This is a genomic window from Methylobacterium segetis, from assembly GCF_004348265.1.
Lineage (GTDB): Bacteria > Pseudomonadota > Alphaproteobacteria > Rhizobiales > Beijerinckiaceae > Methylobacterium > Methylobacterium segetis.
The window spans coordinates 1-57,034 of the sequence record NZ_SMNT01000253.1; the positions used below are offsets into that span (position 1 = coordinate 1).

51 protein-coding genes (1 of these 51 cut by a window edge) are annotated in these 57,034 nt (G+C 71.0%); 28 read left to right on the forward strand and 23 right to left on the reverse strand.

Features of this window, described 5'->3' with window-relative positions; genetic code table 11:
* Positions 1–62 precede the first annotated feature (62 nt).
* Entirely contained in the window at positions 63–1,247 is a 1,185-nt protein-coding gene (locus E1J50_RS26490; protein WP_132257244.1) for a hypothetical protein, read from the reverse strand.
* 114 nt (positions 1,248–1,361) lie between these two features.
* Between E1J50_RS26490 and E1J50_RS26495 the strand changes: the two genes are divergently transcribed.
* From E1J50_RS26495 to der, 3 genes are all read left to right on the forward strand, one after another.
* Positions 1,362–1,970 (forward strand): NnrU family protein, encoded by a 609-nt coding sequence (locus E1J50_RS26495; protein ID WP_132257246.1) that lies wholly within the window; start codon positions 1,362–1,364, stop codon positions 1,968–1,970.
* A 113-nt stretch (positions 1,971–2,083) separates the two neighbouring features.
* On the forward strand, positions 2,084–2,794 hold the full coding sequence (locus E1J50_RS26500) for a tetratricopeptide repeat protein (protein ID WP_132257248.1): 711 nt from the start codon (positions 2,084–2,086) through the stop codon (positions 2,792–2,794).
* A gap of 131 nt (positions 2,795–2,925) precedes the next feature.
* Positions 2,926–4,275: a ribosome biogenesis GTPase Der gene (gene der, locus E1J50_RS26505; RefSeq protein ID WP_132257251.1), complete on the forward strand. Its 1,350-nt coding sequence runs from the start codon at positions 2,926–2,928 to the stop codon at positions 4,273–4,275.
* A 15-nt stretch (positions 4,276–4,290) separates the two neighbouring features.
* On the opposite strand, the gene E1J50_RS26510 is transcribed toward der, so the two are convergent.
* Positions 4,291–6,276: a methyl-accepting chemotaxis protein gene (locus E1J50_RS26510; protein WP_132257253.1), complete on the reverse strand. Its 1,986-nt coding sequence runs from the start codon at positions 6,274–6,276 to the stop codon at positions 4,291–4,293.
* A 392-nt stretch (positions 6,277–6,668) separates the two neighbouring features.
* Here E1J50_RS26510 and E1J50_RS26515 point away from each other — a divergent pair, with 392 nt between their 5' ends.
* Positions 6,669–7,595, forward strand: a complete 927-nt coding sequence (locus tag E1J50_RS26515) for a sulfite exporter TauE/SafE family protein (RefSeq protein WP_132257255.1) — start codon at positions 6,669–6,671, stop codon at positions 7,593–7,595.
* A 7-nt stretch (positions 7,596–7,602) separates the two neighbouring features.
* On the opposite strand, the gene E1J50_RS26520 is transcribed toward E1J50_RS26515, so the two are convergent.
* From E1J50_RS26520 to E1J50_RS26590, 15 genes are all read right to left on the reverse strand, one after another.
* Positions 7,603–8,745: a carboxylate-amine ligase gene (locus E1J50_RS26520; protein ID WP_132257257.1), complete on the reverse strand. Its 1,143-nt coding sequence runs from the start codon at positions 8,743–8,745 to the stop codon at positions 7,603–7,605.
* Positions 8,746–8,837: 92 nt separating this feature from the next.
* A complete protein-coding gene (locus E1J50_RS26525; RefSeq protein WP_132257260.1) occupies positions 8,838–9,260 on the reverse strand; it encodes a type II toxin-antitoxin system VapC family toxin in 423 nt (140 codons plus the stop codon).
* Between the two features lie 106 nt (positions 9,261–9,366).
* Positions 9,367–9,510: a type II toxin-antitoxin system Phd/YefM family antitoxin gene (locus E1J50_RS28275; RefSeq protein WP_245516773.1), complete on the reverse strand. Its 144-nt coding sequence runs from the start codon at positions 9,508–9,510 to the stop codon at positions 9,367–9,369.
* 59 nt (positions 9,511–9,569) lie between these two features.
* A complete protein-coding gene (locus tag E1J50_RS26535; RefSeq protein ID WP_132257262.1) occupies positions 9,570–9,977 on the reverse strand; it encodes a dihydrofolate reductase in 408 nt (135 codons plus the stop codon).
* Between the two features lie 60 nt (positions 9,978–10,037).
* Positions 10,038–10,790: an SDR family NAD(P)-dependent oxidoreductase gene (locus E1J50_RS26540; protein ID WP_132257263.1), complete on the reverse strand. Its 753-nt coding sequence runs from the start codon at positions 10,788–10,790 to the stop codon at positions 10,038–10,040.
* Between the two features lie 10 nt (positions 10,791–10,800).
* Positions 10,801–12,291, reverse strand: a complete 1,491-nt coding sequence (gene purF / locus E1J50_RS26545) for an amidophosphoribosyltransferase (RefSeq protein WP_132257264.1) — start codon at positions 12,289–12,291, stop codon at positions 10,801–10,803.
* Between the two features lie 177 nt (positions 12,292–12,468).
* Positions 12,469–13,092, reverse strand: a complete 624-nt coding sequence (locus tag E1J50_RS26550) for a CvpA family protein (protein ID WP_132257266.1) — start codon at positions 13,090–13,092, stop codon at positions 12,469–12,471.
* 117 nt (positions 13,093–13,209) lie between these two features.
* A complete protein-coding gene (radA, locus tag E1J50_RS26555) occupies positions 13,210–14,640 on the reverse strand; it encodes a DNA repair protein RadA (protein ID WP_132257268.1) in 1,431 nt (476 codons plus the stop codon).
* Positions 14,641–14,695: 55 nt separating this feature from the next.
* Positions 14,696–15,745 (reverse strand): alanine racemase, encoded by a 1,050-nt coding sequence (alr, locus tag E1J50_RS26560; protein WP_245516780.1) that lies wholly within the window; start codon positions 15,743–15,745, stop codon positions 14,696–14,698.
* 294 nt (positions 15,746–16,039) lie between these two features.
* Positions 16,040–17,527 carry a replicative DNA helicase gene (locus E1J50_RS26565; protein WP_132257274.1) on the reverse strand — a complete coding sequence of 496 codons (1,488 nt, stop codon included), beginning with the start codon at positions 17,525–17,527 and terminating at the stop codon, positions 16,040–16,042.
* Between the two features lie 254 nt (positions 17,528–17,781).
* Positions 17,782–18,348 (reverse strand): 50S ribosomal protein L9, encoded by a 567-nt coding sequence (gene rplI, locus E1J50_RS26570; RefSeq protein ID WP_132257276.1) that lies wholly within the window; start codon positions 18,346–18,348, stop codon positions 17,782–17,784.
* 25 nt (positions 18,349–18,373) lie between these two features.
* The gene (locus tag E1J50_RS26575; protein ID WP_132257279.1) at positions 18,374–19,372 is read right to left on the reverse strand and encodes a DUF2232 domain-containing protein; all 999 of its coding nucleotides are present in this window, start codon (positions 19,370–19,372) and stop codon (positions 18,374–18,376) included.
* A gap of 127 nt (positions 19,373–19,499) precedes the next feature.
* A complete protein-coding gene (rpsR, locus tag E1J50_RS26580) occupies positions 19,500–19,751 on the reverse strand; it encodes a 30S ribosomal protein S18 (RefSeq protein ID WP_066921788.1) in 252 nt (83 codons plus the stop codon).
* A 3-nt stretch (positions 19,752–19,754) separates the two neighbouring features.
* Complete coding sequence (rpsF, locus tag E1J50_RS26585; protein WP_132257281.1) at positions 19,755–20,219, reverse strand: 30S ribosomal protein S6; 465 nt, start codon at positions 20,217–20,219, stop codon at positions 19,755–19,757.
* A 311-nt stretch (positions 20,220–20,530) separates the two neighbouring features.
* Positions 20,531–20,905 carry a PH domain-containing protein gene (locus E1J50_RS26590; protein ID WP_132257283.1) on the reverse strand — a complete coding sequence of 125 codons (375 nt, stop codon included), beginning with the start codon at positions 20,903–20,905 and terminating at the stop codon, positions 20,531–20,533.
* Positions 20,906–21,041: 136 nt separating this feature from the next.
* On the opposite strand from E1J50_RS26590, the gene E1J50_RS26595 reads away from it, so the two are divergent.
* The 7 genes from E1J50_RS26595 to E1J50_RS26625 all read left to right on the forward strand — a co-directional run bounded on the left by E1J50_RS26595 (position 21,042) and on the right by E1J50_RS26625 (position 26,723).
* Positions 21,042–21,809, forward strand: coding sequence for a pyridoxine 5'-phosphate synthase (locus tag E1J50_RS26595; protein WP_132257285.1), 768 nt, complete (start codon positions 21,042–21,044; stop codon positions 21,807–21,809).
* A complete protein-coding gene (gene acpS / locus E1J50_RS26600) occupies positions 21,806–22,219 on the forward strand; it encodes a holo-ACP synthase (protein ID WP_132257287.1) in 414 nt (137 codons plus the stop codon). The genes E1J50_RS26595 and acpS overlap by 4 nt, the downstream gene beginning before the upstream one ends.
* A gap of 140 nt (positions 22,220–22,359) precedes the next feature.
* A complete protein-coding gene (gene lepB, locus E1J50_RS26605) occupies positions 22,360–23,169 on the forward strand; it encodes a signal peptidase I (protein WP_132257289.1) in 810 nt (269 codons plus the stop codon).
* 10 nt (positions 23,170–23,179) lie between these two features.
* Positions 23,180–23,941, forward strand: coding sequence for a ribonuclease III (gene rnc, locus E1J50_RS26610; RefSeq protein ID WP_132257291.1), 762 nt, complete (start codon positions 23,180–23,182; stop codon positions 23,939–23,941).
* A 33-nt stretch (positions 23,942–23,974) separates the two neighbouring features.
* Positions 23,975–24,949: a GTPase Era gene (gene era, locus E1J50_RS26615; RefSeq protein WP_132257293.1), complete on the forward strand. Its 975-nt coding sequence runs from the start codon at positions 23,975–23,977 to the stop codon at positions 24,947–24,949.
* 83 nt (positions 24,950–25,032) lie between these two features.
* Positions 25,033–25,953, forward strand: a complete 921-nt coding sequence (locus tag E1J50_RS26620) for a class I SAM-dependent methyltransferase (RefSeq protein WP_132257295.1) — start codon at positions 25,033–25,035, stop codon at positions 25,951–25,953.
* Positions 25,950–26,723, forward strand: coding sequence for a pseudouridine synthase (locus tag E1J50_RS26625; protein ID WP_132257297.1), 774 nt, complete (start codon positions 25,950–25,952; stop codon positions 26,721–26,723). The genes E1J50_RS26620 and E1J50_RS26625 overlap by 4 nt, the downstream gene beginning before the upstream one ends.
* A 7-nt stretch (positions 26,724–26,730) precedes the next feature.
* On the opposite strand, the gene E1J50_RS26630 is transcribed toward E1J50_RS26625, so the two are convergent.
* Together E1J50_RS26630 and E1J50_RS26635 are read right to left on the reverse strand one after the other, a co-directional pair.
* Entirely contained in the window at positions 26,731–29,697 is a 2,967-nt protein-coding gene (locus tag E1J50_RS26630; RefSeq protein ID WP_132257299.1) for a patatin-like phospholipase domain-containing protein, read from the reverse strand.
* 10 nt (positions 29,698–29,707) lie between these two features.
* A complete protein-coding gene (locus E1J50_RS26635; protein ID WP_132257301.1) occupies positions 29,708–30,343 on the reverse strand; it encodes a hypothetical protein in 636 nt (211 codons plus the stop codon).
* Between the two features lie 406 nt (positions 30,344–30,749).
* Between E1J50_RS26635 and E1J50_RS26640 the strand changes: the two genes are divergently transcribed.
* From E1J50_RS26640 to dxr, 7 genes are all read left to right on the forward strand, one after another.
* Entirely contained in the window at positions 30,750–31,820 is a 1,071-nt protein-coding gene (locus tag E1J50_RS26640) for a 30S ribosomal protein S2 (RefSeq protein WP_132257303.1), read from the forward strand.
* Between the two features lie 121 nt (positions 31,821–31,941).
* Positions 31,942–32,868, forward strand: a complete 927-nt coding sequence (gene tsf / locus E1J50_RS26645) for a translation elongation factor Ts (RefSeq protein WP_132257305.1) — start codon at positions 31,942–31,944, stop codon at positions 32,866–32,868.
* A gap of 147 nt (positions 32,869–33,015) precedes the next feature.
* Positions 33,016–33,738 (forward strand): UMP kinase, encoded by a 723-nt coding sequence (gene pyrH / locus E1J50_RS26650; protein WP_132257307.1) that lies wholly within the window; start codon positions 33,016–33,018, stop codon positions 33,736–33,738.
* Positions 33,739–33,882: 144 nt separating this feature from the next.
* Positions 33,883–34,446 (forward strand): ribosome recycling factor, encoded by a 564-nt coding sequence (gene frr / locus E1J50_RS26655; protein ID WP_109891218.1) that lies wholly within the window; start codon positions 33,883–33,885, stop codon positions 34,444–34,446.
* Positions 34,447–34,623: 177 nt separating this feature from the next.
* The gene (locus tag E1J50_RS26660) at positions 34,624–35,397 is read left to right on the forward strand and encodes an isoprenyl transferase (protein WP_132257407.1); all 774 of its coding nucleotides are present in this window, start codon (positions 34,624–34,626) and stop codon (positions 35,395–35,397) included.
* The gene (locus E1J50_RS26665; protein WP_132257409.1) at positions 35,397–36,269 is read left to right on the forward strand and encodes a phosphatidate cytidylyltransferase; all 873 of its coding nucleotides are present in this window, start codon (positions 35,397–35,399) and stop codon (positions 36,267–36,269) included. The genes E1J50_RS26660 and E1J50_RS26665 overlap by 1 nt, the downstream gene beginning before the upstream one ends.
* Positions 36,270–36,281: 12 nt before the next feature.
* The gene (dxr, locus tag E1J50_RS26670) at positions 36,282–37,460 is read left to right on the forward strand and encodes a 1-deoxy-D-xylulose-5-phosphate reductoisomerase (RefSeq protein WP_132257309.1); all 1,179 of its coding nucleotides are present in this window, start codon (positions 36,282–36,284) and stop codon (positions 37,458–37,460) included.
* Between the two features lie 7 nt (positions 37,461–37,467).
* Here the strand turns inward: dxr and E1J50_RS26675 are convergent, their stop codons facing one another.
* Positions 37,468–38,112, reverse strand: coding sequence for a TetR/AcrR family transcriptional regulator (locus E1J50_RS26675; protein WP_132257311.1), 645 nt, complete (start codon positions 38,110–38,112; stop codon positions 37,468–37,470).
* A 215-nt stretch (positions 38,113–38,327) separates the two neighbouring features.
* Here E1J50_RS26675 and E1J50_RS26680 point away from each other — a divergent pair, with 215 nt between their 5' ends.
* From E1J50_RS26680 to lpxB, 10 genes are all read left to right on the forward strand, one after another.
* Positions 38,328–39,554 carry an HlyD family secretion protein gene (locus E1J50_RS26680; RefSeq protein ID WP_132257313.1) on the forward strand — a complete coding sequence of 409 codons (1,227 nt, stop codon included), beginning with the start codon at positions 38,328–38,330 and terminating at the stop codon, positions 39,552–39,554.
* Between the two features lie 15 nt (positions 39,555–39,569).
* Positions 39,570–41,141, forward strand: a complete 1,572-nt coding sequence (locus E1J50_RS26685; protein WP_132257315.1) for a DHA2 family efflux MFS transporter permease subunit — start codon at positions 39,570–39,572, stop codon at positions 41,139–41,141.
* Positions 41,142–41,322: 181 nt separating this feature from the next.
* Positions 41,323–42,480, forward strand: coding sequence for an RIP metalloprotease RseP (gene rseP, locus E1J50_RS26690; RefSeq protein WP_132257317.1), 1,158 nt, complete (start codon positions 41,323–41,325; stop codon positions 42,478–42,480).
* Positions 42,481–42,939: 459 nt separating this feature from the next.
* On the forward strand, positions 42,940–45,516 hold the full coding sequence (gene bamA / locus E1J50_RS26695; RefSeq protein ID WP_132257319.1) for an outer membrane protein assembly factor BamA: 2,577 nt from the start codon (positions 42,940–42,942) through the stop codon (positions 45,514–45,516).
* Between the two features lie 50 nt (positions 45,517–45,566).
* Positions 45,567–46,628, forward strand: coding sequence for a UDP-3-O-(3-hydroxymyristoyl)glucosamine N-acyltransferase (gene lpxD, locus E1J50_RS26700; RefSeq protein ID WP_132257322.1), 1,062 nt, complete (start codon positions 45,567–45,569; stop codon positions 46,626–46,628).
* Between the two features lie 340 nt (positions 46,629–46,968).
* A complete protein-coding gene (locus E1J50_RS26705) occupies positions 46,969–49,179 on the forward strand; it encodes a hybrid sensor histidine kinase/response regulator (protein ID WP_245516774.1) in 2,211 nt (736 codons plus the stop codon).
* Between the two features lie 126 nt (positions 49,180–49,305).
* Positions 49,306–49,770 (forward strand): 3-hydroxyacyl-ACP dehydratase FabZ, encoded by a 465-nt coding sequence (gene fabZ, locus E1J50_RS26710; RefSeq protein WP_132257328.1) that lies wholly within the window; start codon positions 49,306–49,308, stop codon positions 49,768–49,770.
* The gene (gene lpxA, locus E1J50_RS26715; RefSeq protein WP_207919317.1) at positions 49,767–50,579 is read left to right on the forward strand and encodes an acyl-ACP--UDP-N-acetylglucosamine O-acyltransferase; all 813 of its coding nucleotides are present in this window, start codon (positions 49,767–49,769) and stop codon (positions 50,577–50,579) included. The genes fabZ and lpxA overlap by 4 nt, the downstream gene beginning before the upstream one ends.
* Before the next feature lie 8 nt (positions 50,580–50,587).
* Positions 50,588–51,469 carry an LpxI family protein gene (locus E1J50_RS26720; RefSeq protein WP_132257334.1) on the forward strand — a complete coding sequence of 294 codons (882 nt, stop codon included), beginning with the start codon at positions 50,588–50,590 and terminating at the stop codon, positions 51,467–51,469.
* Positions 51,466–52,623, forward strand: a complete 1,158-nt coding sequence (gene lpxB / locus E1J50_RS26725; RefSeq protein ID WP_245516775.1) for a lipid-A-disaccharide synthase — start codon at positions 51,466–51,468, stop codon at positions 52,621–52,623. Before E1J50_RS26720 ends, lpxB begins: the two co-directional genes overlap by 4 nt.
* Here the strand turns inward: lpxB and E1J50_RS26730 are convergent.
* The 3 genes from E1J50_RS26730 to gltX form a co-directional block, all read right to left on the reverse strand.
* The gene (locus E1J50_RS26730; RefSeq protein ID WP_132257339.1) at positions 52,611–54,989 is read right to left on the reverse strand and encodes a putative bifunctional diguanylate cyclase/phosphodiesterase; all 2,379 of its coding nucleotides are present in this window, start codon (positions 54,987–54,989) and stop codon (positions 52,611–52,613) included. The genes lpxB and E1J50_RS26730 overlap by 13 nt on opposite strands.
* Before the next feature lie 422 nt (positions 54,990–55,411).
* A complete protein-coding gene (gene gltA, locus E1J50_RS26735; protein ID WP_132257341.1) occupies positions 55,412–56,701 on the reverse strand; it encodes a citrate synthase in 1,290 nt (429 codons plus the stop codon).
* Between the two features lie 216 nt (positions 56,702–56,917).
* On the reverse strand, positions 56,918–57,034 hold the 3' portion of the coding sequence (gene gltX / locus E1J50_RS26740; RefSeq protein WP_132257343.1) for a glutamate--tRNA ligase. It continues 1,311 nt past the right edge of the window; only the last 117 of its 1,428 coding nucleotides appear in the window; the start codon falls outside the window, past its right edge; the stop codon is at positions 56,918–56,920.

Genomic DNA, 57,034 nt, shown 5'->3' on the forward strand with positions numbered 1-57,034 from the left:
TGAGTCGCCGCGCGGCCGCCTGTGGCCTCCGGGATACGCCGGGTCGGGCTCAGCGGCGCGGGTCAGGGCCAAACCTTGATGGCGACCGGGCGGCGCAGCAGGTCGCGCTCGGAGGTGATGCGGCACCCCTCGGTGCGCAGGGTCGCGTAGGTGAGGATCGCGGTGTCGCCCGCATCGTCGAAATTGCGGCCCTCGGCGGAGGGGTCGAGCAGGGAGGGATAGGCGATCAATCCCTCCGGCGCCGTGCAGGGATCGTCGTAGAGCGTCGCGCCGGCCATCAGGAGGCGGGGCTTGTCCCAGGCCAGGAGGTCGCGCGAGCTCGTCCAGTAGAAGCCGGATTGCGGGAATTCGCCCCCCGCCTTCGCCATGAACACGGCGATGAAGGCGCCCGTCCCGCGGTGGCGCACCACCGCGCCGACCGGGGCCGGGAACGGGGCCACCGGCTTGCAGGTGTCCGGCAACCTCGCCCGGGCGGCGTAGGGATCGGGGAAGGCCGCTGTGAAGCCCGCGCCCGTCCAGGCGCGCCAGCTTGTCGGGTCGTCCGGCGTCGCGGTCCGGAACAGGCAGACGCCGCTATCCTGATCGCTGCCCGGCCGGTCCCAGCCGGTCGTGGAGGCGAGCATGTAGCGCCAGCGCCCCTGGGCGACGATGTTCGAGGGATTGAAGAAGCCGCGATGCCGGCCCTGGTCGACCTCCTGGCGGAAGGGGGCTGCGGCGACGACGGCGGGTGGGCTGGCGCGCCGGAAGCTGCGGCCTCCGTCCCCGGAGGCGGCGGCCGTGATCGTGTTGTACCAGCACGCCATGTAGGTGCCGGCGGGGCAGCGGCCCTCGTGCTCGTTCGCCTGATACTCGTGGTGCAGGAGGGCCGCGACGGCCCGCCCGTCCTCGGTCCAGGTCGCCGTGATCCAGGAGCGGTCGTCGTAGAGGGCGGGGTCCGACTTCTCGCCGGATTCGAGCACCACGGCGCAGTCGAGCTTGAGATGATCGAGGTCCGGACCCCGCAGGGCCCGGTTGCGGTAGTGCATCCCGAACATCGCCACCGCGCCGCCCGCGTCGCGGAAGGCGCGGGCCGGTGCGTCGGGAACGTCCGCCCCGTCGCAAGCATCGCGCCCCGCCTTGAAGATCGTGCGCGGCGGGCCGACGAGGGTGAGGCTGGAGAGCGGCGGCTCCTGTCCCGCCGCGGCGGGGCCGGGAAGCGTGAGGAGCGCGGCGAGGAGGAGTGCGGGAGGGGTCGGGCGGCGCGTCATCGGGTCGGCCTGGACAAGCGGCTCAGACTCGCTTCAGAACCGTTACGATGAGCTTGACCGGGCCCGCCCGTCCGGCGTCCTCCACACTTTGGTCCCGCCCGGCGAAGGCACATCATGACCCTCCTGATCCTCGGCCTCGTGCTCTTCCTCGGCACGCACGGCTTCTCGATGGCGCGGGCCAAGCGCGCCGAGCTCATCGGCCGCGTCGGCGAGGGGCGGTTCAAGCTCGGCTACACGCTGCTCTCGCTCGCCGGCCTCGTCCTGATCGGCATCGGCTTCCACGAATACCGGGCGTCCGGCTACATCCCGGTCTGGAACCCGCCGGTCTTCACGCGCCACCTCGCGGTGCTGCTCACCCTGTTCGCCTTCATCGCGCTGGCCTCGACCTACCTGCCCGGCCACATCCGGGCGCGGGCGAAGCACCCGATGCTGCTGGCCGTGAAGATCTGGGCAACCGCCCATCTCCTCGCCAACGGCGATCTCGGCTCGATCCTGCTTTTCGGCGGCTTCCTCGCCTGGGCGGTCATGGCTCGCATCAGCGCCAAGCGCCGCGCGCTCACGGCGGGGCAGGTCGCGGCCCAGCACGGAGGGGAGGCGGCGCGGCCGGCGGGCTGGCGCAACGACGCCATCGCGGTCGCGGTCGGCGTCGCCGTCTGGTTCGTGTTCGGGCGCTACCTGCACTACCCGCTGATCGGCGTGTACGCGTGGCCCGGCATGGCCTGACGGTCCGCCACGGCGCCCACGGGACGGTCGCCAAGCCGCGAGGTCTGTGCTAGGCGCGGGCGCTCACGAACCAGCTTAAGGCGGCCAGCCCCACGGGCCCGGCCTGAGAGACGATGGCCGACAACAACGAGTTCTTCCGCGAGGTCAACGAGGATTACCGTCGGGATCAGGTCGCGCAGATCTGGCGCCGCTACAGCGGCGTGATCATCGCGCTGGCGGTGCTCGTCGTGGCGGCCGTCGGCGGCTGGCGCTATTGGCAGAGCGCGCAGCGCCACGCGGCGGAGGCGGCCTCCGAGCAGCTCGACACGGCCAACCGCCTCGCCCGCGAGGGCAAGTCGGACGAGGCCGACAAGATCTTCACGGGCCTGGAGACGAACGGTCCCGCAGGATACCGGCTCCTGGCGCAGCTGCGCTCCGCGGTCGAGGCCGCCAAGCGCGACCCGGCCAAGGGCGCCGCCGAGTTCGACGCCATCGCCGCCGATACGGGCGCGGGCGACGGCCTGCGCGACCTTGCCCGCCTGCGCGCCGCGCTGCTGCGCCTCGATTCCGCCGATCCGGCGCCCGCGCTGGCGAGCCTGCAGGGCCTCGCGGCCGGCAGCCCGTTCCGCCACACCGCCCGCGAGATGCTCGGCCTCGTCGCGCTCAGGCGCGGCCAGTACGAGGAGGCGGGCCGCTGGTTCGACCAGCTCACCACCGACCCCGAGACGCCGCAGAACCTGCGCCAGCGCATCGAGGTCTACGCCGCCCTCGTCGCCGGCGGCCCGGTCACTGTCACGGACGCCAAGCCCGAGCCGGCCGCGCCGCCCCCGCCGATCACCCGCTGAGCGAACCGGCCGGCCGACCGGCCGGTTGAGAAGAGCGGGTTCCTGTCGAACCTCGAGACCGTTTCCGCCCCGGCGGAGCGGCCCCGGCGGGCCTCGCGATGCCCGCCCACCCAACGGACGAGACCTCAGTCATGGACCTGCCGACCGTCGCCATCGTCGGACGGCCGAATGTCGGCAAGTCGACCCTGTTCAACCGTCTCGTGGGCAAGAAGCTCGCCCTCGTGGACGACCGGCCCGGCGTGACCCGCGACCGGCGGGAGGGCGACGTCAATTTCGGCGGCCTCCTGTTCCGCATCATCGACACGGCGGGGCTGGAGGAGGCGGATTCCGGCTCGCTCCTCGGCCGCATGCGCGCGCAGACCGAGGCCGCGATCTTGGAAGCCGACGTCGTGCTCTTCGTCATCGACGCGCGGGCGGGCGTGCTGCCGGCCGATCAGCCCTTCGCCGAGATGGTGCGCCGGGCCGGCTGCCCCGTCATCCTCATCGCCAACAAGGCCGAGGGCGGCGCGGGGATGAGCGGCGCCTACGAGGCGTTCTCCCTCGGCCTCGGCGACCCGATCCCCTTCTCGGCCGAACACGGCGAGGGCATCGGCGAATTGCACGAGGCGCTCCGGGAGGCGCTGCCGAAGCCCGACCCGGAGGACGAGGACGAGGAGGGCGATCCCGCCGGTCGCTCCCTCAAGGTCGCCATCGTCGGCCGCCCCAACGCGGGCAAGTCGACGCTCATCAACCGGATGCTGGGCGAGGAGCGCCTCCTCGTCGGCCCCGAGGCGGGCATCACCCGCGACTCGATCTCCCTCGATTGGGAATGGCGGGGCCGCAAGATCAAGCTGCACGACACGGCCGGGATGCGCCGCCGCGCCCGCATCGACGACAAGCTCGAGAAGCTCGCCGTCTCGGATGGCCTGCGCGCCGTGCGCTTCGCCGAGGTGGTCGTGGTGCTCCTCGACGCCACGATCCCCTTCGAGAAGCAGGATCTGACCATCGTCGACCTCGTGGAGAGCGAGGGCCGCTCGGTCGTGATCGGCCTCAACAAGTGGGACCTCGTCGCCGACCAGCCGGGCCTCCTCAAGACCCTGCGGGAGGATTGCACCCGGCTCCTGCCCCAGGTGCGGGGCGTCGCGGTCGTGCCGCTCTCCGGGCTCGCGGGCGAGGGCATCGACCGGCTGATGAAGGCGGTGGTCGAGGCCGCCGAGGTCTGGAGCAGCCGCGTCTCGACGTCACGCATCAACGATTGGCTCAACGAGGCGACGAGCCGCAACCCGCCGCCGGCCGTCTCGGGCCGACGCATCAAGATCCGCTACGCCACGCAGGTGAAGAGCCGCCCGCCGCATTTCGCCCTGTTCGGCAACCAGCTCGACGCGCTGCCGAAATCCTATACCCGCTATCTCGTGAATGGCCTGCGCGACGCCTTCGACCTGCCCGGCACCCCGATCCGCCTCTCGCTGCGCACCTCGAAGAACCCGTTCGACAAGGGCTGAGCCCGAGACGCGCCCTCAGGCGGCGCGGACGGCCCCCAAAAAGTCGCCGACCTGACCGCGCAGGCGCTCGGCCTGCTCGGCCAGTTCGGAGGCGGCGGCGAGCACCTGCGTGGCGGCGCCCCCGGTCTCCTCGGCGGAGCGGGACACCCCCGCGATCGTCGCGCTCACATCGTCCGTGCGCCGCGAGGCCTGCGCAACCGAGTCGACGATCCGGCACGCGGCCTCGTCCTGCTCGCCCGCCGCCCGAGTGATGTCGAGGGCCGTCTCGTGAACCGAGCCGATCGTCCGGGCGATGCCGGTAATCGCCGCGACCGCACGGCCCGTCGCCGCCTGCACGGCGGCGATCTGCTCCCCGATCTCGGCCGTCGCCCGGGCCGTTTGGCCAGCCAGATCCTTGACCTCGGCCGCGACCACCGCGAAGCCACGCCCCGCATCTCCGGCGCGCGCCGCCTCGATCGTGGCATTGAGCGCCAGGAGGTTGGTCTGTGCGGCGATCCCCGAGATCAGGGCGATCACGTCGCCGATCCGGCTCGCGCCGTTGGAGAGGTCGGCCACGATCCCGGCCGCGGCGGTGGCTTCGTCCACGGCGGCCTGGGCGGACTCGGCCGAGAGCGCGATCTGCCGCCCGACCGTGCCGACCGAAATGCCGAGGGCTGAGGCCGAGGCGGTGACGAGCGAGACGTTCCCCGCGGCGTCCCGGGCGGCCTGCGCGACGTGGTGCGATTGCTCGGCCGTCGCGCCGGCCGTCGCCGTGAGCTGCCCGGCCGTGGCCTGCATCTCGACGGCAGCGGACGAGACCCGTGCGACGACGTCGCCGACCGAGCGCTCGAAGCCGCGCACGAGGTCGTCCACCACGAGCGCCCGGCGCTCGCGCGCGGTCCGGTCCGCGGCCTGCTCCGCCCTCAGCCGCTCGGCCTCGACGAGCCCTTCCTGGAAAACCGCGACGGAGCGGGCCATCGCGCCGATCTCGTCGCGGCGCCCCGTGGAGGGCACCGTGCCGGCGAGGCGGCCCTCGGCGAGACCTCGCATCGTCCGGTTCAGGGCCGCGACCGGGCGTCCGAGATGGGCCGTCAGACGCCACGCCACCGCGGCCGTGCCGGCGATGACCAGCGCGAACACGCCGAGGAGCAGGAGCAGCGCCCGCCTCTGCTCGGCCTTGAAGTCCGAGATGTCGAGGGCGACCTCCACTGTCCCGATCGCCTCGCCCGCGTAGTTACGGAGCGGGCCGGCCAGAACCGCGCTCGGGCGTCCCTCCAGACGGGTCTCCTGCCATTCCGCGAGGCCGGCCCCGGCGGCGGCCGCGGCGTGGGCGGCCGGGGTCAGGAGCGTCTTCTCGGCGAAGGTCGCGGCGAGGGTGGCGGGGGTGTCGCCCTTCACGAGGTGCATCGCGATGTCGACGCCGAGTTCAGCCTTCATCCGCGCCAGGAAGGGGACGCCGAGGGCGCTCCCCATGTCGGCGATGCCGACGAAGCGATCGTCCTTGAAGATCGGAACGACCGCGAAGATGCCGAGCGTCTCGCGCCCCGGCTCGATGCCGGCCACGGTGCGATGGTCCCGGATCGTGTCACGGATCATCGCGCGCCGCGCCAGGATCGAATCGCCCCAGGTCTCGGGCGCGTGGATCCGCACGTAGGCGCGCCCATCCGGCAGGTGCAGGTTCAGGAAGGTGATCTTGAGGTCGTCCCGCAGCGGCGCGAGCGCCCCCCCGTAGCGCGACATCAGGGCCTGGCGGTCCTGCCGGTCGAGGGCGTCCGCCACGCTCGGGTCGCGGGCGAAGAGGTGCGCTAGGGCGAGGCCCTTCGCGCCTTGGTCGTCCATCGCCTTCAGGACGGCCTGATACCGTTGGTTCAGCTCCGACCGGATCGCGTCCGCGCCGGCCGCCTGCTGCTGCCAGTAGGCGGCGAGCCCGACGATCGCGGCGGCGCCGAGCGAGCAGGCGAGCAGCGCGGCCGTGAGCTTGCTGCCGATCGAGGCCAGCATCGTGACGGAACCAAGTTTCATGGTCTGAAGTTTCCCGTTCTTGGCGCAGGAAAGTCCGGGTCTATAGTCGCCAAATTCAGTTAATGCCGGCTCATCGGCGGCAGCAACATTGGTCTTTGTCGAACGCATCAGCCGGATTGATTGAGCAGATTTGCCGGAATGCCAAAGAGACTTGCGTAGGAAATGTCCTCGCAGGTGGCCGCAGGCAGGGAAGGGCAGGACAGCGTTGGGGCGGAGGCGGCGGGCAGGCCACGCGCACCCGCGGCCGGAACAATCCTCCGAATTCCTCGTCTCCTCCGAGCAAGGATAAAAAATATTCTCCTACGGATCGATGGAGCATTGAAAACCGCGGCTCTTGCCTCGCGCCAGAGAGACTTTATCTCCCGCGGCCGATCGCGCCGAGCCGCACCCTGATGGTCCAGACCTCTCCCGCGCCCGCCGCGGCGTCCGGCAACCGCGCCAAGCTTCGCGCCGGTCCGTTCCGCCTGATCCTCGCCGGCCTTGCGATGGCCGCCCTCGCAGCGACGGCCTTCCTCGTCGACCGCTACGCGGGCGGGGACTGGGGCACGGCGCTCCACACGGTGGGCGAGACCCTGAGCGGGCGCGACTTCTGGATCGCGGTGGCGGTCGGCCTGTTCGCGCAGGTGGTCGACGGTGCGCTCGGCATGGCCTACGGCGTCACCTCGACGAGCTTCCTCCTGTCCACGGGCGTGCCGCCGGCGGCCGCATCCGCCTCCGTCCACATCGCCGAGATCTTCACGACCGGCTTTTCCGGCCTGTCGCATTGGCGGCTCGGCACCGTCGACAGGGGGCTCTTCAAGCGCCTGCTCATCCCCGGCATGATCGGCGCGGTGACGGGCGCCTACCTCGTCACGTCAATCGAGGGCGACGTGCTGCGCCCCTGGATCACCCTCTATCTGCTGGTGATGGGCCTCTACATCCTCGTGAAGGCGTTCCGGACGATCCGGCTGCGGACGAAGCCGCCGACCTACATCGCGCCGCTCGCCCTGGCCGGCGGCTTCGTCGACGCGGTCGGCGGCGGCGGCTGGGGGCCGGTCGTGACGACCTCCCTCGTCGGCGGGGGCCAGGACCCGCGCATGACGATCGGCTCGGTCAACGCGGCCGAGTTCTTCCTTGCGGTGACGAGCGGCGTTTCCTTCACCCTGTTCGGGGGCTTCACGCACGTCTCTGTCATCGCAGGCCTGATCATCGGCGGCCTATTCGCGGCGCCCCTCGCCGCCCTGCTGGTGCGGACCCTGCCGGCGAAGGTGCTGATGATCACGGTGGGTCTGCTGATCGTCGGGCTGAGCGCCTTCAACCTCTGGACAATGCTCGCCTGAGGCGCATTCAGGCGGGGGAGGGGGGTGCCTCGCCCTTCGCCGTTCGGGCGAGCCAGTCGACGACCGCGTCGAGGGCCTGCCGGTTGGTGTGGCCGGCCTCGCGCGCCGCCTCGAAGGCCGCGATCTGGCCGTCCGCGCTCGTGCCCTCGGCGACGATGCGGCGGGCGTTGCCCACCTCGTCGACGCAGCCGAGGGCCTCGGCATCCTCCCCGATGAGGCCGAGGAGTCCCTCGAGCGCCTCCGCATAGGGCAGGGCCCGCTCGCTTTCCTCGTCGATCATCTCGGCGTCGGTGCCGCTGCGCTGCGCCCGCCACAGATTCTCTTCCGCGAGCGCCCGTGAGACGCCGTCGAGCCGCGCGTTCAGCTCCGGCCGCCGCACCACGAGGCGCACGAGGCAGCGGAACAGGGCGGCGATCGTCAGCGCATCCTCCAGACGCGTGCAGGAATCGGCGATGCGCAGTTCGAGCGTCGGGAACTTGATCGAGGGCCTGAGCGACCACCACAGGAAGCTCGCGTCCTGGATCGAGCCCGCCTTCGTCATGATGCGCAGGTAGCGCTCGTAATCGGCCGGGCTCGGGAAGAGTTCGGGAAGGCCGGTGCGCGGAAGTTCCCCGAAGGCGCTCAGGCGATAGGCTGTGAGCCCGGTCGGTTTGCCCTGCCAGAAGGGGGAGGAGGCCGAGAGCGCGAGCAGGATCGGCTGGAACGGCAGCAGGCGGTTCATCAGGTCGATGCGCGCCTCCGGATCGGGCACCTCGACATGGACGTGCATGCCGCAGATCAGGCTGCGCCGCCCGGCGAGCCCGACATCGCGCAGGATGCCCGTGTAGCGGTCGCCCTTCGTCGGCAATTGCCGCGCCCAGTCGGCGACGGGGTGCGTGCCGGCGGCGAAGACGAGGAGTTCGTGCCGGGACCCGATCTCGGCGAGCGCCGCGCGCTGGCGGCCCAGCACGGCGCGGGCCTGCGCGAAATCGGTCGAGGGCGGCGTGCACACCTCGACCTGGCACTCGAGAAGTTCGCGCCCGATCTCGGGCAGAGCTTCGGCCGCCTCGGCGTGGAACGCCTTCACCGAGTGCCGCGGCGTACCACGGGTCTCGGCATCGGCCAGAAAATATTCTTCCTCGATGCCGAACCGGTAGGCGTGGGAATTCATGGCAATCCCTGCAGAGACGGCCGAGGGATGTAGGGCGCGCCGTGAGCGCGACGGCCTGCCATCCCGAACTTTTTTGTGCGAAGCCGTTCCGCTCACGCGGCCACGACGTCGATGCCGAGAGCCTTCGCGCAGGACGCCATCTTCACGTCAAAGGTCATCAGAGCCGCCGAAGCCCTGCGGCACAAGGCGAGGTTCAGGGCGTCCGGCGTGCGAAGGGTCAAGTCGAGGCGCCGGAGAAAGGTGCCGGCTTCCGCCACGTCCGAGGCGGACGTGTCGATGGCATCGGCCACCATTGCGGCCCAAGTGTCGAGATGCCCGAAGGCTTCCCGCGCTGCGGACATGTCGAGACCGCCCGTCCGAAGGCGCCGCGCGATCGCCGAAGCGAATTCAGCTTTCGCGAAATCGCTGACGACAACGAGGGGTGCTTCGCGGGCGAGATAGGTTTCCGCACGTGCCGTGAGAGCATCGGCGGTGAGCAGCGCGACGAGAACGCTCGCGCCGAGATAGATCCTCACCGGTCCGCGTCATCGTCGCGCAGCCTGCTCAGGAGGCTGCCCGCGTCGCACTCGGCAGAGCGCCGGCTATCTCGGCGTTCTCGCAGCCAAGCGAGGTCTGCCTCCGTTACCGGGGGCCCCCTCCTCGAATCGGCTTCAGCTCGGCGACGGGCCGGCCCGCGCGCGTGATCACCACGCCCTCGCCGGCGAGCGCGCGGTCGATCAGGTCGGATAGGCCTCTCTCGGCGTCGGAGATCGTGTGCTCGCTCATGGCATCCCTCGACAGGGCGCCTGAGTATCGGGCGACGCGTCGGTGCAAGTCCAGGGGCGTCAGGCGCGCAGCGGCCCGCCCACCAGCCATGCCGGGTCGAACCAGCGGTCGGCCTCGCCGTCATAGGGGAGCCGGGTGACGTCCCAGTGCTGGATGTACGGCGCGTAGACGTTCCAGACCGCGATGCCGCCGCCGACGAAGATGCGCCGGCCCGGATAGCGGCTCAGCACCGCTTCCGGATCCTCGTGGGAGCGGATCACGTCGATCGTGCGGTCCCGGAAGGCGAATTCGGGCACGGAGGCCACCGTCTTCGGGCCGGCGATGAGCACGTGCCCCATGGTGAGCGCGAAGAAGCGCGTCACGTCCTCCACGAAGAGCGGGTCGGTGTTGCCCTCCCAGGGCAGGTGCCCGTTGAGGCCGAGTTGCCCGCGCTGCCCGATGGCGCAGATGCAGCGAACGTCGATCATGTCCGGTCCGTCTTCCCTTCCTACCGTCGTCTGGTCGAACCCGCGCCCGCCTCCCGCGGTTCAGGCGGGCCCCTGCGGCGTCAGCACCGAGTCGGTCGGGAAGTCGTAGATCTTGCCCGTCTCCGTCCAGTCGGGATGCGCGAGGCGCACGAAATGGGGGGCGAGATCCTCCGGCGTGCGCAGGCTCTCCGGATCCTCGCCGGGGATCGCCGCCCGGCGCATGGCGGTGCGCAGCGGCCCCGGGTTGAGGAGCATGGCCCGAACCGCCGTCGTCTCGTTCTCGGCCGCGTAGGTGCGCACCATCGCGTCGAGAGCCGCCTTCGAGACGGAGTAGGGCCCCCAATAGGCCCGGCATTTCTGGGCGGCGCCGGACGTGACGAAGATCGCGCGGCCCGCATCCGACATCCGGAGCAGCGGGTCGAACGAGCGCAGGAGCCGCCAGTTCGCGGTGACGTTGACGTCCATCACCTGCTGCCAGGTCTTGATGGGGATATGCCCCAGGGGCATCAGGCTGCCGAGGATGCCCGCATTGCCGACGAGGATGTCGAGCCGCTTCCAGCGCTCGTTGATGGCCGCGCCGAGCCGGTCGATCGCCTCGTAGTCGGTGAGGTTCATCGGCACGAGCGTCGCGCCCGACCCGGCCGCGCGGATCGCGTCGTCGAGCTCCTCGAGCGCGCCCTGCGTGCGGGCGAGGGCGATCACGTGGGCGCCCGCGCCGGCGAGCGCCAGGGCGGCGGCGCGGCCAATGCCGCGCGAGGCGCCAGTGACGACGGCGATGCGCCCGTCGAGGGGCTTTGACGAGAGATCGCTCATGGCGGCGCGCTCAATCCGCCTCGGCCAGCATCGCGAGGCGCTTCGGGCCCGCGATGGCGAGATCCGTCAGGCTCGTCGGGTAGTCGCCCGTGAAGCAATGGTCGGTGTATTGCGGGCAGGCGCCGTCGCGGCGCGCCTCGCCCATCGCCCGGTAGAGGCCGTCGATCGACAGGAAGGCCAGCGAGTCGGCGCCGATATACTGGCGCATGCCCTCGAGGTCGTGGGTCGCGGCGAGCAGCTTCTCGCGCTCGGGCGTGTCGATCCCGTAGAAGTCCGGGTAGGTGATCGGCGGCGAGGCGATGCGGAAATGCACCTCGCGGGCGCCGGCCTCCCGCATCATGCGCACGATCTTCACCGAGGTGGTGCCGCGCACGAGGCTGTCGTCGACGAGGACGATCCGCTTGCCCTCGATCGCGGCGCGGTTGGCCGAGTGCTTCATCCGGACGCCGAGCTCGCGCACGGACTGGGTCGGCTGGATGAAGGTGCGCCCGACATAGTGGTTGCGGATGATACCCATCTCGAAAGGCAGGCCCGTCTCCTGCGCGAAGCCCAGGGCCGCGGGCACGCCGGAATCCGGCACCGGCACGACGACGTCGGCGGGCGCTGCCGCCTCGCGGGCGAGCTCGATGCCGATGTTCTTGCGCACACCGTAGACGCTCTTGCCGTTCACGACGGAATCGGGCCGGGCGAAGTAGATGTATTCGAAGATGCAGGGCCGCATCGGCCGCTTCTCGGCGAAGCGGATCGACTCGATGCCCTCCTCCGAGATCACGACGATCTCGCCGTTCTCGACGTCGCGCACGAACTTGGCGCCGATGATGTCGAGGGCGCAGGTCTCCGAGGCCAGGATGTAGCGCCCGTCGAGCTCGCCGAGGACCAGGGGGCGGATGCCCATGGGATCGCGGGCGCCGATCAGCTTCTTGTTCGTCAGCGCCACGATGGCGTAGGCGCCCTCGATCTGGCGCAGCGCGTCGATGAAGCGCTCGATGATCCGCGGGGCGCGGCTGCGGGCGGCCAAGTGCAGGATCACCTCGGTGTCCGAGGTCGATTGCGTGATGGCGCCGTCGCGCACGAGGTCGCGGCGGATCGAGAGGGCGTTGGTCAGGTTGCCGTTATGCGCCACCGCGAGGCCGCCGCCGGCGAGTTCCGCGAAGAGCGGCTGCACGTTGCGCAGGATGGTGCCGCCCGTCGTCGAGTAGCGGACATGCCCGATCGAGGATCGGCCTTTCAGGCGCTCGATGGTCGAGCGGTCCGAGAAGGAATCGCCGACGAGGCCCGGCCGGCGCTCGGAATGGAAGATCTCGCCGTCGAAGGAGACGATGCCCGCCGCCTCCTGGCCGCGGTGCTGCAGGGCGTGGAGGCCGAGCGCGACGACGGCGGACGCGTCCGGATGCCCGAAGATGCCGAAGACGCCGCATTCCTCGCGCAGCGTATCCCCATCGCGGTCGAGCCCGTCGACGACACCGAGAGGGTGGCGGGCGGGCGCGGAGCGGTCTGACATGCCTTTGGTGATCCCTCGTGGCCGCCGCCGCTGGCTACGCGCGCGATCCGACAGCTGAACGCGAACGATGCGGCAGGCAAGGCCCTAGGCCGGCATCGTCAAGAGACCGTTATCTAGTCGGCGATTCGGGCGCAACCAAGCCGCGGGGCGCGCGAACCAACCCGCGCGGCGAGCAGGTCAGCGCCGCGGTGCGGGCGTGGCTGCGGGCTGGCCGCCGGCCTCGGAGCGGCGCTGGGCCGGCGCGTCGGTCTCGGCGGGCGCCTCGACGGGCTCGTTCGGCGGCGTCTCGATCTTCGGCTTCTTGAACTGCTTGAGGAGCCCTTCCGGGTTCTCGGGCAGCTGCGCCACCAGGGCCTCGCCGGATTTCTCGAGCATCGGGCGGGTCTTGGCCTGCGCCGCCCAGTCCGGCACCTTGCCCTGCACCAGCCAGGCCAGGAACACCCAGCCGATCACGCAGATGAGGAAGCCGCGGGCCGCGCCGAACAGGAAGCCGAGGGAGCGGTCGACGGCGCCGATGCGCGAGTCGAGCACCACGTCCGAGACCTTCACGGTGATGATCGAGACGACGATCAGCGTGCCGAGGAAGATCGCCGCGATCGAGGCGACGAGGGCGACGGTGTCGCTCGTCACGTGCTGCTTCACGGTGGGCAAGAGCAGGGGGTAGAAGGACCACGCCACCGCGGCCGCCGCCACCCAGGCGATGATCGCCAGCACCTCGCGGGTCACGCCGCGCACGGCCGCGAGCAGCGCGGAAATCACGACGATTCCGAGGACGACGAGATCGAGAACGGAGAACGGCATCGCGTCCTGTAAGCTACGCGGGGATATGCGAGGTCATCGCCGGATTCGTGCGGCTCCCCCGGACCGCGCCCTCTCTATACCCCGCGGAAACTCGGCCGTCACCCTGGCACGACGGGCTCAATCCTCCTCGACGAAGCGGCCCCGCCCGCGCTCCGATCCGGCCCGGCGGGGGGCGCCCGCGGCGATGCCGGAGACGAGATCGGCGATGTGGCGCAGGGCCTCCGTCGGGAAGGCGCGCTCGCCGGGCTCGCCGCGCCCCTGCGGGGTCAGCGCCTTCGAGAAGCCGAGCTTCTGCGCCTCCTTCAGCCGGGCGGTCGCCTGCGCGACGGGCCGGATCGCGCCGGACAGGCCGATCTCGCCGAAATAGACGCTCTCGTGCGGCAGCACGGCGCCGGACAGGGAGGAGACGAGGGCGGCGGCCACCGCGAGGTCGGCCGCGGGCTCGGTGATGCGCAGCCCGCCCGCGACGTTCAAATAGACGTCGTGGGTGCCGAGCCGGATGCCGCCATGGGCCTCGAGCACGGCCAGCACCATCGAGAGCCGGTTCGGGTCCCAGCCCACCACCGCGCGCCGCGGCATGCCGAGGGAGGAGGGGGCGACGAGCGCCTGGATCTCGACGAGGAGCGGGCGCGTGCCCTCCATCCCGGCGAAGACCGCCGTGCCCGGCGCGGCGTGGTCGCGCGCGGCGAGGACCAGGGCGGAGGGGTTCGGCACCTCGGCGAGCCCCCCGTCCGTCATCTCGAAGACGCCGATCTCGTCGGTCGGGCCGAAGCGGTTCTTCACCGCGCGCAGGATGCGGAAATGGTGGCCCTGGTCGCCCTCGAAGGAGGCGACCGCGTCGACCATGTGCTCGACGACCCGCGGCCCCGCGATCTGCCCGTCCTTGGTGACGTGGCCGACGAGAATCACGGCCGTGCCCGTGGTCTTGGCGAAGCGGATCAGCGCCTGGGCGGAGCTGCGGACCTGCGTGACCGTGCCGGGGGCCGATTCCACCGTCTCGGTCCACATGGTCTGGATCGAGTCGATGATGGCGAGCGCGGGCGGGCGCCCCTGCGAGAGCGTCTCGACGATGTCCTCGACGTTGGTCTCGGCCGCGAGCTCGACGGGGTGCTGGGCGAGGCCGAGGCGCTCGGCCCGTAGCCGCACCTGCCCCACCGCCTCCTCGCCCGAGATGTAGGCGACGCGCTCGCCCGTGGCGGCCATGGCGGCCGAGGCCTGCATCAGCAGCGTCGACTTGCCGATGCCGGGATCACCCCCGAGCAGGATCACCGAGCCGCGCACGAAGCCGCCGCCCGTCACCCGGTCGAGCTCGGCGATGCCGGAGGCCACCCGCGGCGCCTCCTTGGCCTCGCCGGTTAGGCCCTCGAGCGGGAAGACGCGGCCGCGCGCCCGCGCGGGCCGGGTCGCCGCGGGGCCGGATTGCGGGCCGCCCCCGGGCACCTCCTCGACGATCGTGTTCCAGCCGTTGCAGGCCTCGCAGCGCCCGCGCCAGCGGTTGTAGACCGCGCCGCAGGACTGGCAGACGAAGGTCTGTTGGATCTTGGCCATGTCAGCGCGCGGTCACCGTGGGGCCGGGCCGCCGGGATGCGGCGCGAGGAGCGGGTCAGCCCCCAACATAGTGACGAACATAACGGGAACCTAGCCCTGTCAGGATCTCGTAGCCGATCGTGCCGGCTGCCGCGCCGACCGCGTCGACGTCGAGGCTGTCGCCGATCAGCGTCGCGGTCGCGCCCCGCACGGCGCCCGGCGCCTCGGTCACGTCGACGACGACGAGGTCCATCGAGATCAGGCCGAGGACGGGGCAGGGCACGCCGTCGACGAGGGCGCGGCCCGTGCCGCTCGCCGCGCGGGGATATCCGTCGGCGTAGCCGAGGGACAGGGCGGCGAGGCGGCAGCGTGCCGGCGCCGTCCAGCGCCCGTTATAGCCGACGCTCTCGCCCGCCTCGACCGTGCGGACCTGCGCGACGGCGGCATCCAGACGTACGACCGGCCGCATCGGGTTCGGCCGGCCGGGCGTCGGGTTGCCGCCGAACAGGGCGTAGCCCGGCCGCAGGAGGTCGTGGTGCGCGTGGCGCCCGAGGAAGATGCCGGACGAGTTCGCGAACGAGCCGGGAATGCCGGGCAAAGCCGCGCGGAGCGTCGCGAAATCGGCGATCTGGCGCGCGTTGACCGGGTCCTCCGGTCGCTCCGCGCTGACGAGATGGGTCATCAGGAGGTCGATCCCGGCTCGGGCGATCGCCGGCCCGCCGAGCGCCAGCGCCTCGGGAAGACGCAGCCCGAGACGGTTCATGCCGGTATCGACGTGGAGCGCCGCCGGATGCCGCCCGCGCGAGACCTCGCCCCACTCGTCGAGTTCCTCGCGCGAGCCGAGCACCGGCCGCAGCCGCGCCGCGGCGTGGGCCGGGCCGCTCCCGGGCAGGAGACCGTTCAGGACCGAGATCTCCGCCGCCGGCAGCAGGGCGCGCAGGCGCAAGCCCTCGGCGAGATGCGCCACGAAGAAGCTTCGGCAGCCCGCGCGCCAGAGGGACGGCGCGACGCGCGCCAGCCCGCAGCCATAGGCGTCGGCCTTGACGACCGCCGCGCAGGGCACGCCCGGCGCCTCGGCGGAGAGACGGCGCCAGTTGGCCGCGACCGCCCCGAGATCGACCGTCAGACGGGCGCCGTGGGCGGCCGGACCGGCATCGGGGCCGGAATCGGGGTCCGGAACTTCGCGAGGCGCCGCCTCGGCTGAGCGTTCGCGCGCGATGATCAGGGTCCCTCCGAGGCGGGCGGCCAGGGGATCTCGCGGGTCATCAGGTCCTCGAACCCGTAGGGGCAGGCAGCCGGGCCGCCTGCTCCAGCGCGCAGGCGGGCAGATCCGCCTCGTAGGCCGTATTCGTGACGTCGATGACCGACGGCCTCAGGCTCGCCACCGCCATTCTCCTTCCCATCTTCCTGCCCGACCCTATCACATCCGCTCGGGCATCCGGTCGTCCTGCGCGAGGTTCGAGAAGCGGGTGATGTTGGCGTCGAATTGCAGCTCCACGGTGCCGGTGGGTCCGTGGCGCTGCTTGCCGAGGATCACCTCGGCCTTGCCGTGGACGCGGTTCATCTCCGCCTCCCAGGCGAAGAACTCTTCCGTGCCCTCGCGGGGCTTCTTGTTGTTGACGTAGTATTCCTCGCGGAACACGAACATCACCACGTCGGCGTCCTGCTCGATCGAGCCCGATTCACGCAGGTCCGAGAGTTGCGGGCGCTTGTCGTCTCGGTTCTCGACCTGACGCGAGAGCTGCGAGAGCGCGATGATCGGCACCGAAAGCTCCTTGGCGAGGGCCTTCATGCCGGTCGTGATCTCGGTCATCTCCTGCACGCGGTTGTCGCCCTTCTTCGAGGAGCCGGACAGGAGCTGCAGGTAGTCGACGATGAGGAGGTCGAGCCCCTTCTGCCTCTTCAGGCGGCGGGCGCGCGCGGCGAGCTGCGCGATCGAGATGCCGCCCGTCTGGTCGATGTAGAACGGGATCGTCTGCATGTCCCGCGCCGCATCGGTGATCTTGTAGAAATCCTCCGGCCGGATGTCGCCGCGGCGGATCTTGTAGGAGGGCACGCCCGATTGCTCGGCGATGATGCGGGTGGCGAGCTGCTCGGCCGACATTTCGAGGGAGAAGAAGCCGACGATGCCGCCGTTCTTGGTCTCGATCGTGCCGTCTGGCCGCTTCTCGCCCTGGTAGGCCTTGGCGATGTTGAAGGCGATATTGGTGACGAGCGAGGTTTTGCCCATGGCCGGGCGCCCCGCGAGGATGATCAGGTCGGAGGGCTGCAGGCCGCCCATCTTGGCGTCGAGGTCGGACAGGCCGGTGGCGATGCCGGAGAGCTTGCCGTCCCGCTGGTAGGCCTTGGCCGCCATGTCGACGGCCGCGGTCAGCGCGTCCGAGAATTTCTGGAAGCCGCCGTCGTACTTGCCCGACTCGGCGAGCTCGTAGAGGCGGCGCTCGGTCGCCTCGATCTGGTCGCGCGGCGCCGCCTCGACGGGCGCCTCGTAGGCGCCGTTCACGAGGTCCTCGCCGATCGTGATCAGGCGGCGCCGGATCGCGAGGTCGTAGATGGTGCGCCCGTACTCGCCCGCGTTGATCACCGTGGTGGCGTCGGCCGCGAGCCGCGCGAGGTATTGCATCACGGTCTGGCCGCCGAAATCGGCGTCGCCGAGATAGGTCTTCAGCGTGATCGGGGTCGCGAGCTTGCCGGCCTTGATGAGGCTGGTCGCCACCTGGAAGATCTGCTGGTGCGCCTCCTCCATGAAGTGCTCGGGCAGGAGGAAGTCCGACACCCGGTAATACGCGTCGTTGTTGACGAGGATCGCGCCGAGGAGCGCCTGCTCCGCGTCGATGTTGTGGGGCGCGACCCGGTACTCGGCCTGCACCGTCTCGAGCTTCGCCGTGAGGGCGTTCGGTAGGGCCATCGCCAACTCGCTCCGATTCTCGTGGCGGCTCGGCCGAGCCGTGATCCGACAACAGGGGCCGACCATGGCACCGTCATGGTTGACCGATGCTTTCGCCCATTCCGCCCGGGACGGCCCCGCGCAAAAAAGGTCGCCCGCCGCTCATGCAAGCGGCGGGCGACCATGCTGGAACAAATGTGGAACGTGTCAACCCTCGGTCCGAACGCTCCCCGTTCTCCACCGATCCGCGGTGGAGAACTCGCGGTGGAGCGCCCTCAGGCGGTCTCGTCCTCGCCGCTCTCGGCCAGCGCCGCACCGACCTCGAGGCCGAGGTCGTCGAGGTTGAACTGCTCGCGCTCGGTCACCGACTCGCCGCGGGCCTGACGCTCGGCCTCTTCCGGGCTGCGGGCGACGTTCACAGTGACGCTCACCTCGACCTCGGGGTGCAGCACGACCGGGACCGTGTGCAGGCCGAGCGTCTTGATCGGCTGGTTCAGGGTGAACTGGTCGCGGGAGACCGAGAAGCCCTCCTTCGTGACGACCTCGGCGAGGTCGCGGGTCGAGACCGAGCCGTAGAGCACGCCCGTCTCGCCGGACTGGCGGATCAGGGTGAAGTTCTGGCCGTTCAGCTTCTCGGCGACGCTCTCGGCGTCCTTGCGGCGCTCGAGGTTGCGGGTCTCGAGCTGGGCACGTTGCGTCTCGAAGTGCTTCTTGTTGCCCTCGGTGGCGCGCAGCGCCTTGCCGCGGGGCAGCAGGAAGTTGCGGGCAAAGCCCGGGCGGACCTTCACGGTCTCGCCCATCTGGCCGAGCTTGGCGACGCGTTCGAGCAGGATCACATCCATCGGGGTCTTCCTTCTTGGTCTGGTGTCAGGATCTGGCCGCGCCGGCACGGCGCAGGTTCAGGGCGGTATCGGCGATGCCGAACAGGGTGAGGGCGAACAGGGCGATGCCCTGGGTGATGAACAGGATCAGGTAGAGGCCGAACAGCAGGGCCCCGCGGCCCGCGCGGCCGCGGCTGCGGTCGTGGAAGGCGGCGAGCCCCTGGAGGGCGAAGGCGGCGCTGAGCGAGCCCGCGAGCGCGGTGCCGAGCAGGCCCGGATAGCCCGGCAGGAAGCCGAGCAGCACCGCGGCCCCGAGGAGGGCGAGCACGGCGCGCGGCATCACCGTGGACGGCAGGTCCGGCCAGGGCCGGGGCAGGCGCCCCGAGATCTGCACGATGCGGGCGGCGGCCCAGAGATAGAAGGTCAGGAGCAGGGCGAGGCCCTGGGTCGCCAGGGCCGGAGCGATGCGGGCGAGGGCGTCGGCCACCTCCGCCTGCTGGGCGGAGGCCGGATCGGACGAGGGCGCCTGCCCACCCTCGGCGGGGGCCTGCTCAGCCGGGGCGGCGCCGTCCTTCGGGGGTGCCTGGCGCGGCGGCTGCGTGCGCACGATCGAGGCGCTCATGCTGCGCAATTGCGCGTGGAAGGTCTCGTAATTCGGCGAGGCGATCACGGCGATGGCGACGAAGGCGAGTGCCGCGGTGGCGGCCGTCCAGCCGAGGAGCCGGCCGGTCGGGTACCATTCGAGGCTGCCGTCCGCGCCGGGGCGGCCGAGCAGTGCGAGGTAGGCGAGCCACCACGCGGGCAGCGCCAGATAGGCGCCGAAGCCGAGGCCGAGGAAGGGGGTGACGACGAGGGCGAGCGCGAGGCTGCCCGTCGCGGCGGCGACGAGCGCGGCCTTGTGGCTCCAGCCGAGCCCGACGATCAGCACGGGCAGGGGCGCCAGGAGGTAGAGCACGATGGCGAGGGGCGTCGCCTTCAGCAGCACTCCGAACAGGAGCGCCGAGACGAGGCCCGCACCGATGCCGATGCCGAGATACTGTTTCATCGCTCCCGCTGTCCCGCTGACCCGTTCCGGGCAGGGTTAGGGGCGGTCGTTCGCCCCAGCGTCCCGGCGGACGCTTCGGTCCGCCGGTCGGTTGGTCGTCCCGGCCGCAGGGCCGGGAGAGAATGCGCTACTTGATCACGTAGGGGAGCAGGCCGAGGAAGCGGGAGCGCTTGATCGCCTGGGCGAGCTCACGCTGCTTCTTGGCCGACACCGCCGTGATGCGCGACGGCACGATCTTGCCGCGCTCCGACACGTAGCGGGAGAGCAGCTTCACGTCCTTGTAGTCGATCTTCGGGGCGTTGGCGCCCGAGAAGGGGCAGGTCTTGCGCCGACGGAAGAACGGACGACGGCCACCGCCGCCACCAGCACCGAATGCCATGACTTAGTTCTCCCCGCCGAAATTGCGCTCGGGACGGTCGCCGCGGTCGCCGCGGTCGCGGTCGCCGAAGCCGCCGCCGAAACCCTCGTCGTCGCGACGCCGGCCGCCGCGGTCGCCGCGGTCACGATCCTTGCGGTCGTCGCGGTCGCGCTTCTGCATCATCGCCGACGGCTCGCTCTCGAGCTCCTCGACGCGGATCGTCATGAAGCGCAGGACGTCCTCGGAGATCTGCATCTGGCGCTCCATCTCGGCGAGGGCCGCCGGGGGCGCCTCGATGTTGAGGAGCGTGAAATGCGCCTTGCGGTTCTTCTTGATGCGGTAGGCGAGGGACTTCACGCCCCACATCTCGATCTTGTCGACCTTGCCGCCGTTCTGCTCGATGACGCCCTTGTAGGTCTCGACCATGGTCTCGACCTGCTGGGACGTCACGTCCTGGCGCGCCAGGAAGACGTGCTCGTATAAAGGCATTGCGGGCCCTTCAGCATGAATGGGACCCGACCGCACGCGTGAGGGCGCGGGGAGATCGGGCCGGTTGCATCACGCATCGCCCGGCGCCAAGCCCTTCGAGCCGAATGTTTCAGGCCCGAGCGGTTGATCGAAGGCGGAGACACGGGACGACGGGCGAGGCCCTGCGCCGCGAGCGGCACCGTCCGTTCAGCCCCCAGCCGGAGCGAACGCGAGGTGGGGCCTATAGCGGGGATGATCGCGATCTACAAGGGCACGTCGTCTTGATGATCGCTTCATGATCGCATCCGGCTCCGGACGGATCGGCCGTGCGGCTACTTGAGGGAGGCCGCGATGGCCTGCTGGATGCCGAGGATGTTGGCGCCGCGCTTCAGCGTGCGCTGGATCGGATCCGGCCTGCCGGAGACCCAGATCTTGAGTTCCGAATCGAGATCGAAGCTGCCCGCGGTCTCGATCGAGAAGGCGGTGATCGCCCGATAGGGCACCGTCAGGTACTCGACCTTGCGGCCCGTCAGACCCTGCCGGTCCACGAAGACGAGCCGGCGGTCGGTGAAGACGAAGAGGTCACGGATGACCTTGAAGGCGACGCGCACGCTCTCGCCCTCCGCGAGCACCCCGGCCATCTGGTCGCGCAGTTCGTCCGCGCTGAGGTCGCTGCCATGGCCGAGCAGCCCGTCGAGGAATCCCATCTTGCCTGTCCTCCGCTCCGCCGGGGCATATGGGCCGGGCGGGGCCGCCTTGCACCCTCGGCGCTTTCAAGCCGCCGCCGCCTCGGATAGAGCAGCGCGGAGGCGGGAGCACCCGCCGCGCAACAGGAAACGACCCGTGTCCGTCTCCCGCCTCCGTCTCGGCGTCAACATCGACCATGTCGCGACCGTCCGGAATGCCCGCGGCGGCGCCTATCCGGACCCGGTGCGCGCGGCGCGCCTCGCCGTCGAGGCCGGGGCCGACGGCATCACGGCGCATCTGCGCGAGGATCGCCGCCACATCCGCGACGCCGACATGGACGCCCTCAAGGAGATCCTGACGGTGCCGCTCAACTACGAGATGGCGGCCACCGACGAGATGATCGGCATCGCCCTGCGCATCCGGCCGCACGCCGCCTGCCTCGTGCCGGAGAAGCGCGAGGAGCGCACCACGGAGGGCGGCCTCGACATCATCGGCGCCCGCGAGCACCTCAAGCCGCGCGTCCGGGCCCTGTCCGAGGCCGGCATCCGGGTCTCCCTCTTCGTCGAGCCGGAGGAGCGGGTGATGGAGGCGGCCCGCGCCCTCGGCGCGCCGGTCGTCGAGCTCCACACCGGCAGCTATTGCGAGGCGGCGACCGCGCGCGATGCGGAGCGCGTCGCTCAGGAACTGTCCCGCATCGCGCGCGCCGCCGAGTACGGCGCCGCGATCGGGCTGGAGATCCATGCCGGCCACGGCCTGACCGTCGACAGCGTCGGCCCGATCGCCCGGCTGCCCCAACTCGCCGAGCTCAACATCGGCCACGCCATCATCGCCGAGGCCATCTTCGTCGGGCTGCCGCAGGCGGTGCGCGACATGCGCGCGGCCATGGATGCAGCGCGCCGTGGGATGGCGGGGGCGGCGGCGTGATCCTCGGCATCGGCTCGGATCTCTGTGACATCCGCCGAATCGAGAAGTCCCTGGAGTGCTTCGGCGACCGCTTCACGCACCGGGTCTTCACGGACGGCGAGCGCGCCAGAAGCGACGCGCGCGCGGCCCGAGCTCCGTCCTACGCGCGGCGCTTCGCCGCCAAGGAGGCCTGCGCGAAGGCGCTCGGCACAGGCCTGAGCCTCGGCGTGTTCTGGCGGGACATGGAGGTCGTGAACCTGCCCGGCGGCCGCCCGACGCTGCGCCTCACGGGCGGCGCGCTCGCACGCCTCTCCGAGATGACGCCGCCCGGTCACGAGGCGCGCGTGCATGTCAGCCTCACCGACGACCCACCCCTCGCGCAGGCCTTCGTGATCATCGAGGCGGTGCCGTGCGGCACCTTGCGGGATTAGCCGGCGGCGCTCACGCGTTGCGGGCGCTCCCGGCTTAGTCTAGACCGCCGCACACAGCGGACAGGATCGCGGCACGCTCCCCACCTTGTGCATGCCGATGGGCCGGGCCGGGGGGCCTCGTCGAGGGACTGGACGAACCAATGGAACGCGCACGCGTGGATCACGACACGAAGCACGAGATTCGGGCGGCCGAGACCGGTTCCACCGGCACCTGGGCCAGCATCCGCGAGACCCTGAAGGTCGGCATCCAGGCGCTGCTCATCGCCCTCGTGGTGCGCACGCTGCTGTTCCAGCCGTTCAACATCCCGTCGGGCTCGCTGGTGCCGACGCTGCTGATCGGCGACTACCTGTTCGTCTCGAAATACTCCTACGGCTACTCGAAGTACTCGCTTCCTCTGAGCGAGTACATTCCCGTGAAGTCGGAGGGCCGCGTCTGGGCGGCGGAGCCGAAGCGCGGCGACATCGCCGTCTTCAAGCTGCCGAAGGACAACGCCACCGATTACATCAAGCGCGTGATCGGCCTGCCGGGCGACAAGATCCAGGTCGTCGACGGCGTGCTCAACATCAACGGCAAGCCGGTCAAGCGCGAGCGGATCGCCGATTACGAGACGATCGATCCCTACGGCCAGGCGACCAAGGTGCCGCAATACATGGAGACGTTGCCGAACGGCATCGTCCACCGTGTCATCGAGCGCGACGGCGACAACGGCTTCTGGGACAAGACCGAACTCTATACGGTCCCGCCGGGTCACTATTTCATGATGGGCGACAATCGCGATAACTCGACCGATTCGCGAGACCTCGCCAATGTCGGCTACGTGCCGTTCGAGAACTTCGTCGGCCGCGCCGAGATGATCTTCTTCTCGATCGACGAGGGCACGCCGGCCTGGCAGATCTGGAACTGGCCCGCCAAGGTCCGGTGGAACCGCATCTTCAACACGATTCACTGACGGTGGCACCTTGAACGACGCCGCGCGTCCCACGAGCCGCGCGCGGCGCGCGCACAAGCCGAAGCCGCCCCTCAGCGCGCTGGAGGATCGCCTCGGCCACACCTTCGCCGACCCGAATCTCCTGAGCCTCGCGCTCACCCATGTCAGCAAGGCGGCCGGCCGCACGGGCAGCTATCAGCGCCTGGAATTCCTCGGCGACCGGGTTCTCGGCCTCGCCATCGCGGACCTGCTCTACCGAACCTTCCCAGAGGCCGACGAAGGCGACCTGTCGCGGCGCCTGGCCGGCCTCGTCCGCCGCGAGACCTGCGCCTCCGTGGCCGCCGCCTGGGACGTCGGCCCGCATCTCGTGCTCGGGCCGGGCGAGGTGATGGGGGGCGGACGCCGCAACCAGACGATCCTCGCCGACGTCTGCGAGGCGATCCTGGGCGCCGTCTACCTCGATGCCGGATTCGCCCGCGCCCGGGACCTCGTGGAGGCGGCCTTCCGCCCCGGGGAGAAGACCGGCGCGCCGCGCGGGCGCGACGCGAAGTCCGCCCTGCAGGAATGGGCGATGGGTCGGGGGCTTCCCATTCCCGCCTACGAGGTCGTCGAGCGTTCCGGCCCCGACCACGCACCCCGCTTCCGCATCGCCGCCCGGGTCGAGGGCATCGAGCCGGGCTATGGCGAGGGCACGTCCAAGCGCCTCGCCGAGCAGGAGGCGGCCCGCAGCGTCCTCGCCCGCGAGGGCATCGGGGAGAGTGCGGCCGAAACCAACGCGACCGAGACCGGTTGATGGGGCACCTCGCCCCGCTGAGGAAATGACCCGATGGCCCGAGCGCCGCAGGACGACACCCCCGAACAGGGACAGGACGGCCCGCACATCCCGCCGCTCCCCGCGATGCCGGCGGATGCGCGCGCGGGCTTCGTCGCGTTGATCGGCGTGCCCAACGCCGGCAAGTCGACGCTGCTCAACAGCCTCGTCGGCACCAAGGTCTCGATCGTCTCGCGCAAGGTTCAGACGACCCGCGCGCTCGTTCGCGGCATCGCCATCGAGGGCAGCGCGCAGATCGTGCTCGTCGACACGCCCGGCATCTTCGCGCCCAAGCGCCGCCTCGACCGGGCGATGGTGCACTCGGCCTGGAGCGGCGCGGCCGACGCGGACGCGATCTGCCTGCTCATCGATGCCCGCAAGGGCGTGGACGACGAGGTCGAGGCGATCCTCGCCCGGCTTCCCGAGGTGCGGCGGCCGCGCATCCTCATCCTGAACAAGATCGACCTGATCCCGCGCCAGAGGCTCCTCGACCTCGCGTCCGGCCTCAACGGACGGATGGAGTTCGCCCACACCTTCATGATCTCCGCCCTGAACGGCGACGGCGTCGCCGACCTGAAGCGGAGCCTCGCCGCGATGATGCCGCCCGGCCCCTGGCTCTACCCGGAGGATCAAGTCTCGGACGCGCCGATCCGCATGCTCGCCGCCGAGATCACGCGCGAGAAAATCTACGACCGGCTGCACGAGGAACTGCCCTACCGATCGACGGTGGAGACGGACCAGTGGCAGGTGCGCGGCGACGGCTCGGTGCGCATCGAGCAGACGATCTTCGTGGAGCGCGAGAGCCAGCGCTCGATCGTGCTCGGCAAGGGCGGCCAGACCATCAAGGCGATCGGTCAGGCGGCGCGCCTCGAGATCGCCGAGGTGGCCGAGGCGAAGGTCCACCTGTTCCTTCACGTGAAGGTTCGCGAGAATTGGGCCGACGATCCGGCCCGCTATCGCGAGATGGGCCTCGAATTCCCGAAGGCCTGAACGCACCCGCGGCGCCCCCGCGCAGGCGCACGAGCCCGGCTCCCGATCGAAACGCCGCATCCCCGACCGATCTCCTGTCCCCGATGTCAGCCTCCCCGACGCCCTTCGCCGTCTACGGCCTGCCTCCCGCCGGCCTCGCTGAGGTGCCGGACGGCGCCCTGCAGCTCTCGCCCCTCCTGCCCGGCTCCGCGCGCCTGGAGGACCTCGAGGCAGAGAGCCTCGACAGCCTCGCGATGCTGGCGCCGCCCGGGACGATCGAGCGGCGCTTCGCGCTCGCCCATGCCCTTCGCGTCCTGCGGCCGGGCGGGCGCCTGACGGCTTTGGCCCCCAAGGACAGGGGCGGCTCGCGCCTCGCGCGGGAATTGCGGGATCTCGGCTGCGCGCCCTGCGACGAGCCGCGCCGGCACCATCGGATCTGCACCCTCGCCCGGCCGGAGGGCGAACTGCCCATCGCGGAGGCCATCGGCGACGGCTCGCCGCGGCACATCGAGAACCTCGCCCTCTGCACGCAGCCGGGCATCTTCTCGTGGGACCGGATCGATCCCGGCACCGCGCTCCTCCTCGCGGTCCTGCCACCGCTCTCGGGGGCCGGAGCCGATTTCGGGTGCGGGCTCGGGATCCTGGCGCGTTCCGTTCTCGCCTCGGGAGCCGTGACGAGGCTCGCGCTCCTCGACATCGACCGGCGGGCCGTCGAGATGGCCCGCCGCAACGTCGGCGACCCGCGGGCCGCGTTCCTGTGGACGGACCTGCGTGCGCCCGTGCCGACGCTGGCGCGCCTCGATTTCATCGTCACGAACCCGCCCTTCCATGACGGGGGGGCGGAGGATCAGGCCCTCGGCCAGACCTTCATCCGGCGCGCGGCCGAGTGCCTGCGGCCGGGGGGCGTCCTCTGGCTGACGGCCAACGCCCATCTGCCCTACGAGGCGGTGCTCAAGGCCTCCTTCCGCAGCGTCACGCAGCGCGCCGCGGCGAACGGCTACAAGGTCTACGAGGCCAGGGCATGAGTGCCGCCGGACCCGCCTCCAAGCCGGCGACGCTGCGGCTCGACAAGCTCCTCGCCAACCTGGGCTACGGCTCGCGGCGCGAGATCGCCGGCCTCGCGCGCGCCGGCCGCATCCGCCTCGATGGCGAGGCCCTGCGCGACGCCGACCGCCGCATCGCCCTCACGCCCGACCTGCCGGACCGGATGACGATCGACGCCGAGCGTCTCGATCCCCCGCCGGGCGTCCTCCTCCTCCTCCACAAGCCGGAGGGGGTCACCTGCTCGCACAAGGAGGCGGGCCCCCTGATCTACGGGTTGCTGCCCGCGCGCTGGCGGCGCCGGGACCCGGCCATCTCGACGGTCGGCCGGCTCGACAAGGAGACGTCGGGGCTGATCCTCCTCACGGACGACGGCGCGCTCCTGCACCGGATCATCTCGCCGAAGGCGAGCGTGCCGAAGCGCTACCAAGTGAGCCTCGACCGTCCGTTGCGGGGCGACGAGGGCGCGATCTTCGCCTCGGGCACGCTGATGCTGGAGGGAGAGGACAGGCCGCTGCTGCCCGTCGCGATGCAGGTCCACGACGCGACCCACGCCGCGGTGACCCTCACGGAGGGGCGCTATCATCAGGTCCGCCGCATGTTCGCGGCAATCGGCAACCACGTGACGGCCCTTCACCGGGACCGGATCGGCGCGCTGGACCTGTCCGCCGCGCTCGCGCCCGGTGCCTTCCGCCTCGCGGGTGAGGAGGATGTCGCGGCGATCTTCGCCGCGCCCGGGGCCGGCCCCGCCTGATCCGCGCTCATCCCGCCTCGGCGTGCCGGGCGGGCCGGTCGGCCAGAACCTCGGCGCCGTTGAAGACCCGGTGCAGGTCGGTCTCGGCCGGGTCCATCGCGTCGTCCCGCGTGTCGGGTGCGCGGGCGGCGGCATCGAGCATCGCGTCGGTGATCCAGGCGCCGAGCCGCCGGTAATTCTCGAAGTCGCTCTCGCTGAAGAACTGGTTCAGCGTCGGGTCGTGCGGGAAGGTCTTGCGCCGCGCGGCGCAGGCCGCGACCTCGATCGGCAGCGGGTCCGAGAGCCACGGCTTCAGGTACAGGAGGCGGCCCTTCGCCGCCGGCTCGTCACCGCGCGCCGGGTAGGTGATGCGGGCGAAGGCGCCCTCGCTGCGCAGGCGGCTCTGGTCGACCTCGATCGGGCGGGGAAATTCGACGGCGACGCCGAGGTCGATCCCCGCATACTGGATCGCCCGCGCGAGGTCCCCGTAGGCGTAGGCCTCGTCCTGCCCGGCATCGACGACGACGATCAGGCTGCAGCGCCGCCGCAGCATCTCGTAGAGCCCGAGATTGTCGAAGTGGCCGCCATCCGACAGGTACACGAAGGCGTTGTCGTCCCGGGACCGGCCGATCAGCTCGGACAGGAGCGCGGGGAGGGCGTGGCGCGGGCCGGCCCGCTTCAGCGCGCCCCGTGTCAGCCCGGCGCCGGGATTGGGCAGCCAGGCCCCGAGCCGCACGTTGAAGAGCGTCATCACGAAGGCGGTCAGGGCGGAGGAATGGTAGCCCATGTTCGGGCTCGCCGCCGCACCCGAGATCGTCATCGCCGTGCCGAGGCTGATCCCCTTCGGCTCGTCGTAGAGGCCGGTCTGACGCTCGTCGCCGGCGTAGAGATCGGTCGGCACGTAGGCGCCGGTCGCCGCGCCGCCGTTCGCGGAGCGGCGAAGCTGGGCCGATCCGCAATGCAGCGGCGTGATCGTGAAGGAATCCGCCTTGCGCTCGGCCTGGGCCGGGTCGAAGCCCCGGGTCCGGTTGAGGGCCACGTTGATCACGGGGACCAGGCGGGGCGGAACGCGGCGCGTGAAGGCGTCGGTCACGCGGAGGTTGTCGAGGGGGTCGAAACCCGTGAAGCGGTCGGGGCGCTGGTCCGCGGGCCGGCGCGCCGGGCCGAGGAATCCGCGGATCAGGCGGCTCCGGTAGACGGCGTGCATCGAGAAGCGGTTCAGGTTGATCACCCGTCCGAGGATCCACGCGAGGAGGATCGATGCGATCACCGTTGAGACACATGCGACGTTGATCGCGATCATCGACGGATCCGCGTCGAGGAGCCTCGCGATCCGGCCGATGCCGAGGGCGGTCCCGTGCCCGATCAGCACCAGCAGCACGGTGCCGAAGGCGACGATCCCGAGGCTGGTCAGGACCGAGAGCGGGACGAGGGGCGGCTTCCGCTCCGTCCCGTGCGCGGCGAAGGCCGTCAGCGCGCTGCGGCCGATCCAGGCGACGAGGCCGCCCGACGCGGCGCCGCCGCCCGCGAGCGCGGCGATGGCCGTGTCGCTCCATCCCGACAGGTGCGAGCCGCCGATCACCACGACGATGCCGGCGAGGCAGAGGCCCAGCACGATGATCAGCTTCGTGCCGTTGAGCCGGGCGAGCCATTCCCGGTCGAGGTCGCCCCGCAGGGCGTTGCGGCGCAGGGCCACGAACGCCGTGGTCCGTAGGGTCTCGGCGAGGGCGAACCAGAGGGGGCCGAGCAGGACCAGCCAGTGGATGTCGAGGTCCTGCGCGAGCCAGATGCCCCACCACAGGAGGCCCGCCGAGGCGAGGGCGCTGACCACCCAGGGGACGAGGCCCTTGCGGAACAGGCCGACATGCGCCCTGCGCGCCCGCGCCTCCTCCGCCGCGTCGCGCCCCTCGTAGCGGCGCCCGGCCTCCCAGAGGAAGGCGAGGGCGTAGGCGAGCAGGCAGAGCGCGAGGCTGAGCGCCGGAACGAGCAGGATGCCGGCCTCCAGGGCGCCGGTCCGCCGGGAATCGGGCGTTGTGGGGCAGGGCTGCGGCTTGTCCGGCATCTTGGCCGCCGACTTGTCCGGCATCTTGGCCGCGGGGCAGGAACCGGTCGGGGAGGCCGCCCGCTGGGGGCAGGGGGCCGGCGGGCAGATCGGGGCTTCCCCCGTGCCGAAGACCGGGTGGAGCGCCCTCGCGTGATGCTCCTCGAAGATCCGCGGCGCCACGGCCAGGGGGACGGCGAAGCACCAGACGAGGATCGGCACGATGATGCGGATCCGGATCCGCCCCGCATCCGGCCCGAGGGGAGGGCCGCGGTCGCCCGCCCCGATCCGGGAGGCCGGCAGGTCGGGATGGCTGTGGCTCGGAACGCCGAGGATCGTCCCATACACGGCGGCGAGCAGGCCGGCGCCGCCGAGCCACAGCAGCGCGAACTCGGCCGCGGCGTTCGGCCGGACCACCAGGGCCGCCGTCGTGGCGGCGTAGGTGAGGAAGGCCGCGGCCAGAGCCACGAAGACGGGCAGCAGCACGAACCAGTTGATGAGCGTGTTGCGCAGCCAGAGCAGGATTCCCGTCAGGGTGTCGAGCGAGAGGAGGCCGGGCTCTGGCGCCAGGAAGCTCGTGAAGCGCCGCAGGGCGTGGACCGGGCCGCCGGGCCGGTCGCTGCCGGGGCCGCTGATCGCGGCCTCGGCCTGCGCGACGCTGGCCGTCCGCGCTTCGGCGGCCGCGTCGTCGAGCTGTCCGGAGATCAGCCGGGTCAGGAACGCGCCGATATAGCCGCCGCCGGAGACCGTCGAGAGATAGTGGAACCCGCCGAGGAGCCCGCGCGCGGCCAGCGCCTGCAGCACGCCGAGGCAGAAGGCGGCGCTGCGCACGCCGCCGCCCGACAGGCAGAGGGCGGCCGGCTGCTCGCCCTCCGCGAGCCCCAGGGCGTCCCGCTCGGCGGCCAGCGCCTCGGCGGTCGAGAGCGGGGCGATCGGATCGGCGTCGCTCGGCATCTCGCGCCCCTCAGGACCGGGTCAGGGCGTAGCTCAGGCCCTGGTTCAGCACGCGGCGGCAGAAGCGGTCGTCGAGGAGGGCGTTGCGGGCGGCCGGCAGGCGGGTCCGGTCGCTGGCGCTGATGCAGGTCACGAGCATCGCGGCGAGCGCCGCCCGCTTCTCGGATCCCGGGGCGAGCGCGCCGTCCGGCTTGCTGACGAGGGCGACGAGGAGCGTGCCGTACTGGCTGAGGATCATCGCGTAGGCGTCGTGGCCGATCACGCCGTTGGAATAGGCTTGGCAGGCGGCGTAGAGCCCGTCGCGCAGGGCGAGGACGGCCGGCGTCCGGCCATCGAGCTGGGTCACCTTCTCCGTCTGGGTGAACCCGCCCGCGATGCTGCCGCTGCCCTTCTCGGCGATGGTGACGCTGGCATTGGCGTTGGCGTTGCGCCCGAACTCCACGGCGTAGTCCGGGCTCGGCTCCGTGCAGACGATGGGCTGGACGAAGCCGTCCGGCCCCGGCCGCGGGCGCTCGGTGACGAGGCGCAGGTTGCCCGTCGTCGCCAGGGTGTTCGAGGTGCCGTACTGGAGCTGCGTCACCTTCAGGCTGGGCGAGTCGCAGGCCGCGAGCAGGCACAGGGACAGGATGGCTGCCGGAACGCGCATGGATGCCCCCATCGTTCGCGCGGCCCGCTCGGACCGCGTCTGACCCGCCGCCCGTCTTCGGGGCGTGACCGATCGAGGCGCGCCGGCGCTCAGCGCCCGGCTCCATCGCCTCGTTAAGGTTGATTTAATGCACTTGAAGTTGATTTTGAAAAGGGCAAAAGCGGCCCGTCGCCCCGGTTTTCCCCGATGCGTGGCGGCGCCCGTTTCGGATCGCGCAGGGGCATCCCCGCACGCCCGAGGGTGCGCGCCGCCGGGGCCGCCTTGCCTTCAGGCAGGGGCTCTGCTAAGGCCGCGCCCATTCCACACGCGGAGCCGGCCTCATGCCTGAATGAGGCGTTTCCGGTGGCCGGTCCCTCGCGGCCGGTCGCTTCCTCCGCGGCGGTATCAACCGGAGAGCACACCCATCATGGCCGTCGATTTCTCTATGCGTCAGCTCCTCGAAGCCGGCGCTCATTTCGGTCACCAGTCCCACCGCTGGAACCCGAAGATGCAGCCCTACATCTTCGGCACCCGCAACAACATCCACATCATCGACCTCGCCCAGACGGTGCCGGCGATGCACCAGGCGCTGCAGGCGGTGAGCGACACCGTCGCCAAGGGCGGGCGCGTGCTGTTCGTCGGCACGAAGCGGCAGGCGTCGGACACGATCGCCGAGGCCGCCAAGCGCTCGGCCCAGTACTACGTCAACTCCCGCTGGCTCGGCGGCATGCTGACCAACTGGAAGACCATCTCGGGCTCGATCCAGCGCCTGCGCAAGGTCGACGAGACCCTCGAGGGCGGCGGCCAGGGCCTGACCAAGAAGGAGCGCCTGATGCTGTCCCGCGAGAAGGACAAGCTCGAGAAGGCGCTCGGCGGCATCAAGGACATGGGCGGCGTGCCGGACCTCCTGTTCGTGATCGACACGAACAAGGAGCAGCTCGCCATCAAGGAGGCCCAGCGCCTCGGCATCCCGGTCGCCGCCATCGTCGACACGAACTGCAACCCGGACGGCATCACCTACGTGGTCCCGGCCAATGACGATGCCGGCCGCGCCATCGCGCTCTACTGCGACCTCGTCGCCCGCGCCGCCATCGACGGCATCTCGCGCGCCCAGGGCTCGTTGGGCATCGATCTCGGCGCGTCCGAGGCCCCGGTCGCCGAGGAGCTGCCCCCGGCCAACGACGATCGCGGCCAGGCGGTCGACGCCGAGGCGCTGAGCCCGGCCGACGTCGCAGCGCTCGCCGAGTCGACGGAGCATTTCGAGCTCCTCGCCGCCCCGCGCGGCGCGCCGGACGACCTGACCAAGCTCAACGGCGCCGGCCCGCAGATCGTGCAGAAGCTCAACGATGCCGGCATCTACCATTACTGGCAGATCGCCGCGATGAGCGCCGAGGACATCGCCCGCGTGGACGGTGACCTGAAGCTCAACGGCCGCATCGGCCGCGACGGCTGGGTCGAGCAGGCCCGTGCCTTCGCCGAGGCCGCCGCCGCCGCCTGAGCACGCCGCGCGGCCCGTCATCGGGCCGCGCCGGACGGCCTGCGAAACCCTTCGGGCCCGGTGCTCAGCCCTTGAGCGCCGGGCTCATTCTCATTGGAACACGTCACAGGAAGGACCGGCCATGGCCAACATCACCGCCGCGATGGTGAAGGAGCTCCGCGAGAAGACCGGCGCGGGCATGATGGATTGCAAGGGCGCCCTCAACGAGACGAACGGCGACCTCGAGGCCGCCGTCGACTGGCTGCGCAAGAAGGGCCTCGCCAAGGCCGCCAAGAAGGCCGGCCGCACCGCCGCCGAGGGCCTCGTCGCCGTCGAGTCCTCGGGCCACCACGCCGCCATCGTCGAGGTGAATTCCGAGACCGACTTCGTCGCCCGCAACGACAATTTCCAGGCCTTCGTCCGCGAGGCCGCCAAGCTCGCCCTCAACACGGACGGCACGCTGGAGGGCCTGCAGGCCGCCCCGTTCCCCGGCGAGTCGACCACGGTCGGCGAGCGGCTCCAGAGCCTGATCGCCACGATCGGCGAGAACATGAACCTGCGCCGCGTCGCCAAGCTCGACGTCACGAAGGGCGTGATCGCGAGCTACGTCCACACCCAGGTCACCGAGGGCCTCGGCAAGATCGGCGTGCTGGTCGCGCTCGAATCCGAGGGCAGCGTCGACGGCCTCTCGGCGCTCGGCCGCCAGATCGCCATGCACGTCGCGGCGACGAACCCGGTCGCCCTCGACGCCTCGGGCGTCGACGCGGCGACGCTGGAGCGCGAGAGCAACATCCTGCGCGAGAAGAACGCCGGCAAGCCGGACCACGTCCTCCAGAAGATCGTCGAGAGCGGCCTGAAGACCTACTACAAGGAGGTCACCCTCCTGGAGCAGCCCTTCGTCCACGACGGCTCGAAGTCGGTCGCGCAGGTGCTCAAGGAGGCCGAGGGCAAGGTCGGCGCCCCCGTCAAGCTGACGGGCTTCGTCCGCTACGCGCTCGGCGAGGGCATCGAGAAGGAAGAGGGGCCGGACTTCGCGACCGAGGTCGCCCAGCAGGCCGGCCGCGCCTGAACCCCGCGGCCCTCTCCCCGAGACGGGGAGGGGCCACCTTCCGGGCGCGCGCCCCTCGACGGCGCGCGCCCGCTTAAGTAGAAGCCCCCTCGGTTCGCGTGCAGGCCGGCGCGGTCTTCGGAACGCCGGCGACGAGGGGATGGGCTGATGCCGGAGACGACGCCGTTTCGCCGCGTGCTCGTGAAGCTCTCCGGCGAGGCGTTGGCCGCACCGGACGGCTACTGGCTGCACCCCCCGACGCTCGCCGGCCTCGCCGAGGACATCGCCCGCACGATCGAGGCCGGCATCGAGGTCGCCCTCGTGGTCGGCGGCGGCAACATGATCCGCGGCGCCCGCATCTCGGCCGCCGGCTTCATCGACCGGGCCACCGGCGATTCCCTCGGCATGATGGCGACGGTCATGAACTCGCTGGCGCTGGAGACGGCGCTCAACGCGACCGGCGTGACGGCGCGCACCATGTCCGCCGTCTCGATGCCGACGATCTGCGAGACCTACGCCCGGCAGCCGGCCCTGCACCACCTCGACAAGGGGCAGGTCGTCGTCCTCGCCGGCGGCACGGGCAACCCCTACTTCACGACCGACACCGCCGCGGTGCTCCGGGCGGCGGAACTGCGCTGCGACGCCGTGCTCAAGGCGACGCAGGTCGACGGCGTCTACTCGGCCGATCCGAAGCAGGACCCGTCGGCGACGCGCTACGACCGCATCACCCACGACGAGGCCATCGCCCGCGACCTCAAGGTGATGGACACCGCCGCCTTCGCGCTCGCCCGCGAGAGCCGGCTCTCGATCGTGGTCGGCTCCGTGCACGCCCCGAGCTCGATCACCGCGATCCTCACCGGGCAGGCGCCCTCGACCCACGTCATGCCCTGAGGCGCGACGGGCGGCAGCGGCCCCGTTTTCCTTGCGCGATAGGCATTTGCGGCGCTGCCGATTTTCGTTCATTGAAGCCCCGGACGGGCGGCCCCAGGGGCGCCGCCCCGGCATGCAATCGGGACGCGTCGGGAACCGCAGGACATGGCCACACCGGACTTCGATCTGAACGACCTCAAGCGCCGCATGCAGGGCGCCGTGACCTCGCTCTCGAAGGATCTCGGCTCGCTGCGCACCGGCCGCGCGACGCCGAGCCTCCTGGACCCGATCCAGGTCGACGCCTACGGCGCGATGATGCCGATGGCGCAGGTGGCGACCGTGAGCGTGCCGGAGCCGCGCCTCCTCAGCATCTCGGTCTGGGACCGCAGCATGATCACGGCCGTCGAGAAGGCGATCCGCGAATCCGATCTCGGCCTCAACCCGCAGACCGAGGGCCAGACCATCCGCCTGCGCATCCCCGAGATGAACGAGCAGCGCCGCAAGGAGATGGTCAAGGTCGCCCACAAATACACCGAGGAGGCCCGCGTCGCCGTGCGCCACGTGCGCCGCGACGGGCTCGACCATCTCAAGAAGCTCCTCAAGGACAGCGCGATCAGCGAGGACGACGAGAAGCGTCAGGCCGCGGAGGTCCAGAAGGCCACCGACCACCACATCGCCGAGATCGACGGCGTGCTCGCCTCGAAGGAGAAGGAGATCATGCAGGTCTGAGCCGGACCTGCGGCGGGCGAGGGGCGGTTCCGCATCGACGCGGGGCCCGCGCGCTCTCGCGGGGCAGGACCTGAAATTGCCCCAAGGATGCGCCAGAGAGGCCCCGGTGCGGGACCGGCGCGAGCGATGGAGAGACGCGTGGAGCAGGCGGAGCGCGCGCGTCAGGCCGAGGCGGGCATGACGAGCGACGGCCAGACGGCGGCACGATCGGGCCAGGGGAGCGTCGCATCCGCCCCCTGTCCGGCCCCGGGGCACGTCGCCATCATCATGGACGGGAACGGGCGCTGGGCCGCGCGCCGCGGGCTGCCCCGCGTCGAGGGGCACCGGCGCGGCGTCGAGGCCGTGCGGCGCGCCGTGCGCTCGGCCATCGACCTCGGCATCCGCTACCTCACGATCTACAGCTTCTCCTCCGAGAATTGGCGGCGCCCGCCGGCCGAGGTCTCCGACCTGATGGGCCTCCTCAAGCTGTTCGTGCGTCGCGACCTCGCGGATCTCCATTCCAACAACGTCCGCATCCGCATCATCGGCGAGCGCGAGGGGCTGAGCCCCGACATCGCCGCCGTCCTGCGCGAGGCCGAGGAGCGCACGCGCGCCAATACCGGGCTCACCCTCGTCGTCGCCTTCAATTACGGCGGGCGCCAGGAGATCCTGAGCGCCGTGCGCCGCCTCGCCGCGGCGGTCGCCGAGGGCCGCCTCGCGCCGGAGGCGATCGACGCCTCGCGGATCGCCGACGCCCTCGACACGGCCGGCATCCCGGACCCGGACCTCGTGATCCGCACCTCCGGCGAGCAGCGCCTCTCGAACTTCCTGACCTGGCAGACCGCCTACTCGGAATACGTCATCGTGCCGGAATTCTGGCCGGACTTCGACCACGCGGCCTTCGCGGCCGCGATCGACGAGTTCCACCGGCGCGACCGACGCTTCGGCGGCCTCAGCCAGAAGGCCGGATGATGAGCGCCGCCGGCGAGGTCCGCCCGAGCCCGGTTTCGGGCCGCCCCCGCCTGGGCGGGCGCGAATTCGTCCTCCGCGTCGTCTCGGGCGTGATCCTCGCCGGCATCGTCGTCGCGACGCTCGTCGAGGGCGGCTGGCCCTTCGCCCTGGTCTGGCTCGTGGCGGGCATCGTCGGCGCGGCCGAGTGGATCGGCATGAGCCGCACCCGGCCGGGCGGCTTCCTGATCGTCCTGATCGGCGCGACGCTCGGCGGCCTCGCGCTCTGCGCGCAGTCGGGCACGTCGCCGCTGGCCTCGCTCGCCGTGTTCGTCGCCGGCGCCGCGGCCGTGCTCGCGGTCGCGGCCGGGGGTTGGGGGCGCCTGCGCGCGCTGGCGGCCCTCGCCGCGGCGGCCGTGATCGTGCTGGTGCCCTCGGCCCTGCGCGACGATCCCGCGATCGGCATCGTCGGGCCGGCCTGGATGTTCGCCGTCGTCTGGTCGACGGACATCGCCGCCTACTTCACCGGCCGCAGCCTCGGCGGCCCCAAGCTGATGCCCCGGGTCTCGCCGAAGAAGACGTGGTCGGGGGCGATCGGCGGCCTCCTCGCCGCGGTCGCGGCCGGCACCGGGCTGATGGCGCTCGCCCGGCTCTACGGCTGGAGCAGCCTCGCCGAGGCGCCCCTGGAGCAGATCGCCCTCGCCAGCGCCGTCGCCTCGATCCTCAGCCAGGCCGGCGACCTCGTCGAATCGGGCCTGAAGCGGGTCTACGGCGTCAAGGATTCCGGCCGCTCGATCCCCGGCCACGGCGGCGTCATGGACCGGCTCGACGGCTTCTTCGCCGTCGCCCTCCTCGTCGGCCTCTACCTCGTCCTGCGCCGCCTCGCGGCGGCCTGAAGGAGCCTGCCCGTGTCTCTCACCGTCACCATCCTCGGGGCCACAGGCTCGATCGGCCGCTCGACCGCGGATCTCCTCGCCCAGCACGACGGCCGCTTCCGCGTCGGCGCCCTCGTTGGCGGGAAGGACGCGGCAGCGCTCGCCAAGCTCGCCCGCGAGATGCGCGCCGAGTTCGCCGCGCTCGCCGACGAGAGCGCCGGCCCGGCCCTGCGCGAGGCGCTCTCCGGCTCCGGCATCGCCTGCGGCGCCGGCGAGAGCGCGGTGCTGGAGGCGGCCTCCCGCGAGGCCGACATCGTGGTCGCGGCGGTGAGCGGCGCGGCGGGCCTCAAGCCGACCCACGCGGCGCTGCGCCTCGGCCGCACCATCGCGCTCGCCAACAAGGAGAGCCTCGTCTGCGCGGGCCACGCCTTCATGCGCGACGCCGCCCGCTACGAGGCGCGCCTGCTGCCCGTCGATTCCGAGCACAACGCGCTCGCCCAGGCCCTCGGCGACGGCCGCGTCTCGGACGTGGCCAAGATGACCATCACGGCCTCCGGCGGCCCGTTCCGGACCTGGACGCGCGAGCGCATCCAGGCGGCCTCGCCGGCCGAGGCGGCGGCCCATCCGACCTGGTCGATGGGCATGAAGATCAACATCGATTCCGCCTCCCTGATGAACAAGGGGCTGGAGCTGATCGAGGCGCACCACCTGTTCGCGATCGAGCCGGAGCGGCTCGACGTGATCGTGCACCCGCAATCGATCGTGCACGGCCTCGTCTACTGGCGCGACGGCGCCGTGACCGCGGGCCTCGCCATGCCCGACATGCGGGTGCCGATCGCCCATTGCCTCGGCCTGGGCGACCGGCTCTCGATCGCGCGCGGGCGGAATCTCGACCTCGCGGCGGCCGGCAGCCTCACCTTCGAGCCCGCCGACGAGACCCGCTTTCCCTGCCTCGCGATCGCCCGCGCGGCGCTGGCCGAGGGCGGGGCCGCGCCGACCGTGATGAACGCGGCCAACGAGATCGCGGTCGCCGCCTTCATCCGCGGCGAGATCGCTTTCTACGGCATCGCCGATCTGGTGGGGCGGGCCTGCGAGCACGTCGCCGGCACCTATCGGACGGCGCCCGCCGACGTCGAGGAGGCGCTGGCCATCGACGCGCATGTGCGCGCCTGGAGCGGCAAGGCCCTGCCGCAGCAGCGCGCCGCGGGCTGAGGCAGGCTCAGGCCGCCGGGCCGTAGGCCGCGAAGAAGACGCGCACCGCCTCCTCGACCCGGTAGCGCATCTCGGCCTCCGTCACGGGTCCGCCGGCGCAGAACAGGAGCCGGGTCAGCAGGCCGGCCTGCGTCAGGTGGAGGAAGTGCTTGGCCGCGAGGTCGGGATCGGCGATCACCAGCCGCCCGGCCGCGACCTGCGTCCTGAGATAGGCCGCGAGCCGCGCCGCCCCCTGCGCCGGGCCAGCCTCGAAGAAGGCTTGGCCGAAGCGGGGAAACTTCTCGCTCGCGCCGATCACCATGCGGATCACCTGGACGTGCTCCGGCCGGATCATCTCGGTCAGGTAGGTGAGGCCGAGGCGCATCAGCACCGCGCGCACATCCGGATCGTCCGCGTCGAGGCGGAACAGGGCCTCGGCGAGGCAGCGCTTCTCCTCCAGAGTCAGCGCCTCGAACAGCGCCTCCTTGCTGTCGAAGTAGACGTAGAGCGTGCCCTTCGAGACGCCGGCCGCCCGGGCGATCTCGCCCATGCTCGCGCCGTCGAATCCGGAGCCGAGGAACACGGCGCGCGCGCCGTCGAGGATCTGCCGGCGCTTGTAGCCGTCCGCAGAGGTGCGACCGGCAGGCTCCAGGATCGCGGCGTCGCTCGTCATCGTCGTCTCACTCACGCACCAAGCCGGCATTCTGGCGGATTCGCTCACGGCGCGAAATCCGGGCGGCCCGCCGTCGCGTCGCGACGGCCGCGCTGTCCGAGAATGCATTGACCGAACCGTTCAGTCATCATAGATATGTCCTGTCGCTCCGTCGGGGTCAACCTGCGCGGAGGCTTGACCGAACGGTTCGGTCAGAGATTGCAACGGGTGAGCCGATGTCCCTGCGCGAGGACGAGACCGCGAGGCACGAGACGATCACGACGAGCCCCGACGAGGCGGCGGACGAGGTCCCCGCATCGCGCGTGCCCGGAACCGTGCCGGCTCTCGCCACAGCTCCGGCCCCGGTCGTCCTCGCCCCGAGCCCGCCTCCGCGCCGCCGCCGCGTGCGCAGGCTCGCGCTCCTCCTGCTGCTCGCGGCGGCGCTCAGTGGCGGCGGCTACAAGGCCTACGATTGGTGGACGCTCGGCCGCTTCTTCGTCTCGACGGACGATGCCTACGTGCAGGCCGACATCTCCGTTCTCGCGGCCAAGGTCCCCGGCTACCTCGCCGCCGTTCCCGTCCGCAACGGGCAGTCGGTCCGCAAGGGCGACGTGATCGCGACGCTCGACGACGGCGATTACCGCCTCGCTCTCGAGGCGGCGCACGACAAGCTCCTGACCCAGCAGGCGACGATCGGCCGGATCGGCCACCAGATCGAGGCGGCTCAGGCGCAGATCGCGCAAGGCGTCGCCCAGATCGACGCCGCCAGGGCCGACGCGGTCCGCGCATCCGCCGATTACGGTCGCCAGCAGGCGCTGGAGAAGTCGGATTTCGTGGCGAAGTCCCGCATCGAGCAGGCCCGCGCCGACCGCGACCGCACGGATGCGGCCGTGAAGGGGGCCGAAGCCTCGCTCGCGGCCACCAAGGCCAATGTCGAGGTTCTGCGCGCGCAGCGACGCGAGGCGGAGAGCCTCGCGGTGGAACTGAAGAACGCCGAGGAGAGGGCGGCCCGCGACCTCGCCTTCACGACGATCCGCGCGCCCTTCGACGGGGTCGTCGGCAACAAGGCGGTCGAGGCGGGCGCCTACGTCTCGCCGGGCTCCCGCGTCGCGGCCCTGGTGCCGCTGCAGAGCGTGCGCGTCGACGCCAACTTCAAGGAGACGCAGCTCGCCCGGATGCGCCCCGGCCAGCCCGTCCACATCGCGGTCGACGCGTATCCGGACCGGGACATCGTGGGCGAGGTCGAGTTCCTGTCGCCGGCCTCGGGCTCCGTCTTCAGCCTGCTGCCCCCCGACAACGCCACCGGCAACTTCACCAAGATCGTGCAGCGCCTGCCCGTGCGCATCCGCGTGCCGGAGGCGGTCGCCCGGGAGGGCCTGCTGCGGCCCGGCCTCTCCGTGACGGCGCGCGTCGACACCCGCGAGGCGGGCGAGGAACGCGTCCGCACCGCGGGCCACGAGTAGAAGGCGGGACCCGCCATGGCCGCACCGGCAGCATCGACCGCCCCCGCCGAGCCGACCCTCGACCGGCGCCGCATGGTGGCGTTCCTCTGCATGGTGTTCGGGATGTTCATGGCGATCCTGGACATCCAGATCGTCTCGGCCTCCCTGGCCGAGATCCAGGCGGGCCTCTCGGCCTCGGCCGACGAGATCCCCTGGGTGCAGACGAGCTACCTGATCGCGGAAGTGATCATGATCCCGCTCTCGGGCTTCCTGTCGCGGGTGATCTCGACGCGCTGGATGTTCACGATCGCGGCGGGCGGCTTCACCCTGATGAGCCTGATGTGCTCGACCTCGACCACGATCAACGAGATGATCGTCTGGCGGGCGCTGCAGGGCTTCATCGGCGGCGGCATGATCCCGACCGTCTTCGCCTCGGCCTTCACGATCTTCCCGCCCTCCAAGCGCCCGATCGTCTCGCCGATGATCGGCCTCGTGGCGACCCTCGCCCCGACGATCGGCCCGACCGTCGGCGGCTACCTGACCGACCTGTTCTCCTGGCACTGGCTGTTCCTCATCAACATCGTGCCGGGCATCTTCGTCACGGTCTCGACCTACCTCCTCGTCGATTTCGACAAGCCGAACCTCGACCTGTTCAAGCATTTCGACTGGTTCGGCCTCGCCTTCATGGCGGGCTTCCTCGGCTGCCTCGAATACGTCCTGGAGGAGGGGCCGAACCACGACTGGCTCGCCGACGAGGCCGTGCTCACCTGCGCGATCGTCTGCGCCGTCTCGGGGATCGCCTTCTTCTGGCGCGCCTTCACGGCCCGCGAGCCGATCGTCGACCTGAGGGCCTTCGGCGACCGCAATTTCGCGGCGGGCTGCGTCTTCAGCTTCGTGATGGGCATCGGCCTCTACGGCCTGACCTACCTCTATCCCGTCTATCTCGGGCGGGTGCGCGGCTACTCGGCGCTGCAGATCGGCGAGACGATGTTCATCTCCGGCCTCGCCATGTTCGCGACCGCGCCGATCGCCGGCCGCTTCTCGGGGCGCGCCGACCCGCGCGTCCTGATGGCGATCGGCTTCGCGGGCTTCGCCGCCGGCACCTGGATCGTGACCGGGCTCACCAAGGACTGGGACTTCTGGGAGCTCCTGCTGCCGCAGGTCCTGCGGGGCTGCTCGCTGATGCTGTGCATGATCCCGATCAACAACATCGCGCTCGGCACCCTGCCGCCGGCGCGGATGAAGAACGCGTCGGGCCTCTACAACCTGACGCGCAATCTCGGCGGCGCCGTCGGGCTTGCCCTCATCAACACGCTGCTGAACGACCGCTGGGACCTGCACCTCGCCCGGCTCCACGAGCGCTTCACCTGGACGAACGCGGCCGTGCTGGAGCGCCTCGACGCGATGCGCCGCCAGTTCGAGGTGCTCGGGGGCGACGCCAACGCGCAGGCGCTGAAGGCGATGGCCAACACGGTGCGGGTGCAGGGCCTGCTGATGAGCTTCTCGGACGTGTTCCTCGTGCTGACCGGGCTCTTCCTCGCCATGGCCTGCGCGACGCCCCTGATCCGGCGCCCGCGCGCCGCGGGGCCGGCCGGGGCCGGCCATTGAAGCGCCGCGAATAGCGGGGAAAACGGGCGCTCCCGGAGCGGGGCGCTCGCCTGCCGGTGCGGCGCGTGCGACCTTCCCGCCCCCTCACGCGGGTTTGCGTTGGCTTGGCGGCCTCCCGATCTGCTAGACGGATGCCGACAGGCAAGGATGCGGCCCGGCGCGGGCCCCGAGGAACGACGGCATGGACTTTCTGAACGCCATGGTCGGCACGGCCGGCGGCTTCTTCGGCGCGGTGATCCCCTTCCTGATCGTGCTGACCATCGTGGTCTTCGTGCACGAGATGGGGCACTTCCTGGTCGGGCGCTGGTGCGGGGTCGGCGTCAACGCCTTCTCGATCGGGTTCGGGCCGGAGATCGTCGGCTTCAACGACCGGCACGGCACCCGCTGGAAGCTCTGCGCCATCCCGCTCGGCGGCTACGTGAAATTCTACGGGGACGCCAACGGCGCCAGCATCCCGGACCCGGAGGCGGTGGCCCGGATGAGCCCGCGCGAGCGAGCGATCAGCTTCCCGACGCAGCCCGTCGCCAAGCGCGCGGCGATCGTCGCGGCCGGCCCGGTCGCGAACTTCATCCTGGCGATCGCGCTCTTCGGCGGCGCCATCTGGCTCGGCGGGCGCTACGAGCTGCCGCCGCGCGTCGAGGCGGTGATGCCCAACAGCGCCGCCGCGCGCGCCGGCTTCCAGCCGGGCGACGTCATCAAGGCGATCGACGGCAAGCCGGTCGGCAACTTCATCGCCATGCAGCGCACGGTCTCGGCGAGCGCCGACTCGACCCTCACCTTCACGGTGGAGCGCGCGGGCAGCGAGACGCAGGTCGTCGCGACGCCCGAGGTCTACGAGGAGCGCACGCCCTTCGGCCGCCACCGGCTCGGGCGCCTCGGCATCCAGGGCCCGAAGGGCAGCGAGGCGAAGCTCGTCGAGTACGGCCCGGTCCAGTCCCTCGTGCTCGGCGTGCAGGAGACCTACTTCGTGGTCGACCGCACCTTCGACTATCTCGGCAAGCTGGTGACGGGCCGCGAATCCGCCGACCAGCTCTCGGGGCCGATCGGCATCGCCCGGGTCTCGGGCGAGGTCGCCAAGGCCGGCGGCGTCGGCGGCCTCGTCGGGCTCGTCGCGCTCCTGTCGGTCTCGATCGGCCTCCTCAACCTGTTCCCGGTGCCGCTCCTCGATGGCGGGCACCTGATGTTCTACGCCTTCGAGGCCGTGCGCGGGCGGCCCTTGAGCGAGCGCGCGCAGGAGATCGGCTTCCGCATCGGCCTCGCGCTGGTGCTGATGCTGATGCTGTTCGCCGCCTGGAACGACATCCTCAATCTCGGCGCCTCCTGGGGCCGCGGCACCTGAGCCGAACCCCGACGCGTCCGCCGCGAGGGCCCGCCGCGATCCGGCGGGCCTTTCGCGTTTCGAGGGAGATGAATGCATTCCCAGCAACCGGCGGTCGCACGGGCGCCGCGCGCAGGGCGGATTTCGGCCATATTCGGACGGCGCCGGGCGGCGCGCGCCGGCGCCGTCAAGGTTGACGAGCCGTTGACGTGATCGCGCACCGTTTTGAAAAGCCTCGCGAATCCGCGAATTTACGCGCCGTTCACCCTGATGCGCGATGCTGAGGAAATCTCCCGCATCGTTAAGTGGCGCGAAGGCCACGACCCTCCAAAATCCCAAGGAGCGGGTTCCTCGGAGCGTTTGCTTCGGTAGGGAATCCCGCTAGAAGCTGGGCTGGGACCAGATGGCAGGACGGTCGGGCAACGGCTGCCTGCCTACGGGTGCGAACCCGTGCCGATAAAAACACAGACGGGCGATTACATGATGTCGATGACGGGGAAGCGCCGGCGGAAGTCGGTGGAACGGGCCATCGTCCTAGTCGCCGCCGCAGCCGCCGGTGTCGCGCTGGGCGGGACCGCGCAGGCGCAGCAGATCGTCGTCCAGGGTAACAGCCGCGTCGATTCCGACACGATCCGCTCCTACGTCACGGGGACGGCCTCCGGCTCCGCGGAGGAAGCCCGGCGCAACCTGCTCGCCAGCGGCATGTTCTCGGAGGTCCGCGTCTCGCAGGGCGGCGGCCGCACGGTCGTCACGGTCCGCGAGAACAACCTCATCAACCGCGTCGTGTTCGAGGGCAACAAGAAGGTCGAGAAGGGCACCCTGGAGAGCGTCGTCGAGGCCAAGGCGCGCGGCCCGTTCAGCCTGAACACCGTCAACGCCGACATCCAGCGCATCCGCGAGGTCTACCGCCGGGCCGGCCGCGGCGGCGCCAAGGTGAGCTACCGGACGGTCGACCTGCCGAACGGCCGCATCGACGTGATCTACACGATCGACGAGGGCGACAAGACCGGCATCGTCGCGATCAACTTCGTGGGCAACAACGCCTATTCCGAGGGCAAGCTCAAGGAGCTGATGAGCTCGTCGGAGATGAACCTCCTGAGCTTCGTCAAGACCTCCGACGTCTATGACCCGGATCGCATCGCGGCCGATGTCGAGCTCGTCCGCCGCTACTACCTCAAGAACGGCTACGCCGATTTCCGCGTCGTGAACGCGGATGCCCGCTACGTCGAGGCGCCCGAGGGCGAGAAGTCCGGCTGGATCGTCACCGTGACGATCGAGGAGGGCGCCCAGTACCGCGTCGGCGCCGTGGCGATCGATTCCCGCCTGCCGGGCGTCGACACAGCCGGCCTCGAGAGCGAGATCCGCGCCTCGGTCGGCGACGTCTACAATGCCGAGGACGTCGAGAAGACCCTCACCGGCGTGACCACCCAGATCGCCCGCCAGGGCTACCCCTTCGCGCAGGTCCGCCCGACCGGCCAGCGCGACCGCGGCACGCAGCAGGTCTCCCTCGGCTTCGTGGTCGAGGACGGTCCGCACGTCTACGTCGAGCGCATCAACGTCCGCGGCAACACCCGCACCCGCGACTACGTCATCCGCCGCGAACTCGATATCTCCGAGGGCGACGCCTACAACCGCGTCCTGACCGACCGGGCGGAGCGCCGCCTGAACGGCCTCGGCTTCTTCAAGAAGGTGCGCTTCTCCAACGAGCCCGGCTCCGCGCCGGACCGCGTGATCATCAACATCGACGTCGAGGATCAGCCCACCGGCTCGTTCTCCGTCGCGGGCGGCTTCTCGACCCAGGACGGCATCATCGGCGAGGTCTCGATCTCGGAATCGAACGTCCTCGGCCGCGGCCAGTACGTCCGCGTCGCCGGCACCGGCGGCCAGTACACGCGCGGCTTCGACTTCTCGTTCACCGAGCCGTATTTCCTCGGCTACCGCCTCGCCGCGGGCTTCGACGCCTTCTACAAGTACAGCGACCTGACCCGCTACTCGCGCTACGAGACGACGGTCTATGGCGGCCAGCTCCGCCTCGGCCTGCCGATCACGGAAGAGTTCGGCGTCACGCTCCGCTACTCGCTCTACAACACCGAGCTCGCGATCCCGAACTCGATCAAGCGGCCCTACAACGACTGCTCGAACCCGATCCCGGGCTTCACCCAGACCTATGCGCCGGGAACCATCCTCAACGGCCAGAACGTCGGCGGCCTCGCGGTCTACGGCTTCAACAACGTCTCCAACACGAACTGCGCCCTGAACGGCGAGGCCTCGATCGCGCTCAAGGGCTCGACGGGCAACACGCTCACCTCGCTGGCCGGCCTCACGCTGGCCTACTCGACCCTCGACAACGTGGGCGCGCCCCGCAACGGCGTCTACGCCGAGCTGAAGCCGGACGTGGCCGGCCTCGGCGGCGACTCGAAGTTCTTCCGCGTGACGGGCGAGGCCCGCTACTACAAGGAGATCTGGGAGGACGTCGTCGGCTTCGTCCGCTTCCAGGGCGGCCACATCTCCGCCCTCGACGGTAACCCGCTGCGCATCACGGACCAGTTCTTCCTCGGCCCGTCGCTCGTCCGCGGCTTCGCGCCGAACGGCATCGGTCCGCGCGACGTCGGCATCTCCGACAGCCGCTCGAACGCGATCGGCGGCAGCACCTACGTGGGCGGCACCCTCGAAGTGCAGTTCCCGATCTGGGGCGTCCCGCGCGATCTCGGCATCAAGGGCGCCGTCTTCGCCGATGCCGGCACGCTGTTCGGCTATCACGGCCGCCGCACCTTCAACGTCAACGGCGACGCCTTCATCAACGGCATCGCGCCCGGCGGCGCCTGCAACTACAACGCGCTCACCATCGGCGTTGAGCCGGAATGCGTGAACGTGCGCGACAACGCGAAGATCCGCTCCTCGATCGGTGCCTCGATCCTGTGGAACTCGCCGCTCGGCCCGATCCGCTTCGACTACGCCTACGCCCTCACCAAGGACGAAGGCTTCGTCACGCCGCTCGGCCGCGTGGGCAAGGACCAGATCCAGGCGTTCCGCTTCTCGGGCGGCTCGCGCTTCTAAGACAAAGGGTCGCGCGCCATCCGGCATCCCCGGGTGGCGCGTTGTCCGGCATGTCCGATCCCGTCTTCTTCACCGCGAACGGCACGCTGAGCCTCGGCGACATCGCCGGGGCTGCCGGTCTCTCCCTGCCCGAGGGGGCGGACCCGGCCACGCTCCTGACGGGCGCCGCGCCGCTGGAGAGCGCCGGTCCCGCCGATCTCGCCTACATGGACAACGCCCGCTACGGCGACGCGCTCGCCGCGACGCGCGCCGGCGTCTGCCTCGTCTCGCCCCGCTTCGCCCCGCGCGTGCCGGCCGCGACGGTCGCCCTCGTCACCCGCGACCCCTACCGCATCTACGCGAGCCTTCTGGCCCGCCTGCACCCGGACGCGATGCGCCCCGCCTCGCTCTTCGGAGGCCGCGGCGTCTCACCGGGCGCCCATGTCCATCCCGAGGCGCATCTGGAGGAGGGCGTGCGGGTTGATCCCGGCGCGGTGATCGGGCCCGGCGCCGAGATCGGTTCCGGAACGGTGATCGGCCCGGGTGCCGCCATCGGCCCGAACGTGCGGATCGGCCGGGATTGCAGCATCGGGGCTGGCGCGACGCTGACGCACGCTCTCGTCGGCAATCGGGTCATCGTGCATCCCGGCGCCCGCATCGGCCAGGACGGATTCGGCTTCGCCATGGGCGCGAGCCACATCAAGGTGCCGCAGATCGGCCGCGTCATCGTGCAGGACGATGTCGAGATCGGAGCCAACACCACCATCGACCGGGGCGCGAGCCGCGACACGGTGATCGGCGAGGGCACCAAGATCGATAACCTCGTGCAGATCGCCCACAACGTCGTGATCGGGCGTCACTGCGTCATCGTCTCAGGCGTCGGCATCTCCGGCTCGACGACGCTGGAGGATTACGTGGTGCTCGGCGGGCAGGTGGGCGTGGTCGGGCATCTGCGCATCGGCCAGGGCTCGCAGATCGCGGGCTCCTCGAACGTCAACCGGGACGTTCCGCCGGGCAGCCGCTGGGGCGGCACGCCGGCCAAGCCCGTCCGCGCCTGGTTCCGCGAGATGACCACGCTCGCGAGGCTCGCGGAGCGCTCCGCCCGCGGCGAGCGGGACGAATCCGCCGACTGAGACGCCGCGCCGAGAGGCCCTCCATCCGGAGCGCGGCCCGACCGGATCCCGACCGGTGCATCGATCGAGGCGGGCTCGCCGCCCCTCGGCGACCTCCCGCATCACGAACGCGCGGATGCGTCGGATTCGACCGATCGCGGTGACCGCGCGGGAAGGCGCCGGGCGGCATGGCTCTGCGACACCATCGCCGCGCCGGGGGATGGCGCGAACGAGCAATCCGATCGTGCGCCATCTATCCGCGACCGCGCGCATGGCTAAGGTCAGGCAGCTTGCATGAGCATCGATTCGGCGGGGGCCACACGATACCATGGGCTCGAGCAAGGCCTCGGAGGTGCCCTCGGTGGCCGCTCCCGTTGAGGCGCCGCCCGCCGGCGCCGAGATCCGGGCGGGCCGCGCACTCCTCGTCGTCTCGCTCCTGCTTCCCGCCCTGCTCCTCGCGCTCGCGAGCTGGCAAAGCCGCCGCGAGGTGCTGCGCGAGGCGGACGGGCGCGTCGAGCGCACCCTGCGCGTGCTGCACGAGCACGCGATCAAGGTCTTCGAGACCCAGAAGCTGATCATCGACCGGGTGAACGGGCGCCTGCGCTTCATCGACTGGTCCCGGGAGGAGGACCGCCTCGACCTCCACCGCTTCCTCGCCGATCTGCAGAAGAGCTACGATCAAGTCGCCACGGTCACGATCACGGACGCGCAGGGGCGGCTGCGGGCGAGCAGCCGCGCCCATCCGGCCGACACGTCCATCGACTTCACCGACCGCGACTGGTTCCAGGCGCTCACCGGCGCGGACGAGAGGGACTTGTTCGTCTCGCGCTCCTATCTCGGCCGGCAGTCGCGCCAGCCGATCTTCAACGTGGCCCGCCGGGTGCAGAGCCCGGACGGAACGTTCCAGGGCGCCATCGCCCTCTCGGTGGACCGGAGCTACTTCGAGACCTTCTACCGGGAGGTCGACCCCGACCTCGAGCACAATGTCGTGCTGATTCGCGCCGACGGGGAGATCCTCGCCCGCGAGCCGAAGACGGACCTGACCGCCCTCCCGCCGAACGCGCCGATGATGCAGGCGATCACCCGCGGCGACGCCGGGCCCTACCGGGCCGTCTCGGCCGTCGACCGGGTGCCGCGCATCTTCGCCCTTCGGCGGGTCGAGCCCTACCCGGTCTATATCGGCTTCGGCCTCAGCGAGGCCGGAATCCTCGAAGTGTGGTGGCGCCACGTGACCGGCTACGCCGTGGTGGCCGCCCTCGCGGCGGGCTGCCTCCTCGGCCTCTCGCTCCTCGCGCTGCGGCAGATGCGGCAGGAGAAGCTCGCCACCCGCCGATGGCGCGCGGCGGCCGACGCGCTCACCGCGGAAGCCGCCGAGCGCCGCCGGGCCGAGGAGCAGCTCCGGCAGGCGCAGAAGATGGAGGCGGTGGGCCGCCTCACGGGCGGCGTGGCGCACGATTTCAACAACCTGCTGACCGTGGTGATCGGCAATCTCGAGATGGCCCAGCGCCGCGCGGCGGATATCAACGCCCGCGTCCTGCGCGGCATCGACAACGCGATGGAGGGCGCGCGCCGGGCCGCGACCCTGACCCACCGCCTTCTCGCCTTCTCGCGCCAGTCGCCCCTGAGCCCGGAGACGGTCGACGCGAACCGCCTCGTCTCCGGCATGTCGGACCTCTTCCGCCGGACCTTGGGCGAGCCGATCGCGGTCGAGACCGTGCTCGCGGGCGGCCTCTGGCTGACGCAGGCCGACGTCAACCAGATGGAGAGCGCGATCCTCAACCTCGCCGTCAACGCGCGGGACGCGATGCCGGAGGGCGGCGCGCTCACGATCGAGACCGGCAACGCCTATCTCGACGAGGCCTATTCCGCCAACCACGAGGAATTGCGGCCGGGCCAGTACGTGATGATCGCCGTCTGCGACACGGGCGTCGGCATGCCGCCGGAGGTGCTGAGCCGGGTCTTCGAGCCCTTCTTCACCACGAAGCCGCCGGGCAAGGGCTCCGGCCTCGGGCTCGCCCAGGTCTACGGCTTCATGCGCCAGAGCGGCGGTCACGTCGCGGTCTACTCGGAGGTCGGCCACGGCACCGCGATCAAGCTCTACGTCCCCCGTCTCGCCAGGGCCACCGGCGCCTCCGGCGATCCGGCCCAGCCGATGGAGACGCCGACGCTGATCCCCGGCGTGCTGGAGCGGGCGCCCCAGCCCGGCCTCACCGTTCTGGCGGTGGAGGACGACCCGATGGTGCGCGCCTTCACCGTCGCGGCTCTGGAGGAGGCGGGCTACCGCGTGCTCCAGGCGGCGGAGGGGCCGCAGGCGCTGCGCCTGATCGAGAGCGAGCCCGACATCGCGCTCCTCTTCACCGACGTGGTGCTGACCGGACCCCTCGATGGCCGCAGGGTCGCCGACGAGGCCCTGCGCCTGCGCCCCGCCCTCAAGGTGCTCTTCACCACGGGCTACACCCGCAACGCCATCATCCATCACGGCCGGCTCGACGAGGGCGTCGACCTCCTCGTCAAGCCGTTCACGGCCGCGAGCCTCGGGCGCAAGGTGCGGGCCGTACTGAGCCGGGCCTGAGGGCAGCCGTCACCCTCGGGTCTTGCGTCCGCCCCTTTTTCTGACGAAGACGCTCTCAGCTTCGATGAAACGGCGTGCAGGGCCTGCGACGGCCGCCTGTTTGAGCGTGATGAGGTGCAAAAACCGATGAGCGAGACGGCGCGCGAACTCGGCTCGGCCGATATTCAGAAGGTCCTGGAGCTGCTTCCCCACCGCTACCCGTTCCTGATGATCGACAGGATCATCGAGATCGACCGGGACGAGAGCTGCATCGGCATCAAGAACGTGACGATCAACGAGCCTCAATTCACGGGGCACTTCCCGGACCTGCCCGTCTTCCCCGGGGTGCTGCTGATCGAGGGCATGGCCCAGACCGCGGGCGCCATCTGCTGCCGGCACATCATGACGGACGATCTGCGCACCAAGCAGGTCTTCTTCATGACCATCGACAAGTGCAAGTTCCGCAAGCCCGTCGTGCCCGGCGACACCGTGCGCTATCACATGAAGAAGCTGAACCAGCGCCGCACCATGTGGTGGTTCCGCGGCGAGGCGCGCGTGGGCGACACCCTCGTGGCGGAGGCCGAGATCGGCGCCATGCTGGTGACGGAGTGAGCGGCCCGATGATCCACCCGAGCGCCATCGTCGAGGACGGAGCCAGGATCGGCGAGGGCGTCAGGATCGGACCGTTCTGCCATGTCGGGCCTCAGGTCGTGCTCGGCGAGGGCTGCGAACTCGTCAGCCACGTCGTGGTGGCGGGCGACACCGCGATCGGCGCCCGCACCCGGATCTACCCCTTCGCCTCGATCGGCCACCCGCCCCAGGACCTGAAATACCGCGGCGAGCCGTCGACGCTCCGGATCGGCGCGGAATGCCTGATCCGCGAGGGCGTCACCATGAATCCGGGCACGGCCGGGGGCGGCCTGGAGACGGTGGTCGGCGACCAGTGCACCTTCCTCGCCCATTCCCATGTCGGCCACGATTGCCGGGTGGGCAACGGCGTCGTCTTCTCCAACAACGTGATGCTCGCCGGCCACTGCACCGTCGGCGACTTCGCGATCCTGGGCGGCGGCGCGGCGGTCATCCAGTTCGCGCGCGTCGGCGCGCACGCCTTCGTCGGCGGCCTCTCGGGCCTGGAGAACGACTGCATTCCCTACGGCATGGTGCTGGGCAACCGCGCCTACCTGTCGGGCCTCAACATCATCGGCCTGCAACGACGCGGCTTCGCCCGCGAGGACATCCACGCCCTGCGTCGGGCCTACCGGGCCCTGTTCGCCCCGGAGGGCACGCTGATGGAGCGCGTCGAGGACGTCGCCGCCGAGTTCGAGAAGCACGCGGCCGTCAACGAGATCCTCGCCTTCATCCGCGAGGGCGGCAGACGCTCGATCTGCACGCCCCGCGAGACGCCCGCGAGCGTGGCCTGAGCGCGGCGATGGCCGCCGACCGCGCGCAGGCTGCCGGCGCGGCGGCGCAGGCGGGCTGCCTCGTCCTGATCGCGGGCGCGGGGCGGCTGCCGGAACTGGTGGCGGATTCGCTGGAGCGGACCGCGCGTCCCTTCAAGGTGCTGAGCGTGCGCGGCTTCACCGACCGGCGGCTGCGGGCGCGGGCCGACGCCACGGTCGACCTCCTCGACATTGCCGGCACCCTCAGGATCCTGAAGGAATGGGGGCCGGCGGCGATCGTGCCGGCCGGCGGCGTCGCGCGGCCGAGCCCGGCCGCGATCTTCAACGCGGCGGCGGCCGTGCGCAACCGCGATGCCCTGCGCGCCATCGCGGGCGGCGGGGACGACCGGCTGCTGCGCGCGGTGCTCGCGCTGCTGGAGGAGAACGGCCACCGCGTGCTCGGCGTGCACGAGGTCGCGCCGGACCTCCTCAGCCCGGAAGGCCGCCTCGGGCGGTTCGGGCCCGACGAGGCGGCCCGCGCCTCGATCGCGACCGGCCGCGCCCTGATCGAGGCCCTCTCGCCCTTCGATGTCGGTCAGGCGGCCGTCGTCGCGGCCGACCGCGTTGTCGCGGTGGAGGGGCCGGAAGGAACCGACCGCATGCTCGCCCGCGCCCGCGCCGTCATCCGCAAGCCGTTCGGGCTCGGCCGGCCCCTTCCCGCGACGATCCTCGTCAAGCTCGCCAAGCTCGGCCAGGATCTGCGGATCGACCTGCCCGCGATCGGCCCCCGCACGATCCGCAACGCGTCGTCCGCGGGATGCTCCGGTCTCGCCATCCAGGCGGGGCGCACCCTCGTCATCGACCGGGCCGAGACGGTCGCGGCCGCCGACCGCCTCGGCCTGTTCCTGATCGGACTGGACGGCGCCCGGTGAAGATCTGGCTGGTAGCGGGCGAGGATTCGGGCGATCAGCTCGGGGCCAAGCTGATCCGGGCCCTGCGCACCCTCGCGCCGGAGCCGATCCGGTTCGGCGGCGTCGGCGGCGAGGCGATGGAGGCGGAGGGCTTCGCCTCGCTCTTCCCGATCGACGACGTCGCGGTGATGGGCTACCTGCCCGTTCTCGCGCGCGCCCGCACGCTGCTGCGCCGCATCCGTGAGACAGTGGACGACGTGGTGGCGGCCGCGCCCGACGTGCTCGTCATCATCGACAGCCCCGGCTTCACCCACGCGGTGGCCCGTCGCGTCCGCCAGCGCCGGCCCGACCTGCCGATCGTCGACTACGTCTCGCCGAGCGTCTGGGCGTGGCGCCCGTGGCGGGCCGCGAAGATGCGCCCCTTCATCGATCACGTGCTCGCCCTCCTGCCCTTCGAGCCCGAGGCGCATCGCCGCCTCGGCGGGCCGGCCTGCACCTATGTCGGCCACCCGCTGATCGAGCGGCTGGACGAGCTGCGACCGGAGCCGGCGGAGCGGGAGCAGCGGGCGCGCGCGCCCTGGCGGCTCGCCGTGCTGCCGGGCTCGCGCCGCTCGGAGATCGAGCGGCTGATGCCGGTCTTCGGCCGGACGCTCGCGCTGATCGCCGAGGCAGGCGGGCCGGTCGAGGCGCTGCTGCCGGCGGTGAGCCGCCACCGAGCCCTCATCGAGCGCCTCGCGACGGCCTGGGAGGTTCCGGTCCGGCTCGTGCACGGGGAGGCGGGCAAGCACGCGGTCTTCCGGCAGGCGCGCGCGGCGCTCGCGGCCTCCGGCACGGTGACCCTCGAACTCGCCCTCGCCGGCGTCCCGATGGTGGTGGCCTACAAGGTCTCGCGCATCGAGGAGGTGATCGCCCGCCGCCTGATCCAGGTGCCGACGATCGTGCTGCCGAACCTGATCCTCGGCGAGAACGCGATGCCCGAATATGTGCAGGCGGCGTGCCGGGCGGAGACCCTTGCCGCGGCTCTGCTGCCGCTCCTGTGCGACGGCCCGGAGCGCGGGCGCCAGATCGCGGCTTTGGAGCGCCTCGACGACCGGATGCGGCTGCCCGGCGGGGCGGCGCCGAGCCACGAAGCCGCCCGCCTCGTCCTCGCCGTGCGGGCCGGTCAGGCGGCCTGAATGCTGGGCGCGCCGTCTCCCGCGATCCGCGCCTCCAGGCTGCGGATCAGCGCCGGGATCTCCCGGGCCGGCCGGGCGCCGCTGTAGAGGAAGCCCTGCGCCGTGTCGCAGCGCTTCCGGCGCAGGATCTCGCACTGCTCCTCGGTCTCGACGCCCTCGACGGTCACGTCCATCGAGAAGGCGCGCGCCATCCCCGTCATGGCCTCGACCAGCGCCGTCCGCTCCGGCCGCGTATCGAGATCGCGCACGACGGAGCGGTCGATCTTGATCTTGTCGAAGGCGAACAGCGTCAGGTAGCTGAGGCTGGAATAGCCGGTGCCGAAATCGTCGAGGGCGACCCGCACGCCGAGATCGCGCAGGCGCGCCAGATTCTCGAGCACGACGGTCTCCTGGTCGAGCAGGATCGATTCGGTGATCTCGATCTCCAGGCGATGCGGCGCGAGGCCCGTATCCGCCAGCGCGGCGGCGACGTCCGCATGGAAGCCCGGCATCCGGACGTGAAGCGGCGAGATGTTGACGGCAACGCGGAGGCCGTCCCAGCCGATCGCGTCCGAACAAGCCCGGCGCAGGGCCCATTGCCCGATCTCGACGATGAAGCCCGTCGATTCCGCGATCGGGATGATCTCGCCCGGCGCCACGAATCCCTCATCCGCCCGGAACCAGCGCAGCAATGCCTCGAAGCCGGCGACGCGCCCATTCTCGAGATTGACCAAGGGCTGGTAGTGCAACTCCAGTTCGCCGTCCTGCAGGGCTCGGCGCATCTCGACGTCGAGCCGGCGGCGGCGCTCCATCCGCGCCTCCAGAGCGGGCTCGAAGGCGCGCCAGCACCCGCGGCCGCCGTTCTTCGCGCTGTAGAGGGCGAGGTCGGCACGGTGCAGCAGCTTGGCCGGATCCTGAGCGTCCGGCGACGTCCAGGCGATCCCGACGCTGACGCCGATCTCGACGTGCCGCGCGTCGATCCGGTACGGGCGCCCGATCTCGGCGACGATGCGGGCCGCAAGCCGCAGCGGCGCGTCCGCATCGGCGTCAGGAAGTAGGAGGGCGAACTCGTCGCCGCCGAGCCGGTACACCCGAGCCCGACCTGCGGCGAGGCCGGTGAGGCGGCCGGCGACCTCCTCCAGCAGCCGGTCGCCGGTGCTGTGCCCGGCACTGTCGTTCACGGCCTTGAAGCCGTCGAGGTCGAGGTAGAGCAGCGCGTGCGGCTCGGCGCCGGCGCCGCAGGCCGCCGTCAGCGCCTCCTGGAAGGCCGCGCGGTTGGCCAGCCCGGTCAGCGGATCGTGCGTGGCGAGGTAGCCGATGCGGGCCTCGGCTTCGCGGCTCCGGGTCGTGTCCGATCCGACGATGCGGTAGCCGGCGAAGAGGCCGTCGCGATCGAGGAACGGCTTGCCGTTGATCGTCCAGTGCCGCGGCCCCTCATCCGTCCGGAGATGCAGCGTCACGGATTGGAAGGGCACCTGCCGCGCGATCGCGGCCCGCAACTCCTCGGCCGCCCCGGCCCCGGGGCCGGGGATGACGTGGCTGGCGAGCAGATCCTCCAGCGGCAGCCCCGGCAGGGTCGCGAGGGGCCGCGACAGGGCGGCGGCCATGCGGGCCGGCACGTGCCGCAGCCGACCCTGCGCGTCCGTTTCCCAGAGCCAGTCGCTGGCGCCCTCCTCGAACTCGTTGAGGAGAAGGCCGATCGTCTGGCTCTGGTCCTGCACCACGACCCGATCGAGCAGGCGCTGATAGGAGAGCAGGCTCGTGCGCCACGTGATCGCGATCACGAAGGCCGCGTAGACCGTGAGCATGACCGAGAGGTAGGCGCCGGTCGGCGGCTCGAAGCCGAAGAGGCCGATATAGGCGCCGGCGACGATCGGCAGGACGAGGGCCAGGGAGACCGAGAAGATCGGCCCGACGCCGTAGGCATCGGAGATCAGGCCGGCGGTCGTCGCGATCGCGATGTAACGCGTGCTGCTGTCCGGATGCCCCATCAGATAGGCCGGCATGGAGCCCCAGGCGGACCCGATCCCCACCGCGAGGGCCTGGGAGACCCGGTACGCGCAGCGAACCTTCGCCTCGGAGACGTCGCGGCGGAACGTGTTCCGGAACGCCATCGTCGAGCCGAATGTGGCGCCGACCAGGAGGACGATCGCGCCGACGAGGCAGATCAGGTAGGTGTGGCTGACGGCGGACCACAACATGGCCGCGACGGCCAGGACCGCGACGATGTGGGCCGCTGCCGAGTAATTCGCGACCTGCAGCGTCTCGTTGATGAGGGCGCCCTGCACGTCGAGCCGGTAGCGGCCTTGCGGCCCGCCCGGAGCCCCGCGGCCGCGCGGGGCGGCCGCGGCCCGGATCCGGCCCATCACGGTCGCGCGCCCGCCCATGTCAGGCCAGCGCCCGCCGGCGATCAGCGCTCACCACGGTGACGTGACAGGACCTCATGCGCGCCTCGTCCTTCGGAGCCCGGCACGGCCGCGATCCCGGTTCGATCACGCGCTGCCCCGTACCCGGCCCGCCTCACCGGACCGAGGGGCGGCCGACGCCGTTCAAAGCGGGGCGCGGCACCGTAGGTCCGGGAAATATTGATACCGGCGCTCATCTGAAGATTTCGACAACATTCGGACGATGAGTTGAGGATCGGCGCAGATTATCTGTGATAGATCTTGCGGTTCTGCGCTTATCGCAGGTTGCACAAGATCGGCAGCGGGGCGAAGGTCGGCCGTCACCTCCAATGGAGCCGTCACCCGGACTCCTCAAGAAAAAAGGGGCGCCGAAGCGCCCCCTGTTCCGTCCTGCCGACCGGGCTTCAGCCGCGGCTGTTGATCGGCACGTATTCCCGCTGCTCCGGCCCGATATAGAGCTGGCGCGGCCGGCCGATCTTCTGGGACGGGTCCTCGATCATCTCGGCCCACTGGGCGATCCAGCCCACGGTGCGGGCCAGCGCGAACAGCACCGTGAACATGTCGGTCGGGAAGCCCATCGCCTTGAGGGTGATGCCCGAGTAGAAATCGATGTTCGGGTAGAGCTTCTTCTCGATGAAGTACTCGTCCTTGAGGGCGATCTGCTCCAGTTCCATCGCCACTTCGAGCAGCGGATCGTCCTTGAGGCCGAGCTCGCCGAGCACCTCGTGGGTGGTCTTCTGCATGATCCGCGCGCGGGGATCGTAGTTCTTGTAGACGCGGTGCCCGAAGCCCATCAGGCGGAAGGGATCATTCTTGTCCTTCGCCTTGTCGACGTACTGCTTCACGCGGTCCGGCGTGCCGATCTCCATGAGCATCTTGAGCGCCGCCTCGTTGGCGCCGCCATGGGCCGGCCCCCAGAGGCAGGCGATGCCGGCCGCGATGCAGGCGAAGGGGTTGGCGCCCGAGGAGCCGGCGAGACGAACGGTCGAGGTCGAGGCGTTCTGCTCGTGGTCGGCATGGAGGATGAAGATCCGGTCCAGCGCGCGGGCGAAGATCGGGTTGATCTGATACTCCTCGCACGGGACCGCGAAGCACATCCGCAGGAAGTTCGAGGTGTAGTCGAGCTCGTTCTTCGGATACACGAAGGGCTGACCGATCGAGTATTTGTAGGCCATCGCCGCCAGCGTCGGCATCTTGGCGATCATGCGCATGGAGGCGACCATGCGCTGCTTCTCGTCCGAGATGTCGGTCGAGTCGTGGTAGAAGGCCGAGAGCGCGCCGACGCAGGCCACCATCACCGCCATCGGGTGGGCGTCGCGGCGGAACCCCTGGAAGAAGCGGTTCATCTGGTCGTGCACCATGGTGTGGCGCGTGACCCGGTAATCGAAATCGGCCTTCTGCGAGGGCGTCGGCAGCTCGCCGAACAGCATCAGATAGCAGGTCTCGAGGAAGTCGCCGTGCTCGGCGAGCTGCTCGATCGGGTAGCCGCGATAGAGCAGCACGCCGGCGTCGCCGTCGATATAGGTGATCTTCGACTCGCAGGAGGCGGTCGAGGTGAAGCCCGGATCGAAGGTGAAGACACCGGTCTTCGCGTGAAGCTTGCCGATATCGATGACGCTCGGCCCGATCGTCCCGGTCTTGACCGGCAACTCGATCTGCTTGTCGTCCACGGTGATCGTGCTGGATGCGCTCATGGAGGCGTGGACCTTTCCTGGCAACGGGGCGGCGCCGCCCCGGGCGTCGGCTGAGCCGGAGGCCCGGGTTCGGTGCGGAACCGCAGCATTGCTGCAGTTGCTCACAGGACCATCGGGTTAGCGGATCAGCCGAGCGCCATCAACGGGGCGGGTGACATCCGCCGGGGAACGGCAAGCGAAAACCGGGCCGAAGCCCGTATGCCGCAGGCGCGGCGTTCAGGCGTCCGAAAGCCGATCCCGCAGCCGCCCGAGGCTCTCGTCGCGCCCGAGCACGGCCATCACGTCGAAGAGCGGCGGTGAAGTTGTGCGGCCCGTGAGAGCAGCCCGCAGAGG

Coding starts and splice junctions, on each gene's coding strand:
- E1J50_RS26590 (WP_132257283.1), bottom strand. CDS start 20,905: ATGGGATTCCTCGACGGGCTGCTCGGCCATGGCAGCGACCTCAGCGCG.
- E1J50_RS26495 (WP_132257246.1), top strand. CDS start 1,362: ATGACCCTCCTGATCCTCGGCCTCGTGCTCTTCCTCGGCACGCACGGC.
- E1J50_RS26515 (WP_132257255.1), top strand. CDS start 6,669: ATGGTCCAGACCTCTCCCGCGCCCGCCGCGGCGTCCGGCAACCGCGCC.
- E1J50_RS26640 (WP_132257303.1), top strand. CDS start 30,750: ATGGCCGTCGATTTCTCTATGCGTCAGCTCCTCGAAGCCGGCGCTCAT.
- E1J50_RS26540 (WP_132257263.1), bottom strand. CDS start 10,790: ATGAGCGATCTCTCGTCAAAGCCCCTCGACGGGCGCATCGCCGTCGTC.
- E1J50_RS26625 (WP_132257297.1), top strand. CDS start 25,950: ATGAGTGCCGCCGGACCCGCCTCCAAGCCGGCGACGCTGCGGCTCGAC.
- gltA (WP_132257341.1), bottom strand. CDS start 56,701: ATGAGCGCATCCAGCACGATCACCGTGGACGACAAGCAGATCGAGTTG.
- rpsF (WP_132257281.1), bottom strand. CDS start 20,219: ATGCCTTTATACGAGCACGTCTTCCTGGCGCGCCAGGACGTGACGTCC.
- frr (WP_109891218.1), top strand. CDS start 33,883: ATGGCCACACCGGACTTCGATCTGAACGACCTCAAGCGCCGCATGCAG.
- rpsR (WP_066921788.1), bottom strand. CDS start 19,751: ATGGCATTCGGTGCTGGTGGCGGCGGTGGCCGTCGTCCGTTCTTCCGT.
- purF (WP_132257264.1), bottom strand. CDS start 12,291: ATGTCAGACCGCTCCGCGCCCGCCCGCCACCCTCTCGGTGTCGTCGAC.
- rseP (WP_132257317.1), top strand. CDS start 41,323: ATGGACTTTCTGAACGCCATGGTCGGCACGGCCGGCGGCTTCTTCGGC.
- era (WP_132257293.1), top strand. CDS start 23,975: ATGGCCCGAGCGCCGCAGGACGACACCCCCGAACAGGGACAGGACGGC.
- fabZ (WP_132257328.1), top strand. CDS start 49,306: ATGAGCGAGACGGCGCGCGAACTCGGCTCGGCCGATATTCAGAAGGTC.
- E1J50_RS26635 (WP_132257301.1), bottom strand. CDS start 30,343: ATGCGCGTTCCGGCAGCCATCCTGTCCCTGTGCCTGCTCGCGGCCTGC.
- E1J50_RS26535 (WP_132257262.1), bottom strand. CDS start 9,977: ATGATCGACGTTCGCTGCATCTGCGCCATCGGGCAGCGCGGGCAACTC.
- E1J50_RS26620 (WP_132257295.1), top strand. CDS start 25,033: ATGTCAGCCTCCCCGACGCCCTTCGCCGTCTACGGCCTGCCTCCCGCC.
- E1J50_RS26565 (WP_132257274.1), bottom strand. CDS start 17,527: ATGGCCCTACCGAACGCCCTCACGGCGAAGCTCGAGACGGTGCAGGCC.
- tsf (WP_132257305.1), top strand. CDS start 31,942: ATGGCCAACATCACCGCCGCGATGGTGAAGGAGCTCCGCGAGAAGACC.
- E1J50_RS26575 (WP_132257279.1), bottom strand. CDS start 19,372: ATGAAACAGTATCTCGGCATCGGCATCGGTGCGGGCCTCGTCTCGGCG.
- lpxD (WP_132257322.1), top strand. CDS start 45,567: ATGTCCGATCCCGTCTTCTTCACCGCGAACGGCACGCTGAGCCTCGGC.
- bamA (WP_132257319.1), top strand. CDS start 42,940: ATGATGTCGATGACGGGGAAGCGCCGGCGGAAGTCGGTGGAACGGGCC.
- E1J50_RS26730 (WP_132257339.1), bottom strand. CDS start 54,989: ATGGGCGGGCGCGCGACCGTGATGGGCCGGATCCGGGCCGCGGCCGCC.
- pyrH (WP_132257307.1), top strand. CDS start 33,016: ATGCCGGAGACGACGCCGTTTCGCCGCGTGCTCGTGAAGCTCTCCGGC.
- E1J50_RS26550 (WP_132257266.1), bottom strand. CDS start 13,092: ATGCCGTTCTCCGTTCTCGATCTCGTCGTCCTCGGAATCGTCGTGATT.
- E1J50_RS26675 (WP_132257311.1), bottom strand. CDS start 38,112: ATGACGAGCGACGCCGCGATCCTGGAGCCTGCCGGTCGCACCTCTGCG.
- rplI (WP_132257276.1), bottom strand. CDS start 18,348: ATGGATGTGATCCTGCTCGAACGCGTCGCCAAGCTCGGCCAGATGGGC.
- E1J50_RS26660 (WP_132257407.1), top strand. CDS start 34,624: ATGACGAGCGACGGCCAGACGGCGGCACGATCGGGCCAGGGGAGCGTC.
- E1J50_RS26685 (WP_132257315.1), top strand. CDS start 39,570: ATGGCCGCACCGGCAGCATCGACCGCCCCCGCCGAGCCGACCCTCGAC.
- E1J50_RS26630 (WP_132257299.1), bottom strand. CDS start 29,697: ATGCCGAGCGACGCCGATCCGATCGCCCCGCTCTCGACCGCCGAGGCG.
- radA (WP_132257268.1), bottom strand. CDS start 14,640: ATGGCCAAGATCCAACAGACCTTCGTCTGCCAGTCCTGCGGCGCGGTC.
- der (WP_132257251.1), top strand. CDS start 2,926: ATGGACCTGCCGACCGTCGCCATCGTCGGACGGCCGAATGTCGGCAAG.
- E1J50_RS26490 (WP_132257244.1), bottom strand. CDS start 1,247: ATGACGCGCCGCCCGACCCCTCCCGCACTCCTCCTCGCCGCGCTCCTC.
- E1J50_RS26720 (WP_132257334.1), top strand. CDS start 50,588: ATGGCCGCCGACCGCGCGCAGGCTGCCGGCGCGGCGGCGCAGGCGGGC.
- E1J50_RS26520 (WP_132257257.1), bottom strand. CDS start 8,745: ATGAATTCCCACGCCTACCGGTTCGGCATCGAGGAAGAATATTTTCTG.
- E1J50_RS26510 (WP_132257253.1), bottom strand. CDS start 6,276: ATGAAACTTGGTTCCGTCACGATGCTGGCCTCGATCGGCAGCAAGCTC.
- E1J50_RS26665 (WP_132257409.1), top strand. CDS start 35,397: ATGAGCGCCGCCGGCGAGGTCCGCCCGAGCCCGGTTTCGGGCCGCCCC.
- E1J50_RS26500 (WP_132257248.1), top strand. CDS start 2,084: ATGGCCGACAACAACGAGTTCTTCCGCGAGGTCAACGAGGATTACCGT.
- E1J50_RS26680 (WP_132257313.1), top strand. CDS start 38,328: ATGTCCCTGCGCGAGGACGAGACCGCGAGGCACGAGACGATCACGACG.
- E1J50_RS28275 (WP_245516773.1), bottom strand. CDS start 9,510: ATGAGCGAGCACACGATCTCCGACGCCGAGAGAGGCCTATCCGACCTG.
- lepB (WP_132257289.1), top strand. CDS start 22,360: ATGGAACGCGCACGCGTGGATCACGACACGAAGCACGAGATTCGGGCG.